The sequence below is a fragment of the Bacillus sp. FCW2 genome (genome assembly GCF_021228595.1).
GTDB lineage: Bacteria > Bacillota > Bacilli > Bacillales > Bacillaceae > Bacillus > Bacillus velezensis.
Genome location: NZ_CP089436.1, coordinates 3,271,934 through 3,329,604, shown reverse-complemented (window position 1 = coordinate 3,329,604; position 57,671 = coordinate 3,271,934). Strand labels below are relative to the sequence as shown.

Here is a 57,671-nt window from a genome sequence, read left to right as displayed (position 1 = left end):
ACCCATCGGCAAGTTCACTCATTTTCGCTTTCCGCTCATGCATGCCGCTGACTTCAATCAGCTCCGTCAGATTCTGATGAACAACCTCTCCGCTGAACAGCCCGCTCGGCATGACGCCGACAGCTTTTCCGCCGCCTGCCATTAACGCATCCGCGACGGTTCCCATCAGACCGACCCGTGAGCCGCCGTAAACAAGGCCGATTCCCTGCTCCGCCATATATTCACCCAGTTCGGCTGCTTTGCGTTTGTACTCTTCATTTACCCCCGGGTTTGACCCCGCAAATACACAAATGGTTTTCATTTTTTCATCTCCATATCTATATATGTACATCAATAAATCAAAATACACTATATATTGTCCCATCTCTATATGATAATATCAATAAGAATCATACAGGACATAAGGAGTGTTTCACATGCAGATGGCTGAAGCAGAACGATGGACGAAAGATTTTTACGAAAAACGAGGATGGACGGCGTACGGGCCATTTATCAGAATCGGCTTTTTAATGGAAGAGGCGGGTGAGCTCGCCCGGGCGGTAAGAGCATATGAAATCGGCAGAGACCGGCCGGATGAAAAGGACGCGACCCAGGCTGAACGCAGGCAGGAGCTGATTGAAGAAATGGGTGACGTCCTCGGAAATCTGGCCATCCTTGCCGATAAGTACGGAATCACGTTAGAAGATGCGATGAAAGCCCATCAGGAAAAACTGATCAAGCGCTTTGAAACCGAATAAAAACACGGCCTGTCCGCTTTTTCATGGACAGGCCGTATCTGAATTTATCCCGTTATCTCGTCCTGATGCTCAAAGAAATGCTGCTTTCCGATTTTATGAAACAGCCCTGTCTTCCGGATCAGCTCTCTCGGCTGTGATTGCAATCCGACGATCATCAATCTCCCGTTATGCCGTTTGATCCGGTTCATCACATTCCCCAGCACCGCTTCTGCGGAGGTATCCATGTAATGTACATTATTCATCAGCAGAATAAGCGTCTTCGGCTTTTCCTGAAGCCTCTCCAGCAGCGATGATTCCAGTGAATCAATTGAACCGAAAAACAGCGGCCCTTCAATGGAATATGTGCTGACGGACGAATCATTTTTAACCGATTTGACAGCGGCATGCGGTGTTTTGATGCTTGTTGATTCGCTCATTTTTCTGATAAAGAAAACAAAAGCGAGCACGAGACCGGCAGAAACGCCGATGATTAAATCAAACAGAACCGTCAGTAAAAAGGTTGCCGCCAGTACGAATGAATCAGTGTTTTTCAGCCGCATCATATTGGCGACTTCCCTCCGCTCACTCATGTTCCAAGCCACAACCATCAACACCGGCGCCATGCTTGCCAGCGGTACATGAACGGCAAGCGGGGCGAAGACGAGCAGGACGAGGAGGACGGTGACTCCGTGGACAACACCGGAAATCGGAGAAACTGCGCCGTTTTTAATATTTGTTGCGGTCCGCGCAATCGCTCCCGTTGCCGGTATGCCGCCGAAAAGCGGCGCTGCCATATTGGCGATGCCCTGCCCGACAAGCTCCCTATTGCTGTCATGCCGTGATCCTTTCATATTGTCCGCGACCATCGCCGATAATATGGACTCAAGTCCGCCGAGAAGCGCAATGATCAAAGCAGACGGGAACATCATCACCATGTTATCGATTGAGAAATCCGGAAGCTGAAAAGCCGGGAGCTGCCGCGGAATCTCCCCGTAAGCAGAACCGATTGTCGCCATTTTGTCAGGAAAAAACACGACCGCCGCGGCTGTAGAGACAAGCAGCGCCACAAGCGCGCCCGGAATCTTCGGCATCAGCCTGGCTGATAACACCAAAATGGCCAAAGCAATTCCCGCGATGAGGATGCTGTACAAATTAAAGGTTCCGATCTTCTTGCCTATTTCCGCAATGTTGAGGATAAAGCTTTCATGCTTTTGAATATCGCGCAGACCGAGAAAATGGGCAATCTGCTCCGAGAAAATCAGCACCGCGATCCCGGCCGTAAATCCGACGATCACCGGCTTCGGCACGAATTTCATAATCTTTCCGAGCTTAAATACGCCAAACAGGACGAGCATAACGCCTGCCATAAAACCGGCTACAAGTAAATTCTCAAAACCATACTGCATCACAATGGCAAATAAAATGGGAACAAACGCCCCCGTAGGCCCGCCGATCTGATATTTAGAGCCGCCCAACAGCGAAATCAGAATTCCGGCCACAATAACGGTGTAAAGCCCGTATTCCGGACCGACCCCCGAGGCGATAGCAAAGGCCATTCCCAGTGGAATCGCTACAATTCCGACCACAATTCCCGCGATTAGGTCTTTCTGAAATTTCTGCAAATTGTATCCCTGATATCTGCCGGTAAATTGCATCGTCAGCTGCATCCTCCTTTGACTGTTTCATAACCGTCAACGACTACATCCAGCGTCCCCGTCCCCGGATCGATCACCAGCCCGTGCACCGGCACCTCTTCAGGCAAGAGCGGATGATGCCTGACCATATTCACGCTGTGGGCCACGCTTTCTTCGACGCTGTGAAAACCGGTCAGCCATGTTTCCAAATCGACTCCCGCATGTTGCAGAAGGCTGAGACATTTGTCCTCCACGCCGCGCTCTTTCGCTTTATTTAATATGGAAGCCGCATTTAATCCCGACATTCCGCACTCGCGGTGACCTATGATGCAGACTTCCTCTGCCTGCAGTTCATAAACGGCAACCAAAATGCTCCGCATGACACTTCCAAATGGGTGAGAAACAATGGCTCCCGCGTTTTTTATGATTTTGGCATCGCCGTTTCTGAGTCCCATCGCCTGCGGCAGAAGCTCCGTCAGCCTTGTATCCATACAGGATACGATGACAAGCTTTTTTTTCGGGAATTTTGTCGTTTGGTAAGGTTCATATTTCCTTTCTTGGACAAACTGCTGGTTGTGCTCCAAAATGCTTGATAAAGAAACCATTTTTCTATTCATCTCCCATCCGATTGTATTGCAAGCCTTCTTACCCAGCTTACAGTAAGGAATTATAGCACAGAAAAAGGCCTCAAAAGCGCTTTCAAAAAAAGACACGATAATTTGACTGTAAATTCAGATTATGTTCATTTATATCTTTCAAAAATAATAAAATTTATCTTTACACCAACCTATAAAGCTTTTGAAAACAGCGGTTCCGCTCATTTTGCCTTCAGAAATATAGGCGGATTCTGTTATTGTTTGGAGAAATCCAGCATGTACGTTTCTTTTTCTTTCATTTTAAGTTCAAAAGAACCAGAAATTTATCGTAATACGTTTGAATATTTCTCACGTTACCGCTTCTCTTATATAATAAAATAGAGAAGAAAGACAAAGGAGGAGAAGCCCGTTGAAACCCTATGTATTCATCGCGAAACCGATACCGCCGGAAGTCGAACAAATGATAGGCGAGCATTGCCGCTATGACATCTGGAAAGAAGATACCATTCCAAAAGAGGAACTGTACGAAAAAATGAAAGATGCTGAAGGGCTGCTGACATCCGGAACGGCGATTGACAGTGATTTACTGGATCACGCGCCGAAGCTGAAGGTCGTCAGCAATAATTCTGTCGGCTATGATAATTTTAATATTGAAGAAATGAAAAGACGCGGGGTTGTCGGCACGCATACACCGTACACGTTAGATGACACTGTCGCTGATCTGGCTTTTTCATTAATTCTGTCTTCCGCCAGACGGGTTGCCGAATTGGATCGATTCGTCCGCGCCGGCAAATGGGGAACCGTTGAGGAAGAATCTCTTTTCGGTATGGATGTCCACCATCAGACATTAGGAATTATCGGCATGGGCAGAATCGGTGAACAAGCTGCCAAACGGGCAAAATTCGGCTTCGATATGGACGTGCTGTATTATAACCGCAGCAGAAAACCGGACGCTGAGAAGGAACTCGGGGTTACATATGCCGACTTAGATACACTGCTGAAAACATCAGACTTTGTGCTGTTAATTACGCCGCTTACTGACGAAACGTATCATATGATGGGAGAGCGGGAATTTAAATTGATGAAAGATACGGCATGTTTCGTCAATATTTCCCGGGGAAAGACGGTTGATGAGAAAGCGCTCATCCGCGCATTGCAGGAGGGCTGGATAAAAGGCGCCGGTTTAGATGTGTTTGAAAAAGAGCCGATCGCCGAAGACAATCCGCTCCTGCAGCTGGAAAACGTCACATTGCTTCCGCATATCGGGTCAGCAACGGCAAAAATCCGCTTGAATATGTTCAAGCAAGCCGCACAAAACATGATTGACGCCGTATACGGAAAAACGCCGAAAAACCTCACGAAGGAATTTCAATGAGATGAAAAATCCCGGCCGTTTCAGCCGGGGTTTATTTTTTTGCTAGATCAAAAGTACTATTTTTAAATTCTTTCTATTCCTTTCTCTCGATGCTGATACAATGAAAAGGAATCAGCTTCACATGATAAAAATGGGAGGTATTGCTTTGAAAAAACGATTATCGTGGATTTCCGTTTGTTTGCTGGTGCTGTTCTCCGCGGCGGGGATGCTGTTTTCCACGGCTGCCAAGACGGATACATCTTCTCACAAGGCGCACACTGAAGCACAGGTTATCAACACGTTTGACGGGGTTGCGGATTATCTTCAGACCTATCATAAGCTTCCTGATAATTACATTACAAAGTCAGAAGCCCAGGCCCTCGGCTGGGTTGCATCAAAGGGGAATCTGGCAGACGTCGCTCCGGGGAAAAGCATCGGCGGAGACATCTTCTCAAACAGGGAAGGCAAACTCCCTGCCAAAAGCGGACGGACGTGGCGTGAAGCGGATATTAACTATACATCAGGCTTCAGAAATTCAGACCGGATTCTTTACTCAAGCGACTGGCTGATTTATAAGACGACAGATCATTATAAAACCTTTACAAAAATGAGATAAACACATACAAAAAACGGCTTCCCTGCGGAGGCCGTTTTTTTTGCAGAGAACCTGCGAGCTTCATATAAAATGAGCAGTAAATTTTTCTTCAAACTCTGACCGGTCTATTCTGCTGTTTTCCGCCGTGCCATCGTGTTTTTTTATTGTTATATTGCGTTCAGACAGAACCATGTGCCCTTCCGGTGTCCGCTTTGAAGCAAGCAGGCGTTTGTTGAAAGGAGAGCGTTCATGTTCAAAGATTGTTTGTTTCATAGACTTGAGGTCCTTTTCATCGATTTCTTCAAGCGAAAATGCGTAACCTGTCTGCCAGCCGTCCCCTTTGTTCATTTCAAGCAGGTATGTCCCGAATTCCGTCTCTTCTATCCTCACGCGGAACGCTCCGGCCGCTGATACCGTCTCGTCTCCCGACATCGGCACAGGCTGCATGGCGAGATTGAGGCCGAAGCCTGCATCAGCGATGTACTCATTCCCTCCGGCGGAAAGAAGTACGGCCGCATGTGTGCCGGGCAGCGCCCAGCCGTTTTTCCAGACCGTTCCGCGGATCAATTTGACATCAAATCCGGCATCTTTCAGGATGAAATAAAGCAGTCCGTTCAAGTCATAACAAAGGCCGCCATGAGGTTCCTTCACCATGTGCCGCCACAGTCCTTCTTTCGTGACGTCATATTCTTTTTTGGACAAAACCGCGCGATTTTCAAACGGAAACCGATACGCGAGCGCCTTTAAAAACTCCGGCAGGTTGCTGAAATCGAGGGAATCCTTTTCCCAGCCTATCGTTTGATAACAATCTTTCAGAAACTCATTCATCTTTCCGTCCCCCTTACAAAGTGTTTACACTTCTTCCTGCACATAAGCGGACAACTTTTCCAGCGCTTCCTTTTCATCATCGCCTTCAGCGATCAGAGTGACTTCCGTCCCCGTGCTGACCGCCAGGCTCATTAATCCCATAATGCTTTTGGCATTCACTTTCTTGCCGTTTTTCTCAAGAAACACATCTGATGCAAAGCGATTTGCCTCCTGTACAAACAATGCAGCGGGACGCGCCTGCAAACCCGTCTTTAAACGCACTTCCACTTTCTCCTGAACCATAAGATCTCCCCTTTTCTGTACGGTTATTTCAAAGTGATGCTTTGTCCTGTACGCAGCTGTTCTGCGATTTCATCGAGCTTTCTCAGCCTGTGATTGATGCCGGATTTGCTGATTTTCCCGCTTGCAACCATTTCCCCCAGTTCTTTCAGCGTGACCTCCTGATAATCAATCCGCAGCTGCGCAATTTCGCGAAGCTTTTCCGGCAGCGCTTCAAGACCGATCCGTTCATCAATGTATTTAATATTTTCCACCTGTCTGAGCGAAGCACCGATGGTTTTGTTTAAGTTTGCTGTTTCACAATTGACGAGGCGGTTCACTGAGTTTCTCATATCTCTGACAATCCGCACATCTTCAAAACGCAGCAGTGAATTGTGAGCGCCGATGACATTCAGAAATTCAGTGATTTTTTCCGCCTCTTTTAAATACGTAATATAGCCTTTTTTCCGTTCAAGCGTTTTGCTGTTCAGATGAAATTCATTCAGCAGCGCGCATAATGAATCGTTATGTTCCTTATAAAGCGAGAAGATTTCCAAGTGGTACGACGAGGTTTCGGGATTATTCACAGATCCCCCCGCCAAAAACGCCCCTCTCATATAAGAACGTTTGCAGCAGCGTTTCGCCACCAGTTCCTCAGAAATATTCCGTTCAAATACAAAGTTCTCTCCGAGGATTTTCAATTCCTCTAAAATCAGCTTTGCATTTTCAGAAAAGCGCACAATATAAACATTATTTTTTTTCAGCCGCATTTTTTTTCTGACTAACAGTTCGACCGATACATCATATTGTTTCTTCAGCAATGTATAAATGCGGCGGGCAATCGCCGCATTTTCGGTTTGAACGTCAAGCACGAGATGGCGGTTTGAAAATGACAGGGAACCGTTCATCCGAATCAGCGCGGACAGCTCCGCCTTGGCGCAGCAGTCCTTCACTTCCAGATTCGTCAGTTCTTTTTTTGTTTCCGATGCAAATGACATATTAGCCACCTCATTTCAAAAGGCCTCTAGTCCCTTAATAAATCGACAAGAAGAGAAGCCACTTTATGTGTATCGTGACGGATTACGCCATTTTTATACGTGATAATCTGATCCCTGATGACCTCAAGCCCCATGGATTTCAGCTTTTCAACATTGAAGTCGACGGGCCGGGCCAGCTCTTTCGCATATTTGCTTTTGATTTCGTCAGGGATCTCCTCATTGTTGATTAAGATCGTGTCGATAAACGGCTGCTCCATATGATCGTTCAGCGCCTTGACATGGTCGGCCGCGCTGTATTGCAGCGTCTCGCCGGGCTGTGTCATGACGTTGCATATATATACTTTTTTGGCCGCAGCCTTGACGACTTCTTCTCCGATTTTCGGCACGAGCAGATTCGGAAGAATGCTTGTGTACAGGCTTCCCGGACCGATAATGATTAAATCGGCCTGACGGATGACGTCAATCGTTTCCGGGAGCGGATCAATTTTTTCAGGCGTAAGAAACACCCGTTTAATCCGCTGGCCGTAAGAAGGGATTGTCGATTCTCCGGAGACGACCTGCCCGTCCTCCATTTCAGCGTGAAGAACGACACTGGTGTTGGCAGCCGGCAGCACTCTGCCGCGGACATTCAGCACCTTGCTCATTTCGGTGACAGCGTGAAAGAAATCACCGGTTATATTTGTCATCGCTGCCAAAATCAAATTGCCGAGCGAATGTCCGGTTAAGTCGCTTCCTTTGTTGAAACGGTGCTGAAACAGATTTTCAACGAGCGGCTCAACATCTGACAAAGCGGCCAGTACGTTACGGATGTCACCCGGCGGCGGAATTTGAAGTTCATCCCGCAGACGGCCTGAACTTCCGCCGTCATCAGCAACTGTCACAATCGCCGTAATATCAACGGGCTTATGCTTTAACCCCCGAAGCAGCACGGACAGACCCGTTCCGCCGCCGAAGATTGCGATTTTCGGCTTCTTATTCATTTCCGGCTTCTCTTTTCAATGTCCCGGTGAGTGACATGAGTATAGAAATCTTTTTTAAAATAGTCAGCCAAATACTCAGCGAGCGTGACGGAGCGGTGCTGGCCGCCCGTACAGCCGATCGCGATGACAAGCTGGCTTTTACCTTCCCGCTTATAAGACGGAAGCATAAAGCCGAGCAGATCAACAAGCTTTTCAATAAACTTTTGTGTTTCGTTCCACTTCATCACATAGGATGACACTTCCTCATCTTTCCCCGTAAGCGGCCTCATGCTTTCAATGTAGAACGGATTCGGCAGAAACCTTACATCAAACACGAGGTCGGCATCTATCGGAAGCCCGTATTTGAACCCGAATGACATTACGTTCACTGTAAATGTTTCACCTTGGTTCGTGGCGAAATGCGCCACGATTTTTTCACGCAGATCACGCGGTTTCATATCCGATGTGTCATAGATCAGCTGAGAGCGCCCTTTCAATTCTTCAAGCAGCTGGCGTTCCAGCGCGATTCCTTCGAGAGGAAGCCCGGTAGCGGCCAGCGGGTGAGAACGCCTCGTTTCTTTGTATCTCGTCACAAGAATGGAATCCTTAGCGTCTAAAAAGAGAATGCGCGGTGTAATCCACGGATTTTCCGCCATTTCATCCAGCGCCTCAATCAGCCTGTCAAAAAATTCGCGTCCCCGCAGATCCATGACAAGCGCGACCTTGCTCATTTTTGAACTTGATTCTTTCATCAGCTCCAAAAATTTCGGCAGCAAGGAAGGCGGCAGATTGTCGACGCAAAAATAGCCGAGATCCTCAAAGCTTTGAATGGCGACGGTTTTCCCCGCTCCGGACATTCCCGTAATGATGACGAGCTGAATATCATGGTTTTCATTCATACTCATCTTTCTCCCCCCTGCGGTCTTTCTTTTATTTGATAAGCTGCGGATCTAAACGATAACTGAGCAGCTCGAAGTCCGGCGTATACGTAAAGGTGCCGTGCAAAAGCCCTTGGCCCTTGATCATAAAATCAAGGATATGCCCGTCTCCGGGGGCCATCGGAAGGCTGTGGATATCTTTTACGTCATGCCACTTCAGAACGCCTTCCTCTGATTCAGCGACATTCCGCCCCGTGTACGAGTCGGCGACGAAAGTAAACATCATCCACTCTGACACGATTTGTTCCTGTTCCTTAATAATAAAGGTAAACACGCCTTTTAACTGCGGATTTAGTATATAAATGCCCGTCTCTTCTCTGTACTCTCTGATGACGGAATCTCTGACGGATTCGCCGCTTTCCATCTTCCCGCCGGGCGCGACCCACCAGCCCCGTCTCGGCTTTTGGAGAAGGAGAACCTGATCATCTGTCTGCAGCACACAATTTGTCACTCTTTGCACAAGTACGTCACCTAACCTTCTCAACAAATCATCGTCTCTTCATTATACCGTTTCGGCATGTCTCTCACAATGCAGAGACACCGACATCCTTTTCTTTTATTTGACAGAAAACAGAAAATCGCAAAAAAAGGGCACGGATATTGGAATCCGTGCCAAAGTGTATTCATTAAAAAGGGGGTCAATTACTACATTCATCTTAAAACATCAGTATTTCACCCGTGTTACAGCGTAATTAAAACACAGTAACGATTCAAAAACTGAACATTACAGTGATTATTTAACGGTTTTGAGCGTTTCCTCAAGCTCTTCCACATAATGCTGAACGCTTTGAGCCGCAATACTTCCGTCGCCTGTCGCCGTTACGATCTGGCGGAGCGTTTTTTCACGGATGTCTCCCGCGGCGAAAATGCCCGGAACTTTTGTCTCCATTTGAGCATTTGTTTCAATGTAGCCTTCTTCATTTGTGATGCCCAAGTTTTCGAACGGTTTAGAAAGCGGAAGCATACCGATATAAATAAAGACACCGTCAGCTTTGAATTCTTCTTCTTCTCCCGTCACGGTATCCACAAGAGTAAGTCTGCCGACTTTTCCGTTTTCCTCATGGATTTCTTTTACGGTTTTGTTCCATTTGAAGTCAATTTTCTCATTGTCAAAAGCACGCGCCTGAAGAATGCTTTGCGCCCGCAATTTGTCACGTCTGTGAACGATGGTGACTTTTGAAGCGAAGCGTGTCAGATAGACGCCTTCTTCAACGGCGGAGTCTCCGCCGCCGACAACGACAAGCTCTTTATTCTTAAAGAACGCGCCGTCACAAACCGCGCAGTACGATACGCCGCGGCCGCCCAGTTCTTTTTCGCCGGGAACGCCGATCTTTTTGTATTCCGCTCCGGCAGAAATGACGATGGCGCGCGCTTTATATTCTTTTGAACCGGCTTTGACCGTTTTATATTCTTTGCCGTCAACGATTTCTTTAATATCGCCGTACGCATATTCCGCACCGAATTTTTTCGCATGTTCAAACATTTTATTAGAAAGTTCAGGGCCGAGAATGCTTTCAAAACCCGGATAGTTTTCAACATCCTCCGTGTTGGCCATCTGGCCGCCCGGAATTCCTCTTTCGATCATTAATGTGGATAAGTTCGCTCGTGATGTGTAAACAGCAGCGGTCATCCCCGCCGGACCCGCGCCGATAATGATCACATCATAAATTTTTTCTTCTGACACCATGATTCACTCCTTTTCGAAATGGGGCGCACCCTATATGACTAAGAATCCCCATCAATCGTATTCCTTACCCATATCCTATTAAATCTGAGGGCAATTCGCTATTTTTTTGCTCATTTTTCTGAAAAACCGTGATTAGACAGCTCCTGAGCGGGTATACAAATAAAGAAAGAGCCTTCCGGGATAGAAGGCCCTTGTCTTATTCATTATTGCACGACACGTCTTACATTGCCGTTGAATGCTTTCTTCCAGTAAGGATTGCTCATAGAATCAATGGATACACCGTGTGATGTATTATCGTTCAGGAACGTTCCGTTACCTAAGTAGATGCCGACGTGGCCGTTTGTTTTATACGTATTGAAGAATACTAAGTCTCCGCGTTTCATGTCAGACGCGCTTACTGCTTTACCTCTTCCGATTAATGTATCTGTGTTTGTGCCGCTTGCAGGTCCGAGGTTAACGCCTGCGTTAGCATAAGCCCAGCGTACGAATGAAGAGCAGTCAAAAATACGGTTGTTAATATCAGATTGAGTGCGTCCGCCGCCGAATTTGTACGGGGATTGACCCACAAGGCTTGAACCTACGCTGATCGCGCCTTCAATACCGCCTGAATTTGAAATAACAGATCCGCCGTCAGAATCATCTGAACCGCCGCTGTTATGAGATGATCCGCCTGAAGTGCTCTTCGGTTTGCTTGAGCTGTCAGATGAATCAGATGATGTTGAAACAGCCGCTTTTTTCACAGTTTTAACCGCCGGTGCCGGCTGGCTGTCATCTTTTTGGTTTTGGTCTTCAGAAGCTTTTTGCGCTTCTTCCTGTTTTTTGATCAGGGCAGCCGCTGCAGCCTGCTCAGCTTTAATGCGCTTCTGTTCTTTTTCAGTGTCAGCTTTTTCGTTTGCAAGCTTTGATGCTTCTTTTTTCAGATCAGAGATAGCGGAAGCCGCTTTTTTCTGTCCGTTTTTCGCTTCGTCAAAAAGCTTGTCTTTCTGATCAAGCTGTTTGTTCAGGTCTTTTTGCATAGACTCGAGTTTCGCAAGATCATCTTGAACTTTTTTCAGCTTCACGTTAAGTTCAGCTTCTGCGTCTTCGAGTTTCGCTTTATCCTGCTCCTGCTGTTTGATCAGCTCTTTATCCGCATCAACGATAGAAGATACCGCAGTCGCACGGGAAATGAAGTCTCCGAAGCTTGTCGCCCCTAAAAGAACATCTATGTATCCTTGAGAACCGCCGTTTTCCTGTAAAGAACGAACGCGTTTTTTCAGGATTTCATTGCGTTTTTCAATACGCGCTTCTGTTTCTTTGATTTCTTTTTTCAAATCAGCGATCTGCTTTTTCGTTTTTTCGTTTTCAGCTTTTTTATCTTCGATTTTATTGCTTGTATCCAACGCTTTAGCGTTAATGTCTTTCAGTTCTTTTTCAATCTTAGCCTGCTTGTCCTGAAGCTTAGACAATTCTCTTTCTTTTGCTTCAAGGCTTGAAGCCACCTCAGATTGCTTGCTTTCAATTTTCGCTTTTTTGCTGTCTAATGTTTCCGCCGATGCAGTTTTTGTAAACGGGATCAAAAAACTGCTTGTCCCGATGACGGAAGCCAAACCAAGTGTTAATAAACTCTTTTTCACTTTTTCTTTCCTCCCTTTTACTTTAAACCTGTTCTCATTTGGAATTCTATTATGAACATCAAAGTTACGCTCCCTCACATACCCGTGAGGCTGATGATTTTTATGTATGAATCTTTAAATCTTTTAAATTGGTATAGATTATACAGCACATGTAAAATAAACTAATCTCTTATGTACGAGACTCATTATACCATCATGTTTCGACAATTTTTATTACAGTTATATTTCAATGTGATTGCAAATCTCATATTTTGCAAAATAAACGGTGATTATAGCCCGATTTCGATTCAAAAAGCAAAAAAATACGTATGAATACCTCTTTTTTCCGCGGTAAAGTTCTGTTTTGCCCCTTTCTGATAAAAAAAGAACCGACTCTTTATATAGAAAGAATCGGTTTTATTCTAATATATCATCTATTTGTCTGATGTATTTCGAAAGTGTTGCCGGCGTTATACCGTAAACGGCGGCCGTTTCTTTTTTCGTCGTTTTTTCGCCGTTTGCTTCTTTCCATACATATGCGATGGCTGCGGCCCATGCCCGCTCATTCTGTACGGCAGCGGCGGCGCGGATGTGCTGAATGACGTGAAAAACCCAGCAGCTCATGACGTCAGTTTTTAAACTGTCGGCTTCCGCTTTCTCCAGAAGCTTGACCGTCCGATACGTGAACAGCGCATCACCGGAAACGCCTGAAGCGCCTTTTTCACCGGAAAGCAGCAGTCTGACGAAATCTTGTTCAAACGGTGAAACGGCGCGCTTTGCCGTCAGAACTTTTTCAAGCTGGTTCCGCTCTCCTTCAGCGCTGCTTATATAATAGGCGGCAAGCCGCTGTTCAAGTGAAGCAGGCAGCGGTTCCTGCCGCTCCGCCCAAGGCGCGGACCGGTCTGATTCGGGAAATTCGGCTTCGGCCTTTTTCCAAATGGTTTCCGCAAATTCTGTGCGGCCTGTCCCGTAGGCTGAGGCGGCAAGCCAGTAATAAAACGTTTCGTCGCCTTCGAACCCGCTTTTGTAAAGAGAACGGAGCCATTTATAACCGAGATCATGTCTGCCGACAAGCGCAAGCGTCGCCCCCAGCTTATAGCGCTGTTCGAATAAAATCGGATACACATTAGCGAGCCTTTCGCTCAATTCTCCGACTTTTTCATCTTCCCTCTCGTAATAGCAGAATACAAGGAGGTTGCACAGGGCATGGAGATTGCCTTCATTTTTCTCAAGCACTTCGAATACCGTTTGTTTCGCTTTTGTGACATTGCCTGAGTAAAAGTAAGCGAGCGCCAGGTTGTTGTATGCAGACCAAAGCTCGGGATAATCGGCCGTAATCTCTTCAAGCATGACAACCGCTTCATGAAGCTGGCCGCTCTCAAGAAGCGTTTTTGCCCGGTCCTGCCTGATCAGCAGCTCATCCTGGTCATAGAGCGATTCGTTTTCACCCGCTTCGCCGAAATCCAAAAGCTCCATCAGATTTTCAATCTCTTCGCTGAATTCCCCGTCCGGATCGGCATCTGAATAAGCCGCCGCTTCTTTGTATGCTTCCTGAAAGAGTCCCAAATGCGCGAAATTATTCGCTTTAAAGTAATGACACTCGGGCATTTCTTCTTTCAGGTTCACCAAAATAAAGTCGAACAGCTCATTTGACTGCTGGTAGTGGCCCATTTCAGAATAAATGACGGCCAGCCGGGACAGCATTTCGGAATCATTCGGCTCGAGGTGGACGGCCCGCTGAATCAGTTTGCTGGCCCGCTTTAAATTCCGCTCTTTATATGCTTTTAAGCCTTTATGAAAAAAATATTGTCCATCCTGAAGCAGCTGGACAATTTGCGCGTGCTTTTTCTGTTCAGAAGTGTGTTTTCCCACAAATATCCTCCGTTTTATACGTATTACCGTCAGTAGTATACCATAAAACGGTTTCACCTCAATAGTTCAAAAGACAGGATCGGCTTCGTTTTTTACTGGCTGGTTCGACCAGATTTTAGCTGTTTTTTTCACGAGGCTCGGCTGGAAGAATGACACGGAAAAGGGTTCCTTCGCCGCGCTTGCTCTCAACCTCTATCGAACCGCCGTGCAGCTCTGCGATTTTTTGGGCGATGGACAGGCCGAGCCCGCTTCCCCCTTCGTTTCTCGCCTTGTCCGCTTTATAAAACCGTTCAAATACACGCTCCGCCTGTTCAGGCTCCATTCCGATTCCGTCGTCGGCGATTTCGACAGCCGCCGCTCCCGGCAGATCTGCAATTTTAACGGAAATGCGGCCGCCTTCACCGGTAAATTTTACGGCATTGTGAATCAGATTCATCCATACTTGGCTGAGCAGCGCTTCATCTCCGTACACATACGACTCCTGTAAATCAATGAGAAACTCAATCTGTTTGGCGGACCATTCAGGCTCACAGGTCAATATGGTGCGCCGCAGCTGTTTGTCAATGCGGAACGGTTTTTTTTGTATCGGTTCGGTTTGGCGTTCAAGCGCAGTGAGCTTCAGCAGATTTTCACTGATTTTTGATAATCGTTCTGTTTCTGTTTCGATGATGTGTAAGTAGCGCCCCCGCTCCTCATATGATAAATCCGGTTTTTTCAGAAGATGCGCGTAGCCCTTTAATGAAGTGAGCGGGGTTTGGATTTCATGGGAAACGTTCGAAATAAATTCTTGTTTCAGCTTTTCCATTTCACTCAGTTCCGCGGCGAGTGTCGACAGTTCATCAGCCAATTTCGTCACGGGGTGGTTCCTCTCAATCTTCTCCATTTTCCGGGAAGCGGCCGCTGTGAAGTTGCCGCTCGACATTTGCTTGATCGTGGCGGTCAGCGAATCCCAGATCGCATGATGTCTTTCACGTGCTGACTTTGAAAAAATAAACATCGTTACAAACAGCAGGCCGAAAACAAGCCAAAGCGTCAGAATCTGCTCGGCGTACGGCACAAGCAAAATCGGCCATATGAGACCGAATCCCTGAACGATCAGGTGAGCCGCCAGCCATAAGATTGCGGTGACGGTGAGAAGGATGATGATTTTCCCAGCCGTTCTGAAGATCCGTTTCATCCTGTCACCACAAACCGATACCCGAGCCCCCGAACCGTATGGATGGCAAACGGATAGTCTTTTTCCGGAAACCGTTCTCTCAGCCTTTTAATATGCACATCAACGGTCCGCTCGTCACCTTCATAATCAAAGCCCCAAATATCTTCTATTAATTGTTCTCTTGAAAACGTCTTATTCGGATAACCGGCGAGCTTAAATAAAAGCTCAAATTCACGCCGGGGCAGTGTCAATCCCGCTCCGCCGCCGCGCGTTACGGTGCGGGATTGCTTATCTAATGTGACCGTTCCGATGGTCAGCAGTTTTTCAGCGGTGATCCGGTACCGTTTCAGCAATGCTTTGACCCTTGCTTCCAGCTCAAGCGGCTCAAACGGTTTGACGAGATAATCATCCGCTCCGGAAGTAAAACCTTGCACTTTGTCCAGCGTTTCGCCTTTTGCCGTCAGCATCAAAATCGGAATGTCCGTAAAGCTGCGGACGGCTTCACTGACTTCAAACCCGTCCATTTTCGGCATCATCACATCCAGTATGATGAGATCTATAGGTGCGGATTCGATCAGCCGCACCGCCGCTTCCCCGTCTTCCGCTTCTGCGACGTCAAAACCGCTCTGCTCCATCATAAGGCGGACAAGCTCACGGATATGGCGGTCGTCATCCGCAACCAATATGACAGCCATGAAAATCCCTCCTTCTGCTTTTTTGCCTGTCTTCTTTTAATGAATCGACATGATGTCTATTAACCGTCTTATTTTTTCATTGTCTCCTGTATCAACAGACACTTTTTTTGTATGGCGGATCATCTCTTCCGTCACTTCTTTCATTACGCCTTGATCAGTATCTTCACGAGACTCCCAGCGCAAAGGAACATTGTATACCTGAATGGTGCCGTCGCCGTTGCTGCTGTAAGTGACTGACCCATCGATTAACCGGGAGCCTGCTAACTGCGTAACATCTTCCGGATAGCGGGCGCTCGTGTGATCGTCAGGGTTGACGAGTGCTCCGGCCGGAATGCGGCGAACGTTCAATTCATCTATCTGCTGATTTTCCCCAAGCTGCAGCCAGATGCGGGCATATTCAATTTGCAGAGGAGAATAATCTGCCGACATGTTATCCGGTTCGCTTTTGTCCGCAGAGACGTGATGTGAATCTTTGTTTACGGGTTCGTTTTTTTCTGCCGCTGATGCTGTTTCAGCCTTGTTGATGCTGCTTCCCCCGGCCGGACTTGAAGAATGGCCTGGCTCATCATCGTTACCGCCCGTACACCCGGCAGTCATGAATACGAGCAGTACGGCCGCATGACAATAAAAAATCTTTGTGCGTTTTTTCATGATTTAACCTCCGCTTTCTATGAACAGAACTCCGTCTGCAAAATAAAAAGCAGCTTTTTCAGCTGCTTTTTATTCATAAAGTCTTGATTTACACAGCTTTGTTTTCTAAGTCGGCATTCAGCTTCAGCTGCTGCTCCGCAAAATCGCGGTACAGCGAATGGGATGCCATTAATTCATGGTGTGTGCCCCGTCCGGTGATTTCACCCTGTTCGACAAAGAGAAGCTGATCTGCATCCACAACCGTGGATAAACGGTGGGCGATCACGATGGTGGTGCGGCCTTCCATTAGAACTTCCAGCGCCTGCTGCACCCATTTTTCAGATTGGCTGTCCAGACTTGATGTCGCTTCATCAAGCATCAGAATGCTCGGGTTGCGAAGGAGCGCTCTGGCAATAGCGATGCGCTGGCGCTGTCCGCCTGACAGCATAATTCCCCGCTCACCGACCTCGGTTTCAAATTTCTTCGGTAAGTCTTCAATAAATTGCAGGGCGTAGGCCATGTCAGCCGCTTGCCTCAGTTCCTCATCAGTCACCTCGCGTTTTAATCCGTAGCAGATATTGTCGCGGATGGTGCCTGACATTAACGGGCTTTCTTGCGACACGTAGCCGATATGCTCCCGCCATGACTCAAGGGAATACGCATCAATCGGTTCATTTCCGAGCAGGATGCTGCCCGCAGTCGGATTGTAGAATCGTTCAAGCAGCTTAAATAACGTTGTTTTTCCGCCGCCGCTCGGTCCGACGATCGCGGTGACTTTGCCGGCCTCAATCGTAGCCGTAATGTCTTTTAAGATGGTTTGATCTGTTTTGTAGCCGAATGAGACTTGTTCAAGCTTAATCGGCTGATCCGCGTTTTCAATGGCTTTTCCGGTTTGGATATCTTCTTCTTTTTCTGCAAGAATATGAATCATCCGCTCCGTTGCGCCGACGGATTTTTGAAGCTGTGTGAAAAATGAAGTGATCTGGCCCATCGGCATAATGATCTGAAACAAATACAGGATAAAGGCAACGAGTGCGCCGGCTGTCAATTCACCGGATGACACCTGCATCCCGCCGTACCCGATGACAGCGACCAGCGCCGCCATTAATACAAGTGTAATAAGCGGGCCTACGAGCGACTGCACCTTCGCTTCACGCAGCCCGAGTTTAAAGAGCGCCATGATGCCTGCTTTTCCGCGTCCGTATTCCGCTTCTTCAGCGTTTGACGCTTTTACAAGCCTGATTTCCGGGAGGATGTGGTTTAATAATCCGGTGAATCTCGCCGTTTCATCCTGTGTTTCCCGAGAAATTTTAAACATTTTCCGGCCGATCGGCACTAAAATCACCGCAGCCAGCGGCACGACGATCAGCACGAGCAATGTGAGCTTCCAGTTCATGAAAAATAAGATCGTCAGTGATCCGATAACGGAAATGATTCCGGTAATAAATCCGCTGATATTGTTTGTGATCAGCTCTTTTACCACCATTGTGTCATTGGTGACACGGCTGATCGTTTCTCCCGTGGCGTTTTTGTCAAAATAAGAGACGGGCAGTTTAATTAATTTCTGCCACAACAAATCACGCAGTCCCGAGATGATTTTCTGGCCGCTGTAGTTCAGGGCGTAGGTGGCGTAGGCGCTTAATGCGGCCTGTACGATAAACACGGCTGCGATGATTCCGATTTGCACGCCTGACAGCGACGACATGGAAAAGCCGTCAACGAGCTGCTTTGTCAATAGCGGAATCAGCAGGCTGACGAGCGTTGTCACAATACTGAGAGACAGCGCGAAGGCCAGCATACCGTATGATGGTTTTGTTTTTTTGACTAATGAAAAAAATGAGCTGAATTTCCCTTTAGGTTTTGGTTGTTTATTCGGCATATGTTTTCCTCCTATATCACTGTTTATACTATAACGGATGTGCATGAACGGAATATGAACAAAACGTACATTTTTGACAAAAACCAAAATAAACTCTATTAGTCAATATTATCAAATTCATCTGCCTCCGGTTGCGGAAATAAGGAATATTTAATTGAATGTTTAAGTTTGATAGATTAAAAACCTCACGGATCTCTCCGTGAGGTTTGTTTTACTCAGATGCTGAATGGCGTTTCGCAAGGACGTCAAGCACGTCGTCCAAAGGAAGCGACTGCTCACGCAGAAGAACGAGCAAATGATACAGCAAATCCGCCGCTTCCCATTTTAATTCTTCATGGTCGCGGTTTTTGGCGGCGATAATAACCTCTGCGGCTTCCTCGCCGACTTTTTTGAGGATTTTATCGACGCCTTCCCGAAACAGGTACGTTGTGTAGGCTCCGTCAGGCATCTCCGCCTGCCGTTTGGCGATTACGCTTTCCAGTTCGTTTAAGATGCCGAAACGATCCTGCGCGTCCGCTTTTTCCGGAGAAAAGCAGCTGTAACTTCCTTTATGGCAGGCGGGTCCTGAGGGCTCCGCAAGCACGACGAGGGCATCTTGATCGCAGTCATAACGGATGGCTTTCACCTTTTGGGTATTCCCTGATGTCGCTCCTTTATGCCACAGCTCCTGCCGTGAACGGCTGTAAAACCAGGTTTCTTTCGTTTCTATCGTTTTTTCGTAGGATTCACGATTCATATAAGCCAGTGTCAGCACTTCTTTGCTTGCCGCATCCTGTACGATGGCGGGAATCAGTCCGGCCTCGTCAAACCGCAGTTCATCTGCCCGTTTCATCTCACATTCACCCCGTGTTTCTTCATATAATCTTTCACTTCTTTTATAGATGTCTCTTTGTAATGGAAAATGGAAGCTGCAAGCGCGGCGTCCGCTTCACCGATCGTGAAGGCTTCAAGCATATGGCGCGCGCTGCCGGCTCCCCCTGACGCAATGACGGGCACCGGGACGGCACGTGTGACAAGCTGTGTGAGCGTATGATTAAAGCCTGTTTTCTCACCGTCTGCGTCCATGCTTGTCAGCAGGATTTCACCCGCTCCCCGGCTGACGGCTTCTTTTGCCCAGGCCGTGACTTCCCAGTCGGTTTTCTGTCTGCCGCCGTGCGTGTACACTTTATAGCAATCCGAATCTTCGTCATACTTTGCATCAATCGCCGCTACGATGCATTGCGAGCCGAAAAACTCAGCTCCTTCCGTAATCAGCTCGGGACGGAGAACGGCCGCTGTATTAACGGATACCTTGTCAGCGCCGGCGCGAAGCATTCGTTTCATATCGCTTAATTGATTGATTCCGCCGCCGACCGTAAACGGAATCGCCAGTTTTGCCGCAACTTGTTCTACGACGTCTGTCATCGTCTTGCGGCCTTCGTGAGAGGCGGAAATGTCGAGAAAAACAAGTTCGTCAGCGCCCTCCCTGTCGTAGGCTTCGGCCAGCTCGACAGGATCGCCCGCATCTTTCAGCCCGAGAAATTGAATGCCCTTGACGACGCGTCCTTCTTTCACATCGAGACACGGAATGATTCGTTTCGTGATCATGCGTCCTTCACCCCGCTGAGCGCTTCAGCCAATGTAAATTGTTTTGTATACAGCGCTTTTCCGATAATCGCTCCCGATACGCCCGCGTCTTTGAAGCGGGCCAGTGCTTTGAGGTCGGCGACTGAGCTGACTCCGCCTGAAGCGATGACGGTTTTTCCCGTTGCTTTTGCGAGCTGAACGGTGCTTTCGATGTTCGGTCCTGACAGCATGCCGTCAGTTGCAATATCCGTGAAAATGAAGGTTTCCGCTCCTTCCTTCGCCAATTCATGGCCCAGATCGGCCGCTCTTACCGAGGATGTTTCCAGCCAGCCTTCCGTCGAGACATATCCGTTCCTTGCATCAAGGCCGATCGCGATTTTGCCGCCGTATTGTTTCAGCATGCTCTTCACAAATGCCGGATCGGATACGGCCGAGCTGCCGAGAATGACGCGATCAACGCCTTGTGATAAATAACCGTACACATCCGCTTCAGAACGGATCCCGCCGCCGATCTCGACTTTGACATCAAGCTGCCGCGCAATGTCAAGAACATGCCTGTCGTTTACTTTCCTGCCTGCTTTCGCGCCGTCAAGATCCACGAGATGAATCCATTCGGCACCTTCTTGTGCAAATTGCGCCGCCATATCTAAAGGAGAGTCACCGTATATCGTTTCCTTGCCGTAATCGCCTTGGATGAGGCGGACGCATTTGCCGTTTCTCATATCGATTGCCGGATATAATGTAAAAGCGTTCATTTCTTCACCTTCTGTTCCGCTGCCATTTTTGTAAATTGCGTTAAGATCGCCATTCCGGCCGTACCGCTTTTTTCCGGGTGAAACTGGGCACCGAAGACATTGCGTTTCCCGACGACCGCCGGAACACGAACGCCGTACTCAGCGCTTGCCAGAAGATCGCCGTCTTCCATCCCGTCTATATAATAGGAATGGACAAAGTAAACGAAGCCTTCTTCCGCTTCCGAAAGCAAAGGAGACGTTTGGTGAAACGTCAGCCGGTTCCAGCCCATATGCGGCACCTTCAGCTTGTTTCCTTCGGCATCTCTGTCTTTGAGTCTCACAGCTTTTCCGGCTAATAAACCAAGTCCTTTTGCAGAGCCGTTTTCGGTGCTTTCTTCGAAAATGAGCTGCATGCCGAGGCAGATGCCGAGGAGCAGCTTACCCTCGTCAACCATACGGTGTATGAATTGATCAAGCTTCGTGCTGCGTAAATTGTCCATGGCGTCACTAAATGATCCGACACCGGGAAGAATAAAAGCATCCGCTTTTTCAAGCTCTTCCGGCCGGTCTGATACGACATACGGGACGCCGACGCGTTCCAGCGCCTTCGACACGCTGAATAAATTGCCCATACCGTAATCAATTACACCGATCATTTACAGCATTCCTTTCGTAGACGGCACACCCTTGACGCGCGGATCAATGGATGACGCTTCATCAAGCGCTCTGCCAAGCGCCTTAAACACAGCTTCTATCATATGATGGGTATTCGTGCCGTAATGAACGATGACGTGCAGATTCATTCTCGCTTCCAGCGCCAGTTTCCATAGGAATTCATGTACCAGCTCGGTATCAAACGTTCCGACTTTCGCTTGCGGAAATGCAGCGCGCATCTCAAGGTGCGGCCGGTTGCTCAGGTCTACGGCGACTTGGGCGAGCGCTTCGTCCATCGGCACAAGCGCTGATCCGTACCGTTTGATCCGTTTTTTATCACCGAGCGCCTCCAAAAAAGCCTGCCCTAAACAGATGCCGATATCTTCAGTCGTATGGTGATCATCTATCTCCGTATCGCCTTTTGCGTCAACAGTTAAATCGAATTGCCCGTGCTTTGTGAACAAATCAAGCATATGAGTCATAAACGGCACATCCGTGCTGATGTCGGCTTTTCCTTCTCCGTCTATTTCGAAAGCCAGCTTAATATCGGTCTCATTTGTTGTTCTGGCGCGTTCCGCTTTTCTCATCGGTCATTCCTCCGTTTCTCGCTTCAATCGATCTTGCGTGCGCTTCAAGCCCTTCCAGTCTCGCGAAGGCGGAAATGCTGTCTGCGTGCGTTTCAAATGCCTTCCGGCTGTAAGAGATGATGCTCGATTTCTTTTGAAAATCTGTTACATTCAACGGGCTTGAAAACCGCGCCGTTCCGTTTGTCGGCAAAACGTGATTCGGTCCGGCAAAATAATCGCCGACCGGTTCAGCGCTGTATCGTCCTAAGAAAATCGCTCCCGCGTGTCTGATGCTTCCAAGCAAAGCCTCCGGCGAATGCGTCATAATTTCTAAATGCTCGGGCGCCAGCGCATTCACCGTGTCCACCGCATCTTCCATCGATTCCGTAATATAAATGCGGCCGTGATCCTTGATCGACGCTTCGGCGATTTCTTTACGCGGCAGTGTCTGAAGCTGTTTATTCACCTCATCTGATACGGCTTCGGCAAGCTTCCGTGAGTCGGTGACAAGCACGCTTGAGCTGAGCGTATCGTGTTCGGCCTGTGAAAGCAGGTCAGCAGCGACTTCTTTGGGCACCGCCGTATCGTCTGCCAGGACCACGATTTCACTGGGCCCGGCAATCATGTCAATATCCACAACGCCGAAGACTTCGCGCTTCGCGAGCGCTACAAATATATTGCCGGGACCCGTGATTTTATCAACAGGCTGTATCGTTTCGGTTCCGTAAGCGAGCGCGGCAATCGCCTGAGCGCCTCCCGCTTTGTAAATTTCCTTTATGCCGAGCTCAGACGCCGCCGCCAGAACGCCCGGCGAAAGGCGGCCGTCTTTTCCCGGAGGACTGACGAGAACGATCCGTTCCACTCCCGCAGCGAGAGCGGGGATGACATTCATTAAAACGGAAGACGGATAAGCGGCCGTCCCGCCCGGCACGTATACGCCCGCGGAATCGAGCGCCGTTATTTTCTGCCCGAGCATCGTGCCGTCATTGCGATGGTAAAACCAAGAAGATTGCAGCTGGCGTTCGTGATATTCTTTCATATTGGCAATCGCCTGTCTGATCACTTCCAGCAGCTGATCATCAAGCAGACGGTATGCCTCGGTGACTTCCTCTGCACTCACGGCCATTTGGTTCAGGCTGATGCCGTCAAATGTTTTTGTATAGGCCAAAACGGCTTTGTCACCGTTTTGTCTGATGTCTTCAATAATCCCCCTGACGGTTTTCCGCTGCTCTTCGGTTCCGCTGTCGATGGAACGCTTCAGTGAGAACCGCTCGCTTCTTTTTACTGCGGTTATTTTCATTTTGCCGTTTCTCCTTCCACAACCCTGGCCAGCCTGGCCGCCATTTCGTCGATTACATCATCCTTCATGCGGTAGCTGACCGGATTGACGATAAAACGCGATGTGATGTCACAAATATGTTCTGATTCAACGAGACCGTTTTCCTTTAATGTCCGCCCGGTTGATACGATATCTACGATTCTGTCAGCAAGCCCGATTAAAGGCGCCAATTCAATCGAACCGTTCAGCTTAATGATTTCCACCTGCTCGCCCTGCTCTCTGAAATAACTTGACGCAACATTCGGATATTTCGTCGCAATCCTCGGGGCGACTCCGTTCCAATCCGCTCCGGGAAGCCCCGCAACGGCGAGATGGCATTTGCTGATTTTCAGATCGAGCACCTCATACACGTCACGCTCTTCCTCAAGCATGACATCCTTTCCGGCAATACCGGCATCAGCGACGCCATGCTCGACATAAGTCGTAACATCCATCGGCTTTGCCAGAATAAAGCGGAGATTTTCTTCAGGAACGTCAATGATCAGCTTTCTCGATTCTTCAAACTCCTCGGGCAGCCTGTATCCGGCCTGCCTCAGCAACCCGGCCGCTTCTTCGAATATCCGTCCTTTTGGCATTGCCATTGTGAGTACCTTACCCATTCCGCTCTTCCTTTCTGGCACCGATAAAGTATGTGACGTTTGCGAATGATTTTGTCATATGATCGATATTTTCAATGCCCGCCAGATCCTGCAGGACGACTTTTCTGCCTCTCTCCCTTTCTTCCTCCGCGAATAAAATGGCCTGGGCCCGCTGCTCCTTGCTGAAAATCACGGCGTCCGCTTCACTTGTTTCTTCCTGAATGCCGAGCGCTTCAATCAGCCTGTCGATACGGAGCCCGAAGCCCGTGGCGGGAGCGGGACTGCCGAAATGGCCGAGGAGATTGTTATAGCGTCCGCCGCTTCCGATGACGAAACCGACATTTGCCGCGTACACTTCGAATAAAATTCCCGTGTAATAACTCATATGGCTTACCATATTCAGATCAAGGCGAATATGCTCGGCACACCCGTAATCCTCAAGAATGTCCCACAGGTCTTCCAGCTCCTGAATTAAGCTTTGTCCGGAGATGCCGATGATCTCCTCCGCCTTCGCGCAGATCTCTTTCCCGCCCCGCAATTCCAGAAGTGCGAGCAGCCGGCTTTTGTCTATTGAAGAAAGCGGAAGCGATTTGACATGTTCCCTGTATCCCACGTAATTCTTTTCAAAGAGAAAGCGCCGCAGAACATCCGCCCGCTCGGCATTGCCCAAAACCTCGACAAACAGCTCATCAGCGAGTCCAGCATGGCCGATCGCGATTTTAAACCGGTGCAATCCCGCGTTTTTCAAAGCGCCGGCCGCCAGCGCAATCACCTCGGCGTCCGCGCTTGTTGATCCGTCGCCGATCAGCTCCGCGCCGACCTGTTCAAATTCGGCCGGGCGTCCGCCTTCCCGCTCCTGAGCGCGATAGACGCTTGCCGCGTACCCCGCCCTGAGCGGATGATTGTGTTTATGCAGCTTAGACGCCGCCACCCTGGCAATCGGTCCGGTCATGTCAGGCCGAAGCACAAGCGTTTTTCCGTCCTGGTCGAGAAGCTTAAACAGCTGCTGTTCTTCAATAGCTGACTGGACGCCTACTGTTTCATAAAATTCAAGGGTCGGCGTCTCCATAAACTGATAACCCCATTTATCAATTAAATCCGTCAGTGTGGAACGGACTTTTTTCTTGGCTTCGTATAAACCGGGCAGCGTATCTCTCATGCCATGCGGTTTCTCAAACATAAACATTTGCCTTTTACACCTCCGCTTTATCTGAAGAAAAATTCCGAATCCTTTAGTTCGCTAATATGATAATATGTTAGCAGATAAAAGAATGAATTGCAACGCCCAATGTCCGCCTATTCTTTTCCATAAACATGGCTAAAGAATGAACAAACATGTAAACATACCGGAACGATCGAATCATATTGAGCAGAAGTGCTATAATACATAGAATAGCTTCATCAGAACAAGGGAGAGTAATAATGAAGACGCTTGGAACATTATGTGTGCTGATTCTGACAGCCATCCTTGTCTATCTCGGGTATAACATCTATACAAACGATATTCATTTGAATTTTTTTAATCAGCAGTCCGACGAGCCTGATGAGAAAACACCGTTAAAAGGGAGCGCGTCACCGCTGAATGTCGTTCTGTACAGACAGATGGATTCTCCCAGACTGTACAATGGCTGTGAGGTGACAAGCCTTGCCATGATTTTGAACAATGCCGGATATCATGTGTCAAAAAATACATTGGCGGATAAAATCAATAAAGTTCCGCTCACATACAGCAGCGGGCTGAAGGGAGATCCGAGTGAAGGATTTGCAGGAGACATGGAAAACGGCCCGGGTTTAGGCGTTTATCATGAGCCGATTGATAAACTTGCCAAAGAATATGCGGGAAACAAAGTATATGACCTGACGGGAAAAGACATTTCTTCAGTGTACCGCCAGCTTGAAAAGGGACGGCCGGTCTGGGTGATTACCACCACATCCTTTAAGCCGGTTGATAATATGCAGACTTGGAATACGCCGAACGGAAAGATCGACATTACGTTCAGCATGCATAGCGTAGCCGTCACCGGTTATGATCACGATTATGTATACGTTAATGATCCTTACGGCTATAAAAACAGAAAAACAGACCGGTCTGACTTTGAAAAAGCCTGGAAGCAGATGGGCAGCCAGGCCATTGTGATCAAGTCATAAAAAAACCCCGCTGACGTTAATCAGCGGGGTTTTCCATTCGTTTTTTCATTTCTTCGTCCGTATAGATCACCTGCATCGGATTTCCTCCGACAAACGCCCCGGCCGGGACATCTTTGTGCACCAGGGTGCCGGCTGATACAACGGCTCCGCTCCCGATGGTGACGCCGGGCAGAATGGTTGTGTTTGCCCCGATCATCACCTCGTCACCGATTGTGACAAAACCGGTCCGGTACTCATGTATTAAGTATTCATGAGCCAAAATCGTCGTATTGTAGCCGATGATGCTGTTTTTTCCGACAGTGATTTTTTCGGGAAACATGATATCCGGCATCACCATCAGCGCGAATGACGTCTGTTTTCCGACATTCATTTTCAAAAAGGTTCGGTACAGCCAGTTTTTCACGCTTAAAAACGGCGTATACCTTGCGATCTGAATGATGATGAAATTTTTCATCACCTTCAGAAAGGGAACCGTCTGATAAACATGCCACAATGAATTTGCACCTGCAACCGGATGGCGGTCTGTTTTTCTCACGGATTACTTCACTCCGGTGATGTGCAATAAATCACTCATTTTCTCGAGCATATAATCGGGTTCATAGGCGGAAAGCGTCTGTGCGCCTTTAATCGTCCACGCGACGCCAGCTGTTTTCGTGCCGGCGTTTTTTCCCGCCATGACATCGTGATAATTGTCACCGACCATTAGGGCTTCCGACGGATCGCACCCCAGCCGGCTGAGAGCAAGCCGCACAGGCTCGGGGTCAGGCTTCGGATGCTTAACATCATCAAGCGTGACGACAGTATCGAAAAACGCCCCGATGCCTGTCAGCTTCAATCCCATATTCACTGTATCCCTCAGCTTTGTGGTGACAATCCCGAGCTGATAGCCCGCTTTTTTCAATTCATCAAGCGTTTCATAAACCGTTTCGTACTCCGTGACGAGCTCATCGTGCTTTTCATGGTTGAATGCTCTGTACATGCTGATCATCTCATCGCACTTTTCAGCATTAATGCCTGAAAACGTTTCATACAGAGGCGGGCCGATAAACGGAAGCACATCTTCCCTTTTGAACTGCCCCGGGCAATAATGATCAAGCGTATGAAGGTAAGAAGCGATAATCAGTTCATTCGTGTCAATCAGCGTGCCGTCGAGATCGAATAAAATGGCGGTTACACGTTTATCAGTCATCTTATGTCCTTTCCGATTTCAGGCGTCAGTCCGTGTCGGCATACCGCTTATCGGCATACCCCTTCATGCGTCTGAAAATCATTAAAATAATCGCAAGTACAATCAGCACAATGGAAATGACCTGCGCGATCCGAAGCTGGCTCGTAAGCATCAGGCTGTCCGTCCGCATTCCCTCAATAAAGTATCTGCCGATTGAATACCAGATCACATACGTCAAAAACAGATTGCCCCTGCGCAGGTTCACGCGGCGGAGCAGAAGCAGAATCACGACGCCCGCAAAACTCCACAGCGATTCATACAAAAACGTCGGGTGATAATATTGTCCGTCTATGTACATCTGATTAATGATGAAATCCGGAAGATGCAGACTTTCCAAAAATGACCGGCTGACCGCTTCACCGTGAGCCTCCTGGTTGATAAAGTTCCCCCAGCGCCCGATGGCCTGGCCAAGCAGAATACTCGGCGCGGCAATATCCGCCAGCTTCCAGAATGAGATGCCTCTTACTTTTGAAAAGACAATTCCCGTTGCGATCGCGCCGATTAATCCGCCGTGAATCGCAATGCCGCCTCTCCAAGTTTTAATGATTACCCCGGGGTGTTCCGAGTAATAGCTCCACTCGAAAAGCACATAATATGCCCTTGCGCAAATGATTGCGATCGGGATGGCGAAAAGAACAAGATCAATAAAAATGTCCTTATTCAGCCCCCGCTTTTCACTCTCCCTCATGGCCATCCAAAGCCCTAATAACGCGCCCGCGCCGATAATGATTCCGTACCAGTGCACGGATAAAGGCCCGAGCTGAAAGGCAATCGGATTGATTGGTGTTCCTGCTTCATTCATATCATTGCCAACTCCTATTCGTCTTGTTCGCCGTCCTCAATGACATCCGCCAGCTTATTCGTGAATTGCTCGGCAGCATTCAAGCCCATCCGCTTCAATCTGAAGTTCATCGCCGCAACTTCGATAATAACGGCGAGATTCCGCCCCGGGCGAACGGGAATGGTCAGTTTTGTAATTTCCGTATCAATGATTTTCATTTTTTCTTCTTCAAGTCCGAGACGGTCGTATTGTTTCCCTTGCTCCCAAAGCTCAAGGTCCATGACGATTGTAATTCTTTTATTGCTTCTGACGGCGCCCGCTCCGAACAGCGTCATGACATTTATAATGCCGAGCCCCCTGATTTCGAGCAGATGCTCAATCAGATCAGGCGCGTTCCCGACAAGGGTATCCTGATCCTCCTGCCGGATTTCAACGCAGTCATCCGCGACAAGACGATGGCCTCGTTTGACAAGCTCCAGCGCCGTTTCACTTTTACCGACTCCGCTTTTTCCCGTAATGAGCACGCCGACGCCGTATATATCCACAAGCACGCCGTGAATGGCCGTTGTCGGCGCGAGACGGCTCTCAAGAAAATTCGTCAGCCTGCTTGACAGCCTGGTTGTTTTCAGAGGGGATCTGAGCACAGGCACACCGTTTTGCTCGGAAGCTTCTACAAGCTCCGGCGGGATCGGCATATCTCTGGAAAGTATGATAGCCGGCGTCACATCGGTGCACAGCGATTTCATCCGCTGTTTCTTATCTTCCTCGGGAAGCTGATCGAAAAATGACAGCTCCGTTTTTCCTAAAAGCTGCACCCGTTCTCTCGGGTAATATGTAAAATAACCGGCGATTTCAATACCGGGCCGTGATAAATCACTCATCGTAATCGGGCGGTTAATCCCTTCTTCTCCGCTGATCAATTCTAAATGGAACTGCTCCATTACGTCTTTGGTCCGAACCTTTGCCAAGATATGTTCCTCCTGTTCTGGGATGTTCCGAGCTTTGAACAGTTATATTTTATCACTTTACCGTCTGAACCAAAACAGATTTATACAATTCCGGCATAACTGGTCTAGATAACTAGTCTGAAAAGGAGTAAAATAAAACTAACAACTAACCAGAAAGGCGTGTTTTAAAGTGGCTGAAAGCTTGTTAATCAGCGGTGCGGACATCGTAACAGAAGAAGAAATCATCCGAAACGGATTTCTCGGTATAAAGAACGGCATCATTTCTTACGCGGGGAAAACAAGACCGCAAGAAACGTATGAGAAGGAATGGAAGGCGCCCGAGGGTTCATATGCGCTTCCCGGAATGATTGATATCCATATTCACGGCGGATACGGCGCGGATACGATGGATGCTGATGTTGCAGCTCTTGATACAATGTCCGCCCGGCTGCCCGAAGAAGGAACAACCTCTTTTCTAGCGACAACGATCACACAGCAGCACGAAAACATTGAAAAAGCGCTCGTCAACGCCAAAAAATGGGCGTCTTCCTCACCGCAGGCCCAAAAAGGCGCTGAGTTGATCGGCATTCATTTAGAAGGACCGTTTGTCTCTCCGAAAAAGGCGGGAGCACAGCCGAAACAATGGATTACTCCTGCTGATGCCGGGCTCTTTCAGAAATGGGAGCGGCTCTCGGGAGGGCTGATCAAAATCGTGACGCTTGCGCCGGAAGAAGATCCTGATTTCAGCCTGATCCGTTATTTAAAAAACCAAAACATCATCCCGTCAATGGGACACACAGACGCGGGAGCCGAGCTTTTACAAAAAGCGGCGGATGCCGGGGCGGTGCATATGACGCACCTCTTCAACGCCATGAGCTCCTTTCATCACCGTGAGCCGGGGGGCATCGGCACGGCTCTCGCCTGCGGCCGCATCACGGCGGAGCTGATCACCGACGGCATTCATTCCCATCCTTTGGCCGTTAAGCTTGCCTATTTGGCGAAAGGAAGCCAAAACCTGATCATGATTACAGACTCCATGCGGGCAAAAGGGCTTAAGGACGGAGAATACGAGTTCGGCGGACAAAAAGTCACCGTTCGCGGGGACACGGCGCTTCTCTCTGACGGGACGCTGGCCGGTTCCATTTTAAAAATGAATGAAGGCGCAGCGCTCATGCGCAGGTTTACAAACTGCTCATGGCCGGATATAGCAAATATGACATCGGCAAATGCGGCCCGCCGCCTCGGCATATTCGACCGTAAAGGAAGCATCGCGGAAGGAAAAGACGCCGACGTTGTTCTGACGGACGGACAGTGCGGCGTGCTGGCCACGATTTGCCGCGGAAACACCGCATATATCTCAAGGGAGGCTGATTGGACATGAACGTTATCACATGCAGACATTATGAAGAATTAAGTGAAAAAGCCGCAGCGATTATCGCTGAAACAGTGAAACAAAAGCCGGATGCCGTTCTCGGCCTTGCGACGGGAGGCACTCCTGAAGGCGTATACAAAGAACTTGTGCGGATGCACCGCTCAGAAGGCTTGTCATTCCGAAATGTCACGACGATCAACCTTGATGAATACGCCGGGCTTTCTCCCGAGGACAAAAACAGCTATCATTATTATATGAATACACATTTTTTTGCACATATCGACAGCCGAAAGGACCGCCACTTTCTCCCTGACGGACGGGCAGACGATCTTGATGCCGAATGCGGACGCTATGACCGATTGATTCAAACACTCGGCGGAGCGGATATACAGCTTTTAGGCATCGGACACAACGGCCATATCGGCTTTAATGAACCCGGGACGCCATTTGAATCCCGAACCCATGTTGTTGAGCTGAATGAAGAGACAAGACAGGCGAATGCGCGGTACTTTCCGTCAATTGATCAAGTCCCTGTAAAAGCCCTGACAATGGGGATCGGGACGATTTTGTCCGGCAAACGGATTTTGATCATGGCATCCGGAAAAAGCAAGGCCCACGCGGTGAAGCAGCTTCTGGACGGGCGCATCAGCGAAGCATTCCCCGCCTCCGCCCTGCACGCGCATCCGGATGTGACGGTCTTGATTGATGAACAGGCTGCGGGCGGCGATTGAAAGGATTTGACCTATGCAGATTGATAAACAATCTCCGATTCCGATTTACTTTCAGATTATGGAACAATTAAAAACACAAATCAAAAACGGCGAGCTGAAAGCGGATGCGCTGCTTCCGTCGGAGCGGGAATACGCCGAACAATTCGGCATCAGCCGAATGACGGTGCGCCAAGCGCTTTCCAATCTGGTGAATGAAGGATTTTTATACAGGCAGAAAGGCCGGGGAACGTTCGTCAGCAAACTGAAGATGGAACAGCCGCTTCAAGGGCTGACAAGCTTTACGGAAGATATGAGAAGCCGGGGCATGAAGCCGGGGAGCAGACTTGCCGAATACCAGCTGATTCAGGCGACGGAAGAATTATCTTCTATCCTGGGATGCGGCTGTCCGGCAACGCTTCATAAAATCATCCGCGTCCGGCTGGCAAATGATATCCCGATGGCGATTGAAGCCTCGTACATTCCGTTTGACAAGGCGGGAAAACTGGACGCCTCCCATTTTCAATCATCCATGTATGAGCATATTGAAGCGTACAATCAGATGCCGATCTCACGGGCAAAACAAGAGCTTGAACCGGGAGCCGCTTCCGAGGAAGAAGCTGAGCTGCTCGGTATCCAGCCCGGCGCCCCCGTCCTCTATATCAAGCGGACCACTTATCTGCAGGACGGCACTGCCTTTGAGCACGTCAAATCCGCCTACAGAGGCGACCGCTACACATTCGTGCATTATATGGACAGGGTGAAATGAAACATCTCCAACCGTTACGGGTTGGAGATGTTTTTTTGATCTGCCATTTTCAAATCAAGCCGGTGAATGTTCTCTATGACTCTGTCAAAACAAAGAGGCTGGGGTTCTGGTAGCTATTTTTATAAAGAAAAGAGTCATAAAATGCTACCCTCTGTTTTGGACAATATACGGAACCTGTTTTGAAATCAGCAGCAGCGGTTCTTTGTTTTTATGAGCCAGTGAAAACATGATTGCGCCTTCAATCATCGAGTTGATTGTCACCCCGAGCTTCTCCGCTTCCTCTTGTTCAAACCCATGCTCAAGAAATTTTGCCGCAAACACATCCGTCCACTTCTTGAACACCTCAACACATGTGCATCTTAACGTTTCATTGATCAGAGCGGTCTCACCCGCCAGCAATCCAACCGGCACGCCCTCAATATTCTGCGGATCATTAAACTGTTCAGCCGTTACATGAATAAAGTGCTGAATCGCTTCTATAGGGTCCGCGAATTGAGACATACTATTCTGTATTTGCTTTTCAACGCATCTTCCCGTATATTTGATCGCCGCAATGGCGAGTTCTGCTTTTCCGTTTGGAAAGTGATGATACACAGACCCTCTGGGTGCTCCGCTCTCTTTTATAATTTGGTTCAAACCAGTCGCATGGTATCCCTGAATCTGAAAAAGATATGCAGAGGTTTGAATAATTCTTTCTTTTGTCCCGGTTTTACTGTTCATTATGTTTCCTCCTGCATATTACGAAAACCAATCGATTTTAGTATAGAAAAGGGACATAAAAAAGTCAAAAGCACTTATTACAGCAGGGCGCCGCCATTTACGTACAGAAAAAATCCTGCTGACCGTCAGATTTTCTTCTGAGCGATCAGCAGGCTGTATTTTTTTCGTTATGGGTTTGAGGCATGCCTGAAATCAAACTGATCCGGAGCCGGGCGATACGGCGTATTTCCCGTTTTGAACATCCACAGCGGTGATATTGTTTTGCCGTTGTACGGGTCCTTAACGACGGTGTACCAGTAATAAACGGAATCAGGCTGCAGGCCGTCCCAGACCCAATTTGCGGTTTTTCCGCTTTTTACGTGTTTTTTATGACCGAGCAGTTCGTTCGTATAGACGTTGCATTCAAAATAATCGGTCGCCACCCTTTTCCTCTTCGGCTGTAAATCCATTTCTGCTGAGAATTCGTCTTTATCAGCGAACAGATCGGTGTCATAGTAATTGATGTCATCCGTGTACGGCGAGTAGGAGAACATGTGAACCTGATTGGCGGCCTGATCGAATTGCATCATGCGCATAAAGCCCTGTCCCCCTTCCGGACCGTCCTGGTAGTCGGTCAGAATTTGGTGGACGAGGCGGTCCGGTTTTCCGTCCCCGTCATCGTCAAGCGCATCGGTTTTTTTCATGGCGTTATGGTAATGGCCGCTTAATACCATCGCCACATTGCGATTCGGCTTGACGACTTTTCGATAGATCGTTTCCCCGATCGGACTTCGATTTCCGCTCACAAGCAAGTACTCATGAAAGCATAAGATGGCGGTTCGGTCCGGATACCTCTTCAGCACTTGATTGATCCAGTCAATCTCTTGTTCCGTAATGCCCCAGCCCATATAAATCATAATAAAATCGTTCCCGCTTGCCGACAGCAGATCATAATGCCCGCGGTTATTTTTGTATGATCCGCCGTAATGCATGTTCTGTTCAAACCGGCGGCTCCCGAAGAAATCCCCGAAGGTTCGGTATGTGCCGTCTTTATGGCCGACGTCGTGATTGCCGGCAAGCACTCCGTACGGAATCCCCGCCTTATCAAGCGTCCGCATGGAGTGATCGGCGTTTTTCCACTGTTTCATCACCATTGAATCATCGACGATATCACCAGTATGAAAGACATATTTAATATTGTGCTTTTCCTTATTTTCTTTGATCCACTCCGTCATTTTGTCAAAAATGTGCGGGTGCCCTTGTGCGTAATACTGTGTATCCGACATCCAGACAAACGTATAATTGCCTTTCGCAGGTATTTGATCCTGCACGATGACATTCATTTTTGAGTTCTTCACCACATCCGCTGCGGAAACGGCGGCTTTTAATGTAAACGGCTTTTTATCTTTGGCAAGGACGCTGTCCGCCTCCTGCCAGCGGCTTGTCCGGTAATTCCAAATATACATGGTTACCTTTCGGCCGGGCAGAGAGCTTCCTTTCCAGACCGCCTCGGCCAGATCCGTTTCGTCGATAGACGGGTCAACGGAGACTTCGAACCGGTGATAAGGAAAACGCTCCATACTTTCCGCCGAAACGGTTTTTCCGTCATTTGCCGAGATGCGGTTCATTTCCGGCAGGGTAAACGGCATTTCATTTTCTTTTATGCCCCTCGGCGGTTCCGTTAATGAGGCGTGTTTATACACTTTCACGCTGCCCGGATTCCGCGCGGTATAACGGAAGCCCCGGTAAAATGATACATTCATGTCATCCTTCGTCGGGTCTTTTACCCGGACGGACAGCTTTGCTTTGTGGGCGCCGATTTTTTGATCAGCAAGCTCCGGCTGGTTCGGCTCCTCCCGTTTGATATGGAAGGTGCGGACGGAGGTTGTTTCATTTCCGGCAAGGTCTGCCGCAATGATAGTAAGGGTATGTTTTCCGGGCTTAAGATCGGCTGATGACGTGTGATGCGGGAGCGTAATGCTTTCTCCGTCCAAAAACGCTTTGACCTCTTCCACTTTGCTCCATTTGTCACGGATGTCCGCATTCAGCTCAACATTACCTTTCAGCGCCGCGCCTTCTTTAATATTCGGGACAATCTTCGGCCCCGTATTGTCCACCCGCACAGACTGGCTCAGCTGCTCCTCACCGTCGCTAACAAAAATGTGGTGATAGCCTTCAGAAAGCTTCGCCGTATTCCACGGCAGCAGCCGTGACGTAAACAAGTGATCCGGCAGGCTGAATGAGAAGGTCTTCTGCTGATTCGCCCGCCTGCCGTCACCGATAAACAGCTGCTCAGCCGGATCCGTCTTCCCGTCTTTGATCACCGTTCCGTCCGAAAGCACCAGACGGGCATGTTTCACGACAAAATCATCCCGATTCTCTCCCGTGTCATACGGAGAAACCTTTGAGCCCGAACGGATGGATACTTTCTGTGTTTTGCCCCCTTTTTGCAGCAGACGTTCCGGAAGGAGAACCGAGTGCGTTCTGTAGCGGTGAGACGGATCGTCAAAAATGTGCAGCACCTCGTTTTCCATCATGACGGTGTTTTGAAAATAAAGATTCGTTTTCCGGGCATCGAAGGCGAAATAGACTTCTTTTTCCAAGGCCGGCCGGGTCTCCTGCCGTTTGCCGTCAATCCACAGCTTGATCTTATCGGGGCTGACGTCGGAAGTCGCTTTGAGCAGATAGGTGCCGGATATCGTATCTTCGGGTTCAACATTCATTCTGAGTCCGTGTGATTTGCTCGTCTGTTCAATGTCAATCATCTTGACGGGCGTTTTTGCTTCATTTTCTCCATCACTGGCTGCGATATAATACTCAAGCTGATCCTGGCCGAGCAGTTCCGGGGAATAAAGAATGTGATGGTATAAGCTGTCGTTGCGGTCTTTTTCGGCCAGAATTCGTTTGAATGGTTTTTTCTCATTGGTCCGGTAATAAAACGCGGCTGTTTTGACAAGGTTTTTGTCTTTTATGTCAGCCTTTAATTCAATGCTTTCAGCGGGCCGGACGGGCTTTCTGTCTGTAAGGTCTTCGATGACCGGTTTTTCCTTGTCAGGTTTTATCACCCTTTTCTGCTGCGGGATCTGCGCCTGAAAAACAGAGCCCGGTGACGGCTTATGCTCGCTCGTGGAGATCCTCAGCAATTCTCCCGTTCCGTTCAGCGGATATTTGTACAGCAAAGAAGTCAGCCGGCGGAAAGCGTGTTTCCGGTAATGCGCTGAGGCGATACCCTTTCCGGTATTTGCCGACAGCACCACCGTACGCGGGCGGCCGTTGGACATTCCGTCCGTCCCTTCGATGACGGCGAGATGTTTTCCCTCCTTCAGGCGTGTCCCGTAATAGCGGTTGAAATCATCTATCGTCAGTTCTGATGCGGCGCGTCTCAGCCAAAACACGTAAGTCCCGCCTGACGGAATGACGGTATCTTCTTTCGGCCTCCATATCATATCTGATTCCGGCCCTTCCTTCGGATAGCGGTAGCGGATGTGATAGTCTTTAAAATGAATGGGCCTGTCCGTCGTGTTATACACCTCGATAAATTCATAGGCATCAGCGCCGTCTTCATTTTTCGTATCAACCGCAAGCTCCGTAATCATCAGCTCGGGAATATGATTCAAATCGGCTTGATAGCCGTCCAGCTTCAGCCGCTTTTTCTCCGATTCCGCCCGCTGTCTGCCGTTGGTGAAAACGAGGTAATATTCCAATTCTCCATTCCAGATATCCCGTTTTGAAACCTGGGCCGTAAACAGCCGGATTGCGCCTGGCGCGGGCTCCATCGGCACCATTTTAAACCCCAGCTCATTGCTTTGTTTATAAAAAAGAAACGCCGAAAACGCTTGATAGTCAGCATTCCGTACATGAGCCTGTATGAACAGGTTTCTTTTCATTTCCGCCTTTACTTCGATTTGGGGAGGATTCTCCAGAAGCGGTATGTAATGAGGCGGCTGTCCGAATTCCTGCTGATTCACGGGGATTGCCGATTCTTTGCGCGCCGCATCCGCAGAAGGACTTACACAAAGCAAACCAATCAGAAAAAAGAGCGTCATCACAAGTTTCATCTCATTACCTCCCTATGCATTATGTTGCGTCAGGAGGCCGCCGCTTATGTAAACCGCACATAAAAAAGCTGCCCTCTCGGGACAGCTCGTTTTTTACCCTTTTCTAAGCGGCTCCAATATGCCTTTTTGAATCAGCAAGTGGAAAACGGACAGCACGACGGATGCCCAAATGGCGGTGCCGAACCCGTCAATCTGAAAGCTGTCTCCCATCAAGGCTGCGGTCATCATTAACGTAATGGCGTTGATGACAAACAGAAAGAGGCCGAGGGTCACAACCGTGACGGGCAATGTCAATATGACGATGATCGGTTTGATCAGCACATTTAACACAGAAAGAATCACACTGGCGATGACAGCCGCTCCGATACTGCTGATATGGACGGAATCAAAATATCCCGCGATAACGATTAATAATAACGCATTTACTAAAATGCTGACTGCCCATTTGATCATTTATTTCAAATCTCCTTCTAAAGGTACGACAAAACACCAGATAATATATACAATCGGCACGATTCCGCTCGTGACAAGCGCTAATACAACGGTGATAATGCGCAAAAGCGACGCATCCATATTGATGTACTCCGCCAAACCGCCGACGACACCGGCGATTTTACGGTTTTTTTCTGAACGGTAAAGTCTTTTCATCCAATCACCTCTGAGTATGCTTGAGCTTAATGGCTCCTGTTAACGATTCTGAGAAAATCGAGAGATGCTGATCATGGCCTTGATTTGATGCCAGCATCAGTTCTTTTTGAATGGTATCATTCTTTTCCTTTAAAATTTCCGCATCAATCAGCTCATGGCTGAGAGAGCCGAGATTGCTTTTCAGCTCCGCTTTCACCGCCGAATCATCAGGCAGAGCGATCTCCACGTTTCCGGTCGTCGTTTTCGTGTAGATGGAGCGGCAGTGCGGCGCTGTCACGGTAAGCATGATATTGCCGTTAAAGCTTTGAACGTCAATGGATTCACTCGATCCGCGCAAATCAATCAAGCCGTTGATCGTTTCCGCTTCAATCGCGCCGCATTGATGTCCGGCCAGCTTGATTTGTCCGTTAGCCGTTTCCGCCGACGCTTTATCAGCCGTCAAATGAGAGAATGACAGTACGCCGTTTGTCGTTTTCGCCGAGAATTCTTTTACATGTAAATGTTCCCCTCTGATCGGTCCGTTAAACAGCTTCACTCTTATCTTATCGTACTCTTTCTGGGGAACATAAAGCGTGACATTCGTTTTCATCGTTTTCTTTTCCGTGCGGACAAAAAACTTATTGCCCTTCACTTCACACTCAATGTGCTGAAGAAATGCGGTGCGCGCCGCCTCCTGACTGTCCGCCCGGTACACTTTCGCCTGGCACTCCGCTCTGATATCTTCATCCGCCCACGGCACGATATTGACGCTGCCGTTTGCGATCTGCATATCAATGGCCGAGAATTCACTGTCTTTAAATTGAAAAATATGCTGCACTTCGTGTGCGTGGCCGAAATTCAGGTCAAGATCCGCTTCCTTCACTTTTTTGACGGCAGAATCAATCCAGTCGAACAGCTTCGCCCCGAGCGACGGCTTTTGGCTTCCTTTTGCCCCGCTTTCGAAACCTTCCGCAGGTTCCTGGACCTCCGCAGATAATGCGGTGATCTGCTCTTCTTTTTCTTTATATTCATGATCCAGTTTTTCAATGAGCGTCAGTGCTTCCTGCGCCGTCAGCATGCCGTCTTCCACAAGCTTTAAAATCCGTTCTTTCTCCTGTTTCATACAAAACTCCTCCCCCGACTTTTCTTACACCTGGCGTAACACCTTAATTCCCTGCACGATATTCCAAATGACCATTCCGATGAGGATCAGAAAATAAACAGCTGCTCCTGTTATCATAACAAAAACGGGCACCATACTCTCCCCTTGAGCCGTAATCAATCCGCCGACAACACCCGCGGTCACAATCAGCAATCCCGCAAACGGAATGATATGGGAAATCAGAGCGCGCATGGCATGCCGCTTCGTCTCTTTTTCATCGACGACAAAGTAAGCCACAATCGGAAGAATGAGCGGCGCGAGAAACACGCTGAAATAACAGATTGATGCGATAATCGCTTGATTTCGGTTCAATAAAAACACTCCCTGTGCCGTAATGTAAAAACCCTTCCTTATACATACGTATGACGAATGGGCGGGTTTCATTTTCATGCTAAGGACATGCTTCGTTATACGTAATTTTTGATTTCAGAGATTTCACTATAGAATCTTTTCCCCGAACCGATTACAATATGTAACAAAGCCTGACCGTATGCAAGGAGGACATACAAATGGAGAAAGATCCCGAAAACGCCCAAGTAACGGAAGAGAGTCTTCGAAATTTAATTCGCGAACAGAAAAGAATGAACAGCGAAATGCTGGCTGAATTGGAACAGATCAAAGCAGCCCCTCTTCCCATTTCCCATGATATCCAATATATAAAAGTGCTGCTGGACAGCAGCAGCACCCATATTCTGCAGGACTTAATGCATTTAAGCAGACAGCTTCCCCAACAGAAAAAAAGCCTGTAACAACAACAGCCCAAAACCGATGAGTTTTGGGCTGTTTTTATTGATCTATTACGTGGCTGCCGTTTCTTTTTCGGCCAGCAATGTTTTCATCCGTTTTCTATCTCGTTCCATTACCGGTTTCAGATAGCGGCCTGTATATGATTCTTTCACTTCGACAACTTCTTCAGGCGTCCCGGAGGCTACAATCGTGCCGCCGCCCGCTCCGCCTTCAGGTCCCAGATCGACGATGTAGTCCGCCGTTTTAATGATATCGAGATTATGTTCAATGACCAAAACGGTATCTCCGTTATCGACGAGTCTTTGAAGCACAACCAAAAGCCTTGCGATATCATCAACGTGGAGGCCTGTCGTCGGTTCGTCCAAAATATACAGCGTCCGGCCGGTGGAACGCTTATGCAGTTCGGAAGCAAGCTTGACGCGCTGCGCTTCTCCGCCTGACAGCGTCGTCGCCGGCTGGCCGAGCGTCACATACCCGAGTCCGACATCGGCAAGCGTTTGAAGCTTGCGTTTGATTTTCGGGATATTTTCAAAGAAAGACAGAGCATCTTCCACCGTCATATCCAGAACGTCAGAAATGCTTTTTCCTTTGTATGTGACCTCCAGCGTCTCCCGGTTGTAACGTTTGCCGTGGCACACTTCACACGGAACGTACACGTCAGGAAGGAAGTGCATCTCAATTTTAATGATGCCGTCGCCGCGGCAGGCCTCACAGCGCCCGCCTTTTACATTAAAACTGAACCGGCCTTTTTTATAGCCGCGCACCTTTGCTTCATTTGTCTGCGCGAATACATCGCGGATATCATCAAACACGCCCGTGTAAGTTGCCGGGTTTGATCTCGGTGTCCGGCCGATCGGCGCCTGGTCGATGTCGATCACCTTATCAAGGTGGTCAAGGCCTTTGATTTCTTTATGGCTTCCCGGTTTCGCTTTGGCTTTATGAAGCTTTTGCGCAAGCGCCTTATGCAGAATTTCATTCACAAGCGTGCTTTTTCCGGAACCGGACACACCTGTCACCGCCGTAAAAGTGCCGAGCGGGAATTTGGCGTTCGCTTTTTTCAGGTTGTTTTCTGAAGCGCCTTTGATTTCAATGAACCGGCCGTCAGGCTTTCTTCTCTCCGGAGGCATCGGGATGAATTGAGCCCCTGACAAATAACGTCCGGTCAGAGAGTCCGCATCATTCATCACTTCTTCAGGCGTCCCCGCCGATATGACGCGGCCGCCGTGAATGCCGGCACCCGGACCGATATCTATCAAATAATCGGCAGCCATCATCGTATCTTCATCATGCTCCACGACAATCAGTGTGTTGCCGAGATCCCTCATGTTTTTCAGCGCGCTGATCAGACGGTCATTGTCACGCTGGTGAAGGCCGATGGACGGCTCATCAAGAATGTACAGGACGCCTGACAAACGGGAGCCGATCTGCGTCGCAAGCCTGATACGCTGGGCTTCTCCGCCTGACAGCGTTCCCGCCGCCCGGCTCAGCGTCAGGTAATCAAGACCGACTTTATCTAAGAAGCTGAGCCGCTCCACAATCTCTCTTAAAATTAAATCGGCAATCTGCATATCTTTCTCAGACAGCGTCAGGTTTTTGAAAAATTCCAGCGCATCGCCGACGGAAAGCTCGGTAATGGTGCCGATATGGCGCCCGTTGACCAAAACGGCAAGCGCTTCTTTCTTCAGCCGGTAGCCTTTGCACGTCGGGCACGGCTTCTGTGACATGTACTGCTCCATCTGTTCACGGATATAATCGGAGCTTGTCTCTTTATACCGTCTCTCGATATTGCGCAGCACACCTTCAAATTCAATTTCATTTTCGCGCACTTGTCCGAAATCATTCTCGTATTTAAAGTAGATCCGTTCATCGCCGCTGCCGTACAGCACTTTATCAAGCTGATGCTTCGGCAGGTCTTTGACCGGAGTCTCCATATCAATGCCGTAATGGCAGCAGACCGCCTGAAGCAGCTGCGGATAATATTGTGAACTGATCGGCGTCCACGGCGCGATGGCGTGTTCTTTTAATGACAGCTCAGGATTGGGAATGACGAGCTCAGGGTCCACTTCCAGCTTCAAGCCGAGACCGTCACAAGTCGGGCAGGCGCCGAACGGGCTGTTAAACGAAAACAGCCGGGGTTCAAGCTCTCCGATAGAAAAACCGCACAGCGGACAGGCGTGATGCTCGCTGAACATCAGCTCCTCCTGACCGATGATATCTATCATGACACGGCCTTCCCCTAAGCGGAGCGCGGTTTCCAGTGAGTCGGAAAGCCGGGCGGCAACCCCTTCCTTGACGACAATCCGGTCAATGACTACTTCAATGGAATGCTTTTTGTTTTTTTCAAGTTCAATATCGTCGGAAAGCTCGGCCATTTCTCCGTCAATCCGCACCCTTACGTAACCTTGCTTTCTGATTTGGTCAAGCGCTTTGACATGGGCGCCTTTTCTGCCTGAGATGATCGGCGCAAGCACTTGAAGCTTCGTCCGCTCCGGATATTCAAGAATCCGGTCAACCATCTGTTCAATCGTTTGCGACGTAATTTCAATGCCGTGCTCCGGGCAGTGCGGCTTCCCGACTCTCGCGTACAGCAGCCGGAGATAATCATAAATCTCCGTTACCGTTCCGACGGTTGACCGCGGATTGCGGCTCGTCGTTTTCTGGTCAATGCTGATCGCCGGAGAAAGCCCTTCGATCGCATCAACGTCCGGCTTATCCATCTGCCCTAAAAATTGGCGCGCATAGGCAGAAAGCGATTCAACATACCGCCTCTGTCCTTCCGCGTAAATGGTGTCAAAGGCAAGGGATGATTTTCCCGATCCGGACAGCCCCGTCACGACGACGAGCTGATCCCGCGGAATCGTTACATCAATGTTTTTTAAATTGTGCGCCCTTGCGCCTTTCACCTCGATCCGGTCAATTGCCATGTGTTCATCATCCTTCCGCTTTAAGCTCTAACAGTAAATCACGAAGCTCTGCCGCCCGCTCGAAATCAAGCGCTCTGGCCGCTTCTTTCATTTCGTGCTCCATTTGCTCAACGACTTTCTGGCGTTCTTTCTTCGTCATCTTCGCCAGTTTAGGCGCGGCTTTTGTTTTATATTCTTCTTTATCCTCAGCGGCCTGCGTCGCGCGGATCACATCGCGGATTTCCTTATTGATCGTTTGCGGCGTAATGCCGTGAATTTCGTTAAAGCGCTCCTGCTGTTCCCGGCGGCGCTTCGTTTCATTAATCGCGATTTCCATCGAATTCGTGATTTTATCGGCATACATGATGACGCGGCCTTCCGCGTTTCGTGCCGCCCGTCCGATCGTCTGAATCAGCGAACGCTCAGAACGGAGAAAGCCTTCTTTATCCGCATCGAGAATGGCGACAAGTGACACTTCCGGAATATCAAGCCCTTCCCTCAGCAGGTTGATGCCGATTAACACATCATGTTTTCCGAGGCGGAGGTCACGGATGATTTCAATCCGTTCAAGCGTCTTAATCTCGGAATGCAGATAATTGACCTTGATGCCGATTTCCTTGAGATAATCGGTCAGATCCTCTGACATTTTTTTCGTTAAAGTCGTCACGAGAACGCGTTCATTCCGTTCAATCCTCGCCTGTATCTCGCCGATCAGATCATCAATCTGTCCTTCGATCGGCCGGACGTCAATGAGGGGATCGAGGAGTCCCGTCGGTCTGATGATCTGCTCGATCATTTCCGGCGTATGCTCAATTTCATACGGTCCCGGAGTCGCCGACACGTACACGATATTGTGCATGTGTTTCTCAAATTCCTCGAATCGGAGCGGACGGTTGTCAAGCGCTGACGGCAGGCGGAACCCGTGATCGACAAGCACCTGTTTTCTCGCCTGGTCACCGTTGAACATGCCGCGCACCTGCGGAATCGTCACATGTGATTCATCAACGACAATCATAAAATCATCCGGAAAATAATCAAGCAGCGTATACGGCGTAGAGCCCGGCGGTCGGAGCGTCAAATGTCTTGAATAGTTCTCGATCCCTGAGCAAAAACCCATTTCCCGCATCATTTCAAGATCATATCTCGTCCGCTGCTCAAGCCGCTGCGCTTCAAGGAGCTTGCCGTTTTCGTGCATCACTTTCAAGCGCTCCTCAAGCTCCTGTTCAATATTCAGAATCGCTTTTTCCATCTTTTCCGCCCGGGTGACGAAGTGGGAAGCCGGGAAAATCGCGACATGGTCACGGTCGCCGAGAATTTCTCCGGTCAAAGCGTCGACCTCTCTGATCCGCTCAATTTCATCTCCGAAAAATTCCACTCTGATACAATGTTCGTCACGGGAAGCCGGGAAGATTTCCACAACGTCTCCGCGCACGCGGAACGTCCCGCGCTGAAAGTCGATATCATTGCGGGCATACTGGATATCCACAAGCTTTCTCAGCAGCTCGTTCCGCTCAATCTCCATTTCCGGTCTGAGCGACACAACCATTTCCCGGTATTCTTCAGGCGAACCGAGACCGTATATGCATGACACACTCGCAATAATAATGACATCTCTCCGTTCAAACAGAGAGGATGTCGCGGAGTGTCTCAGTTTATCAATTTCATCATTAATGCTTGCGTCTTTCTCTATAAAAGTATCCGTTTGAGGCACGTACGCCTCCGGCTGATAGTAATCGTAATAGCTGACAAAATATTCGACAGCATTGTTCGGGAAAAACTCCTTAAACTCGCTGTACAGCTGTCCGGCAAGGGTTTTGTTATGGGCAATGACCAGTGTCGGTTTATTCACTTCTTTAATCAGATTGGACACGGTAAAGGTTTTGCCCGTCCCTGTCGCACCCAGGAGAGTCTGGTGTTTTCTGCCTTCCTGTATGCCTTTGACAAGCTTCTCAATCGCTTGCGGCTGATCTCCCTGGGGCTGATATTTCGAGACTAACTCAAAACGATCTTTCACAAAAAAGCCTCCGTTTCTTTACGAAATCTTCCTATTGATATAGTAACACAATGACGGGCAAAATCACTAAAAATACGAACTAAAGTTCGATGGTTTGTTTTTACCAAGTCAATTTTTGTATAAAAAACCTGCTTTTATGGCGTAAAAGCAGGCATTCTATTTCATATTCACCATGTCAGGCATTGTCTTTCTTTTTGTCTGCTTCTTTTTTGGCCATGTACAGCCCTCCGGCCACCAGCGATACGACATCCAATCCAACGATAAAATACGTTTCGGTGTAACCCTTTAAATAGGATGCGAAAAGCAGTGCGGCTGTGAGAGCGATCGCCACATAGTGGTTAAACGTGACGCGCGTAAAAAGGACGACCAGCATAAAAGGGAAACATAATGCAAAAACGGCTTTTGTAATCACAAAAACCCTCCTCGGGAATTCTTCATCTCATCTGATTATAGTAAAAAATGAAGAATCGGACAATCGTTCCCCTGCTATCACAATACCCTTTTTCAGCAGTCTTCAATCATCTGTCAAAAAAATTGTGAATATAAATCCATTGAACCATTAACCAGATGAATCGAATTACCTTTCTTCAGCCGAAAGGATGAGAAGGTTTAGGTCTTTGTATCTTTGACAGTTTCTTCCTCCCTCTTTACAATGTAATGATAGTGTTTACTATCATTTTCTTGGATGAGGAAAAAAAGGGGGTCATACCGCATGTATTCAGTGCGATTTCAAAAAGCGGAAGAATCGAGCCGCTCTGCAGGAGCAAAAGGAATGAACCTGATTAAACTGACGAAAAACGGGCTGCCCGTTCCCGACGGTTTCATCATTCAGACGAATGCCCTGACACGTTTTATGGAAGACAACGGGCTTCAAGCAGATCAGGAACAGATGGAGCGCGCCATTATGAACGGCACGTTTTCAAAAGAGCTTCGGGAGGAACTGACCGCTTCGTTTTATGAATTGAGAGAAACATACGCCTCTGTCGCCGTACGTTCCTCCTCCGCGTCTGAAGATCTTGAAGGCGCTTCTTTCGCTGGCCAGTACGAAACCTATTTAAATATCAAAACAGAAGAAGAGTTTCTCGGAAAAGTGAAAGAATGCTGGGCTTCCTTCTTCTCGGCGCGGGTCAGCGGTTATAAAGAGAAAATGAACAATGACACCGCAGAACCGTTAATGGGCGTTGTCGTGCAAGGGCTTATCAATTCCGAGGTTTCAGGGGTCATTTTCAGCCGCAACCCCGTCACACACGATGACGGAGAACTGATGATCAGCGCGAGCTACGGTCTCGGAGAAGCAATCGTCTCCGGCAGCGTGACGCCCGACACATTTATCGTCAATAAAGACACATTTCAGATTGAAAAAGAAATCGGCTTAAAAGAAATGTATATCGTTTCTAAAGACGAAGGCGTGACGGAAAAAGAGACGACCGCTGACATGAGAAACCGCTTCTGCCTTGATGACGAGAGCGTCAAAGAGCTTGCCATGCTGACGATAAAGACGGAAGAACTGTACGGTTATCCCGTGGATCTCGAATTCGGATTTGCCGAAAATAAGCTGTATCTGCTTCAGGCCAGGCCGATTACAACGATCGTGCAGGATCAGAAGGCGGCAGACGAAGAACGGGAATTTATCATGACGCCCCGGGATCAGAAAGATTTTTGGCTCAATATGGAGGCCAATATTGAAGGCCCCGTCAGCCCGTTATTCGCCTCACTCATTGTGCCGGCTTTGGAATACGGCCTCAAAGAGAGCACGAAGGCATTCCCTGTAATGGGCATCGAAATCGAGCGTGTCAAACTTCATCAGGGCCGTGTTTTTTCCAGACAGCATAAGACGGACGACAAGCTGCCCGCAAAACAGTTAGAAGCGCTTTTCCCCGTCTTGGCTGACCGCATGTACGATATTATTCAGGAAACCTTTCTGCCTTTTTATCAAAAGCTGGACGAACTGGCGCATACAGACCATACGCCGGAGACTGCCCTTGATGCGTTCCGAAACCTGCAAGACTTCTATTTAAAAGGATACGCAGAACATTTCAATATTGTCTTTCCGCAGGTTGCGTTAAACATGATACTGGAATCCATGTACGGACAGGTTGAGAAAGAAAACACCTCCCATCTGTACGAAATGCTGGCTGGCGTCATGAATAAGTCATTGGAGACCGACAGACAGCTCTGGCTGCTTTCCGGACAAGTAAAAGACAACCCTGAGCTGCGGCGAGTCTTTACGGTTTCTCATGCCGATGAGCTGCATCAGACGCTTCTGCAATCAAATGAGGGAAAACGCTTTCTCGAACAAGTCGGTGAATTTTTACAGGAATACGGCTGGAGATCCGTGAAAAGTCATGATCTCATTGAAGAAACTTGGGCGGAAAACCCTTATTTCGCTTTGGCCAACATTCAGAACTATGTCCGGAACGGATACGATTTTGACAGTGAATTTCATAAAACGATAGAAAAACGAAAACAGCTCTACGCCGACTTTATGGATAGAATTGAAGATGACGGCTTCCGGGAGACGTTTGACCGCTATTATCAGTGGACATTGTCTTCATCCGTCATCAAAGATGATCACCATTTTTATATTGATGCGATGCTGGACGCCAAAGCGCGCCTTTGCCTTCTGAAAATCGGCGAGCTGCTTCAAAAACAAGGCGTAATCGATGATCGGGAGGATATGTGGTACTTATACAGCGATGAAGTCGAGAAAGCGCTGGTGTCGCCGGTTCCGATGCAGGAAAAAGCCGCTGAACGAAAACAGCTCTTCCAGCAATATCAATTGCTTGAAGCCCCCGCTTATCTCGGGACTCCGACTTCGGAACAGCTGAAAACGGCTGAACAGATTACCGGCTCCATCACAGAAGATGAAAAAAACACTGAACATCAAATTTACGGACTTGCGGCGTCAAGCGGAATCGCAAGCGGCCCGGTGAAAGTCATTCGTGACGCAAGTGAATTTTCCCGTTTTTCAACAGGAGACGTGCTTGTCTGCAAAATGACGACACCGCTGTGGACCAGTCTGTTCCAGGATGCAAAGGCCGTCATTACGGACACGGGCGGCATCCTGTCACATGCAGCGATCATCGCGAGAGAATACGGGCTCCCGGCCGTTCTCGGCACACGTGCCGCGACTGACAGGCTCAACGACGGAGATATCGTCACGGTGGACGGGACAAACGGCAAGATTACGATTGTCAAACGCGCTTCATGCTAGGTTTCCCTCTTTATTGACGGGCAGGGCGGGTGTATACTTGTCCTGCCAGTATTTACGCGAGGTGAAACATGTTGAGAACGACGAACAAGAGAATTATTGACGCCGCGATGAATCTGATCATCCAAAAAGGATACCGCGCAGCGACAACAAAAGAAATCGCAGAAAAAGCAAAAGTAAGCGAAGCAACGATTTTCCGTAATTTTAAAAACAAACAAGGATTAATGAAAGCCATGATTGAACAGCAGACGCCGGCTCCGGAAAGCATGATCACCAAGGCGGAAGGCGATCTGTATGAGGATCTTCTTCATTTCGCCGCGACCCTTCTGCAGCAATTGGAACAAAAAAAAGAAGTGTTCCGCATCTGCCTGCGCGAACCGGAACTATTCGAAGACGTCCTGCAGGATATTGTCGTATATCCGCAATCCGTGAAAAAGCATTTAATCGTTTACTTTAAAGAGCTGACAAAGAAAAATATGATAAGCCCCGGCAGCGAAGAAGCTAATGCAGACGTCTTTATGACGATGATTTTCGGTTATTTTATACACCGGCTGCAGCTGGGGAAAAGAGTCATTACTCTCTCTGAGGAAACGATGCTGAAACACAGCACTGAGATTTTCATGAAAGGCATTACCGGCCGGTCATTTTCCGGCCCCAAGGAGGATGAAGGATGGGTTCAAAGAAAGAATGGGCGCTGATCGTTTCGCTTTTGCTGGGAGCCATACTCGTTCCCATCAATTCTACGATGATCGCAGTCGCCCTTTCATCCATTTCCCGCTCATTCAGCGAATCAATTGCCAGCATCACATGGGTAGTGACCGTGTATTTAATCGTAATGGCCGTGACACAGCCCATTGCCGGCAAACTCGGTGATATGTACGGAAACAAAAAAATGTATTTATGGGGCGTCGGCCTTTTTCTCATCGCATCATTGGGGTGCGCCCTCTCGCCAAGTCTTTTCTTATTGATTTTCTTCCGGGCGCTTCAGGCTGCCGGCGGCGCTTTGCTTACGCCAAACAGCATCGCCATCATCCGCCATGTCGTGTCTGAAAAACGGCTTCCGAAAGTATTCGGCTTTTTCGGCCTCGGTGCCGGTCTGGGCGCGGCTCTCGGTCCGTTTATCGGCTCTCTTTTAATTGAGAGCTTCAGCTGGCATTCGATCTTTTGGGTCAACATTCCGTTTCTTGCGATCGCACTCGTGACGGCATTAGTGATGTTTCCTAAATATAAAGAAGAAACGTCTGACGCTCCGCTTGATATCATCGGGTCCGTTTTGCTTGCCGGAAGCATTGTATCTATTATTCTTCTGACGAAAAATGAAAGCTCTTTGGGCTATTGGGTGTACGCGCTGCTCATTCTCATATTTGTTCCGCTATTTTTCAGGCGGGAGCTGCGCACGAAACATCCGATTATTGATTTTGACCTGTTTAAAAACACGACCTTTACGAGCGCCAATCTGTCGGTCCTGTTAAGCAATTTAATGATGTACGCCGTGTTATTGATTATGCCGCTCTTTATGACCGGCCACTTCAGCATGAATACGTCGCACAGCGGCATGGCGCTGTCAGTCTTTTCTGTTTTCATGTCCGCCAGCAACTGGGGCGGAGCTCAGCTGCATCAGAAATGGGGCGCGCGAAGAATGATTTTTCTGTCCTTCGGGCTGATGGCCGTAGCCAATCTCTTATTTCTGCTTTTGGTTTATTCCCATTCCGTTCCGTTTCTTATGGCATCGCTTATTGTAGGAGGCATCGCGTCAGGTGCGGGGCTGACGAGCATGCAGGTATCTTCTCTTGCGACGGTAGAACCGGGCATGTCCGGCATCGCATCCGGGATTTTTTCCACCTTCCGTTATTTCGGAAGCATTATTTCTTCAGCACTGATCGGTTTAATCTCCGGATTTCACATTCTGTTTATGATATTGATCGGCGTATCTGTGATCGGCTTGTTCGTATCACTTGGTATCAAGTCCAGGGAAACCGTTCAGACGAAAAAAAGCCATTCGGCATAACGAAAAAGGTTCCGTAAGCATCTGCTTTCCGGAACCTTTTCTAGTTTTAGAATCTTTTTATTTACAAGAGAAAAGGGGAATGTAAATGGCTGAGAGTTCCGATCAAGTTCGGCGCTGACATCGTAATCCGGCCGTGAAAAAAGCCCGGCCGCCGTGTTGTTAGCGGCACCGGGCTTAAAACTGAAAGCTTATTATTTCCAATGTTTTTTCTTAATTTTTTTCATAATTCTCCTTACTAAAACCTACCTAAAACAATTATTGAATATTACTTTTATAATTAAGCAAAATTAAGTAACAATCATTGAAGGATTCTCAGACTGATAAAATTTATTTTAAATATAATATTTCAAAACACATTCAAACTGTACAAAGAAAAGAAAGTCTAAACCAAAATCTTTTTAGATTTATAATAACACGTCTGTCGATTATCTAAATTCTACCAAAAAATGAATGCGAAAGAGAGATTCCTCTTGTACAATGTAAGTTACCACACCAACATTGACGAAACGAGGAATCTCTCATGAACAAGAATAAGTCTCTGTATCTTTAACAATAGTATTTACAATATCATTAGGATACCGATTCAAAAAAAAATGTTCTCCTTTAAACTTATGAAATTTCACATTCCCTTCAACAACTTCACTCCATTTATGCATTTCATTGATATGAGTCGAAAAATCGCTATCCGCATAAAAAACGCTTACTCCACAACTTATTTTTTCTGCTTTGGGCTGAAACTTATAATTGTCCAAAATTATAAAATCTGCTCGCAAAATCGGAAGAAACATATCCATAATCTCTTTTGTATAAAACTCCTCTGGTATTCCCCCATATTGTTCCACCTTTGTCAAGAAAGTTTCATTAGTCATATTTTCAATGTCTTCTCTCTTTTCAAAAATATGTGGAGCATCTCGCCCAGAAAAAAACAGATGCCTTGGTTCCTTAGTTCCCATTTGCTTAAGTTTATAATATATCTCATAAGTCAATAAGGCTCCCATGCTGTGTCCAAATATAACATATTCATCGTCATATTCTAATTGTTCACTTATTCTTTTGGCGATATCTTCACTTGCTTCACCAACAGACTGGTAACAAGGCTCTGTGAATCGAGTTCCTCTTCCAGCCAATTCACATATACACAATTCATATCTATCCGGCAGTAGTTTTTTCCATTCATAATATGCATTTACCGACGCTCCAGCATATGGAATAGGAAATACTTTTATTTTATTTATTTCACTCACTCCTATGTTCAACTTGAGCCCACTATCATTACTATATAAACCTATAAGTATTCAAGATACATTTAATTGTACTTCTCTATCTCTCGCTGCTCTGCCAGCAATAAATTCACCATATCACTATAGCTATTCAAACCGTCTGTCTGATTATTTGCCTTCAGATATACGTCATTTACATTTCTTGAAATACTTGAAATAACACCCTCATACTTATCCCGGTACTGCTCATTTTGTTCTATATCATGCCGCACCGCTTTGGACAGACTGGACATTATATCAGACGCCTTATCTGGATCCACTTTCTTTAGCTCAGATATAGAATAATCAAATGCCAGAAATAAACCACTGTATAGTATCATTGGATCATCCTGCTGCTTACATGCCAGATAAGCTATAAAATTAGCCTCATCCTCATGCATGAAACCACTCTGATGTGCCAATTCATGCGCCATAGTAGCAGGCACCAAAAAAACTGGCACATTAACATTGATATTGGATTCATAAGTAAAAGGGACAAAAATACCATGTATCCCTGCATGCGACATTAGTTTTGACATCACCACTGGTTTTGGTGTTGAATATGAATGCTCCAAAACAGGATATTTCTTTGATAACATTTGCATCGAGAACACTGCGTGTTGTGCATAATAATCAAAAACCTCTGGTACATGAGCCAAAAGATCAGTATCCGCTAACTTTTCCCTTGCCAATTCCATTTCAACGGCAAGCGACTTACTCAATTTGACCAGTTCCTCCTTGCTGTAGTTCTCTTCTTTATATTCGGTATAAGACAAAAAAGAATATCTGTAATAGTTTATTCCACCCAAAATAGTATAACAAAAATATATCACGCTACAGATCGTAACGATTCCTAGAGCACCACGATAAACTACCATCCTACGTGCACCTTTACTCATGATAACCTTGCGCACATAATAAACGATATAAAATAGAAAAAGTAACACAACCAACACGACGAGCCATTCACTAACAGAAAATGTGACCCAAGAAGGTACAAATCCTACTATTTTTGACAATAACGGATATACAGACCTACTGTATTTTTCCGCCCAATCCTGATGGTTCTGCGCGTATTTTGTCAGTATGTAAGCTATAACTCCAAGTGAAATCAACGGTAATCTCTTAAGTAAAAGCTTTTTTATAATGTACTCCCCCCTATCCAATAAATATCAGATGTACGCCATGTAACCTAGTCATATCATTTCTTTATTTCAACATACTTTTCCTCATAAAAATCATGCTTATTAGAAAAAACATATTGATTCATAAAATCTATAGGAAGCACTTCATAAGCCCAGTAGGTACCATTAGGTCTATTACTCGAAACAGCTTGTCGGGCGATTTCGGCAGCCACTGTACCCGTTAACTCTGAACTCGTTTCCATTTGTAAATTCAATCTGCACCTAACATTCTTTCCATCTTTCACTCCTGTAGCATCAATGACTAAAGCTATCCATTCCTCTTTAGGTTGCTCCTCTAAGCTAATGTCTAGTTTTTTCATTGCTTCTTCAACCGAAGACTCAAGTTGCATTTGATAAAATTGCATTGCCAAACGGAAAATATAATCATTTGCCGCTATATTGTACCAGTGAAGTTCTTGTACCGAACTAACTTCCAGAATATCAATGATCTCTTGACTTAAATACGGTTTCTTATAGACAGGAACATCCACTTCAGGTACAAATTCTTTCTGCATCATATTTATATTTTCCGTTTTAACACAATGATCACTCCAATAAGAGTCTGTTTTTCCAATTACACTATGGCCACTCATTAATATATCTGAGATAGAAGTTTTCGTATAATGTTCCGCACCACCAATATAACAATTCACATGCTTAGTTTCGTCTAATAAATGATTTATCACTCGTTTTAATAGCAGACCTGTAATTCCAGGACAAAAACCAGCTCCTATGTAATTTACACCGTTAGCTTTAAGCTCTAGCTTTTGCTCCTGATTCAATAATAAAGCATTGGAAGCATCAACATATTTTGCTCCTACTTTCATGGCTGCCTGAGCAACTCTATCTTTAATTACAAATTCAGGCCCTGCACAATTAATGACAACCGTACAATCAGTACAGAACGCAATCAAGTTCTCCCAGTCAGAAACATCCAGGAATTGGTAGTTAAAATTATTAAGGTTCATTAATGCTGTAGGTTCACGCCGCTGTCCGCCCTTAACAATAAAGTCTTTACATAAGTTCTTACAGATGACTTCACCGATCATTCCGCCACACCCAACAACTGCGATTTGCTCCATCCGTACGACACCCCTTTCATCTTATACAAGCATCAAAACTGTCCAAAAACTTATTTCATACAACCATTGAGATTTAAAATACAAGACTAGTTATACCTTTCTCTATTAAAAGATCATTATTATGTCTACTCAACATACTCAATGCATAAAATCTTTGTTTGGCTTCCATTAATTTATGATACGTGCCGTGTTCTTCAATTTTCCCATTATTCAATAAGACAATTTCATCATATTCACTAAGAATTGATTCATCCAGCCTATGAGTAATGGAAATTCTCGTAATGCCCTGCATTTCACTTAACATACACTCAAGGTCACTAGCTGTTTGATTGTCCAACGCTGAAGTCGCCTCGTCCATAAGTAATATAGGTGATTTTCTCAGGAGTGCTCTTGCTATAGAAATTCTCTGTTTTTCCCCACCTGAAAAATGGATTCCATTTTCTCCACATAATACATCAAAGCCGCCTCTGTCATGAATCAATTTCTGTAACATACTCTTCTTTATGACTTGCTCAAACTCATCTGTGTCACATTCACGAAACAATTTAATATTTTGTTCAATCGTATCATCAAAGATAAAACAGTCCTGATGAATAAAACTAACATTTTGGAACATGGACTGATCACTTATTTTCTCAAGATCAACCCCGTCATACCTGATATTTCCTTCATACCCATCATAAAACCCAGTCAACATCTTTAATAAGGTTGTCTTTCCACTCCCACTTGTTCCTACAATGGCATAAGACTTTCCATATTCAAATTCAAAATTAATATCATCTAAGATTTTTTTTCCATCTACGCTTAACGAAAGCCCATTTAGAGAAATTTTATTACTGAATTTAGGGATATCAATTCTTTGAGTTTGATCCGTTTTTGCCTCTCCAATTTTATTGAAATTCATTAATAAAGCCCGACTGGCCTGCCTTTTGGTAAAACCGGTTATGAGTCTATTAATGGGAACTGTTACGCAATTTAACAATTGAATAAAAGCCATAATCTCTCCTACTGTAATTTCTCCTTTCATTAGCTGCTGAGTACCCACAATAAATATGACTACAGCAACAAGAAAAGTTGAAATATCAGTAAGTGACATAATGAGTGACAACAGATTTTCGTATACCATTTTTGCTTTTTCCTGCTTGTTCGCCTTTGCCTTTGCCCTTTCAAAAATCTCCTTTTCGATGTTAAAGCTCTTAACAACCTGATTTCCAGACAATATATCTTTAATGAAAGATACATAATTTTTATTTTGCTCAGCCACTTCACCTTGTGCTTTTTGCATACGATTATTAAATATACTCGAAACTGCAAGTGGAATGATACAAGTGAGTAATATACTCAATGCAAGGAATGAATTAATGATAAACATCGCAAGCACTCCGCCTACAAGCATAGCTAGCTGAACAAATATTTCCACGGTCCCTTTTATATAATCGTTTTGAATTATCGTTATATCATTTGACAATCGTGATATGTAGGTTCCATTACTCTCCTTGTTGAAACTTCTCATATCTAACCGCAAAATATTTTCAACAAGGGTATTTTTCAGGTTTAACGTTGCCCTTTTTGTATATAAATTTTTAACAGCATACCCCACATACATTCCCACTGCACCTAAAGGCAATAAAATAACGGAAACAGTAGTCACCTTAAAGATATTGTCAATATCTTTATTAATAGAATAATCAATAAACTTTTGTAGTATAATTGCCAATGCAATAAACAGAATAGATGTCATGATACCAAGTAAGCAGGACAAAATAAATAAGCCTATATTCTTTTTGTATATGCTTTTTGAAATTTTTTCATTCATACTATAAGCCCCCCTTCTTGTTTCTAATTTCATTTAGAGCATGTCTAATTTACACTCCAATTGTTTATTGCTAGATCATGTGCATATTTCAGATATGTTGGGTGGGACCGCGAGCATATGCACATGATCCGGCATCATATGTCTTTTTATGACCCCTCCACCCGCATAGCGGGTGGTTTTACGGGTAAGATCCAACATTAAATATTCTTCATGACATCATTAAGGAGCTCTTCTTCAATTGTAATGCCTGTAATGCGAGCAATTAGAGTACTATTTTGAATGTAAAAGTGCATGCTAACTCCAAAATCTTCAGACTCTATAATCTGTGTTTGTAAAAACATCTTCTCAAGTGATATGTCATCTCTACTTGCAAACTTATCAAGGACTCCCTGATAATTAATGATTGGAATGCGATGGGACATTTCATTAAAACCGTACTTTTGTGCTATAAGAAACAACTTTTCTGTAATTGCAGATTGATTAATACTCGATTTTTCTGATGTTGATAAAAGCTGTTTTTGCGTTTTACTTTTCCTATCATAAATTGAATAATCTAAATTTAAAGTTAGCCCCAACATTTCCTTATTGAATTCATCTCTGTTATGTGTCAAAACAGAAACAGGGATGTTATTTAATTCTTCAGGTAAGTCACTATACATAAGCCTTGATATAAATTCTACTGCTGTATTAATGGGTTGTTCGCTAAATTTCTGATATTGTAACTCATTTAGTTTTACATGAATTTCTGTAGACCTCTTAGTGTCTCGTCGAGAGACCAAATCAGCTGATTGTTTAGCAGCTTCAATATACTCTTCCATGTTAGACTCTTGAGCATCAGGAATTTCCAGTTCGTCAACTTTCTTTTTAATCATTTTGCAATATTCTATGAAAGAATAGTTATAGGGAGTGGTAAGTCTGTTGTTCAAAGTTTCATGAAGCATAACCTTAAACAAATCTTGTGAGACTCCATCCCATATTAAATGATGAATTGCACTAAGTACTAAGCAATGGTCTGCATCTATTTCTACGATTAAAAATCTAGATAACAGCTTATCATCAGTTAGAAAACTCATTTCATTCACAATTTCTTTAAATTGTTCTGCAGATAATTCTAAGGTTCCTTTCACTACTGGAATTTCCCACTCATCTGAATAATCGTATTCTTCTAAATAGGTCATTTTTTGATTTAATTTCGTTCTTAATGCCCCATGCCTGGAAATTATTCCTCTGAGTGATAAAGAAGCGTTCTCTGCCGTTCCTTCTATTGTTATGATTTCAGTAATAATTTCTGTATCCGGTCGCAAGAAGTCCTCATGTCCTGTCAATACAGGACATTCTAAAGTAGAACGTGTTTTAATATAGTTATCTCCATAATAATTCAACTGTTTTTGTATCATGCACTTTAGATCGCCATCACGGTTATCACCAATTAATGTTTCATCTAATGGCATTTTTACTGTTCCTTTTCTGGTTAAACACGTTTTGACAACATCCTTAATTGCTCTTTCATATGCCAATACCAATGTTTGAGCATCCTCGTCAGTATACAATCCAGTATCATATATGATGTCAAATTCAAGTTGCCCATTTAAAACAGCCCCATTTAGAGACAATCCCATTCCTGATGAATTTTTTTCTGACATACTTCTTCCTAATGGCATTCCCGACATGGATATTCCTTCAATTCTGTCTATCTCGTTATCCAATTCTCCAAGATAATTGAATGTTATTGCTGCGCTCATCTCAAGTCCGCTATGCTCACCAAGATATCTCAAAACTCCATATCCAATTCCATGATTAGGGACCTGTTTCAATGTTTGTTTTGTCTCCAAAATGCTTTCTTCAACAGTATCTTTTGTCTCCAAAATAATAGGATATACACTTGTAAACCAACCAACTGTACGATCGATGGCGATCTCTCTATCTATTGTCTCTCTCCCGTGACCTTCCATTTCTATGGTTAGGTACTTAGAGTTTCTCCATTCTTTTACTGCAATGGTCAGCGATGCCAGTAACAAGTCGTTTATTTCTGTTTTATATGTCTTTCCAGCTTCGAGCAACAGCTTTTTCGTCGTTTCAGAGTCCACTTTCACTACTTTATTTTTATATTGACCACTTGCTGTTTGTGTACTCTTGAATGTCTCAGTACTATTTGATTTATCCGATATATTTTTCCAGTATGCTATTTCATCTGAAAGCACTTCACTCTTAGCATATTGTGTTAAAGCATTCGCCCATTCCTTGTACGAAGCCGTTTTCATTGGCAGCGTGATTTTACCTGTCTCTTGTATTTGTCGATATCCACTAAATAAATCCTCCAGCAGAATTCTCCATGATACACCGTCTATGACCAGATGATGTACACAAATTAGTAAATGATCTCCACTGTCTGAATGGAACAGCCCTACTTTTACTAAAGGCCCGGTGGCTAGGTCTATGCTTGCCTGTAATTTATCGCTGGCATACTCTATCTCTTTCGATACATCTTGCACTTTTGTATAATCTTTTTCATACCAATCATATAGCTTGCTTTCCTCTGTAGACAGCGTGATTTGACGTTGTCCGTCATATACATTTCTTAAAGCGTCATGATGTTTAATGATTTCAGTAATTGCTGTCTTTAAACTAGGTATGTCAAATGGCTCATCACTTCTTAACATTAAGGCCTGATTATAATGATTAGGTACGACGTGATTCTTATTGAAAAATTCTAGTTGTATAGGGGTTAATGGACTTTCCCCATTGATTTCTCCCTGTTCGTATACTTGATTTACTTCTCCCATTTGAATATTTTCCCCAATCTTTCTTGGGGTCTGCTGATACATTAATGCGGCGAAAGAAAGCTTATAACCTTTTTCCCGTAACTTCGAAACGGCCTTAATCGCTTTAATAGAATCTCCGCCAAGTTCAAAGAAACTGTCTTCTATTCCGACTGGAGATATTCCTAAGATTTCTTCAAATATGTCCGTAATGACTTTCTCTGTTTTAGTTCTTGGTGGCATATATTCCTGTCCTGCTAATGCATTTAGTTCTGGCAGTGCTTTTGCATCCAGCTTCCCATTTGGAGTCAGTGGCAAGGCATCAATCTGCATCATAAAGCCAGGTAACATATACTCAGGCAG

Annotated in this window: 53 protein-coding genes (1 of these 53 cut by a window edge); 11 read left to right on the top strand and 42 right to left on the bottom strand. The window is 46.6% G+C overall.

Translation table 11 applies throughout. The features are described from left to right. Positions 1-301, bottom strand: the 5' portion of a protein-coding gene (locus K3G25_RS16570) for an LOG family protein (RefSeq protein WP_014418959.1). 275 nt of this gene lie to the left of the window's left edge; the window shows 301 of its 576 coding nt (coding positions 1-301); its start codon is at positions 299-301; its stop codon lies beyond the left edge, outside the window. 115 nt (positions 302-416) lie between these two features. Between K3G25_RS16570 and K3G25_RS16565 the strand changes: the two genes are divergently transcribed. Continuing rightward, positions 417-737, top strand: a complete 321-nt coding sequence (locus K3G25_RS16565) for a MazG nucleotide pyrophosphohydrolase domain-containing protein (RefSeq protein ID WP_014418960.1) — start codon at positions 417-419, stop codon at positions 735-737. Between the two features lie 44 nt (positions 738-781). Here the strand turns inward: K3G25_RS16565 and K3G25_RS16560 are convergent, their stop codons facing one another. Both K3G25_RS16560 and K3G25_RS16555 read right to left on the bottom strand, forming a co-directional pair. Beyond that, positions 782-2,371: a SulP family inorganic anion transporter gene (locus tag K3G25_RS16560; protein WP_025649327.1), complete on the bottom strand. Its 1,590-nt coding sequence runs from the start codon at positions 2,369-2,371 to the stop codon at positions 782-784. 2 nt (positions 2,372-2,373) lie between these two features. After that, positions 2,374-2,955: a beta-class carbonic anhydrase gene (locus K3G25_RS16555; RefSeq protein ID WP_003151503.1), complete on the bottom strand. Its 582-nt coding sequence runs from the start codon at positions 2,953-2,955 to the stop codon at positions 2,374-2,376. 400 nt (positions 2,956-3,355) lie between these two features. Here K3G25_RS16555 and K3G25_RS16550 point away from each other — a divergent pair, with 400 nt between their 5' ends. Together K3G25_RS16550 and K3G25_RS16545 are read left to right on the top strand one after the other, a co-directional pair. Continuing rightward, entirely contained in the window at positions 3,356-4,321 is a 966-nt protein-coding gene (locus K3G25_RS16550) for a 2-hydroxyacid dehydrogenase (protein WP_012118532.1), read from the top strand. A 205-nt stretch (positions 4,322-4,526) separates the two neighbouring features. Beyond that, complete coding sequence (locus K3G25_RS16545; protein WP_223204413.1) at positions 4,527-4,916, top strand: ribonuclease; 390 nt, start codon at positions 4,527-4,529, stop codon at positions 4,914-4,916. Between the two features lie 60 nt (positions 4,917-4,976). Here the strand turns inward: K3G25_RS16545 and K3G25_RS16540 are convergent, their stop codons facing one another. The 21 genes from K3G25_RS16540 to K3G25_RS16440 all read right to left on the bottom strand — a co-directional run bounded on the left by K3G25_RS16540 (position 4,977) and on the right by K3G25_RS16440 (position 25,013). After that, positions 4,977-5,723 carry an arylamine N-acetyltransferase family protein gene (locus K3G25_RS16540; RefSeq protein ID WP_007407420.1) on the bottom strand — a complete coding sequence of 249 codons (747 nt, stop codon included), beginning with the start codon at positions 5,721-5,723 and terminating at the stop codon, positions 4,977-4,979. Positions 5,724-5,747: 24 nt separating this feature from the next. Further along, the gene (locus K3G25_RS16535; protein WP_012118534.1) at positions 5,748-6,005 is read right to left on the bottom strand and encodes an HPr family phosphocarrier protein; all 258 of its coding nucleotides are present in this window, start codon (positions 6,003-6,005) and stop codon (positions 5,748-5,750) included. A 23-nt stretch (positions 6,006-6,028) separates the two neighbouring features. Continuing rightward, positions 6,029-6,979 carry a DNA-binding protein WhiA gene (gene whiA, locus K3G25_RS16530; RefSeq protein WP_007407421.1) on the bottom strand — a complete coding sequence of 317 codons (951 nt, stop codon included), beginning with the start codon at positions 6,977-6,979 and terminating at the stop codon, positions 6,029-6,031. Between the two features lie 26 nt (positions 6,980-7,005). Further along, entirely contained in the window at positions 7,006-7,959 is a 954-nt protein-coding gene (yvcK, locus tag K3G25_RS16525; protein ID WP_007407422.1) for a gluconeogenesis factor YvcK family protein, read from the bottom strand. Then, complete coding sequence (rapZ, locus tag K3G25_RS16520; protein ID WP_012118535.1) at positions 7,956-8,843, bottom strand: RNase adapter RapZ; 888 nt, start codon at positions 8,841-8,843, stop codon at positions 7,956-7,958. Before rapZ ends, yvcK begins: the two co-directional genes overlap by 4 nt. A 25-nt stretch (positions 8,844-8,868) precedes the next feature. After that, positions 8,869-9,336: an 8-oxo-dGTP diphosphatase gene (locus K3G25_RS16515; RefSeq protein ID WP_003151491.1), complete on the bottom strand. Its 468-nt coding sequence runs from the start codon at positions 9,334-9,336 to the stop codon at positions 8,869-8,871. Positions 9,337-9,609: 273 nt separating this feature from the next. After that, the gene (gene trxB / locus K3G25_RS16510) at positions 9,610-10,560 is read right to left on the bottom strand and encodes a thioredoxin-disulfide reductase (protein WP_007407423.1); all 951 of its coding nucleotides are present in this window, start codon (positions 10,558-10,560) and stop codon (positions 9,610-9,612) included. Between the two features lie 206 nt (positions 10,561-10,766). Continuing rightward, on the bottom strand, positions 10,767-12,179 hold the full coding sequence (locus K3G25_RS16505; RefSeq protein WP_007407424.1) for a peptidoglycan DL-endopeptidase CwlO: 1,413 nt from the start codon (positions 12,177-12,179) through the stop codon (positions 10,767-10,769). 396 nt (positions 12,180-12,575) lie between these two features. Next, a complete protein-coding gene (locus tag K3G25_RS16500) occupies positions 12,576-14,030 on the bottom strand; it encodes a tetratricopeptide repeat protein (protein ID WP_232489413.1) in 1,455 nt (484 codons plus the stop codon). A gap of 115 nt (positions 14,031-14,145) precedes the next feature. Beyond that, the gene (locus K3G25_RS16495; RefSeq protein ID WP_110124375.1) at positions 14,146-15,207 is read right to left on the bottom strand and encodes a sensor histidine kinase; all 1,062 of its coding nucleotides are present in this window, start codon (positions 15,205-15,207) and stop codon (positions 14,146-14,148) included. After that, entirely contained in the window at positions 15,204-15,881 is a 678-nt protein-coding gene (locus K3G25_RS16490) for a response regulator transcription factor (RefSeq protein ID WP_012118540.1), read from the bottom strand. Before K3G25_RS16490 ends, K3G25_RS16495 begins: the two co-directional genes overlap by 4 nt. A 36-nt stretch (positions 15,882-15,917) precedes the next feature. Further along, positions 15,918-16,532, bottom strand: coding sequence for a hypothetical protein (locus K3G25_RS16485; protein WP_014418968.1), 615 nt, complete (start codon positions 16,530-16,532; stop codon positions 15,918-15,920). A gap of 88 nt (positions 16,533-16,620) precedes the next feature. After that, a complete protein-coding gene (locus K3G25_RS16480; RefSeq protein ID WP_007407428.1) occupies positions 16,621-18,390 on the bottom strand; it encodes an ABC transporter ATP-binding protein in 1,770 nt (589 codons plus the stop codon). A 211-nt stretch (positions 18,391-18,601) separates the two neighbouring features. Then, on the bottom strand, positions 18,602-19,222 hold the full coding sequence (gene hisIE / locus K3G25_RS16475; protein WP_021495256.1) for a bifunctional phosphoribosyl-AMP cyclohydrolase/phosphoribosyl-ATP diphosphatase HisIE: 621 nt from the start codon (positions 19,220-19,222) through the stop codon (positions 18,602-18,604). Continuing rightward, positions 19,219-19,977, bottom strand: a complete 759-nt coding sequence (gene hisF, locus K3G25_RS16470) for an imidazole glycerol phosphate synthase subunit HisF (protein ID WP_029973528.1) — start codon at positions 19,975-19,977, stop codon at positions 19,219-19,221. Before hisF ends, hisIE begins: the two co-directional genes overlap by 4 nt. Then, positions 19,974-20,711, bottom strand: coding sequence for a 1-(5-phosphoribosyl)-5-[(5-phosphoribosylamino)methylideneamino]imidazole-4-carboxamide isomerase (gene hisA, locus K3G25_RS16465; protein ID WP_014418972.1), 738 nt, complete (start codon positions 20,709-20,711; stop codon positions 19,974-19,976). Before hisA ends, hisF begins: the two co-directional genes overlap by 4 nt. Further along, a complete protein-coding gene (gene hisH, locus K3G25_RS16460) occupies positions 20,708-21,346 on the bottom strand; it encodes an imidazole glycerol phosphate synthase subunit HisH (protein ID WP_029973526.1) in 639 nt (212 codons plus the stop codon). Before hisH ends, hisA begins: the two co-directional genes overlap by 4 nt. Then, a complete protein-coding gene (gene hisB, locus K3G25_RS16455; RefSeq protein ID WP_022553848.1) occupies positions 21,347-21,931 on the bottom strand; it encodes an imidazoleglycerol-phosphate dehydratase HisB in 585 nt (194 codons plus the stop codon). Next, positions 21,897-23,210, bottom strand: coding sequence for a histidinol dehydrogenase (hisD, locus tag K3G25_RS16450; protein ID WP_232489412.1), 1,314 nt, complete (start codon positions 23,208-23,210; stop codon positions 21,897-21,899). The genes hisB and hisD overlap by 35 nt, the downstream gene beginning before the upstream one ends. After that, positions 23,207-23,848 carry an ATP phosphoribosyltransferase gene (gene hisG / locus K3G25_RS16445; protein WP_015387648.1) on the bottom strand — a complete coding sequence of 214 codons (642 nt, stop codon included), beginning with the start codon at positions 23,846-23,848 and terminating at the stop codon, positions 23,207-23,209. The genes hisD and hisG overlap by 4 nt, the downstream gene beginning before the upstream one ends. Beyond that, on the bottom strand, positions 23,841-25,013 hold the full coding sequence (locus K3G25_RS16440) for an ATP phosphoribosyltransferase regulatory subunit (protein WP_182072032.1): 1,173 nt from the start codon (positions 25,011-25,013) through the stop codon (positions 23,841-23,843). Before K3G25_RS16440 ends, hisG begins: the two co-directional genes overlap by 8 nt. Before the next feature lie 236 nt (positions 25,014-25,249). Between K3G25_RS16440 and K3G25_RS16435 the strand changes: the two genes are divergently transcribed. After that, on the top strand, positions 25,250-25,975 hold the full coding sequence (locus K3G25_RS16435; protein ID WP_021495261.1) for a C39 family peptidase: 726 nt from the start codon (positions 25,250-25,252) through the stop codon (positions 25,973-25,975). 16 nt (positions 25,976-25,991) lie between these two features. Here the strand turns inward: K3G25_RS16435 and K3G25_RS16430 are convergent, their stop codons facing one another. Genes K3G25_RS16430 through hprK form a run of 4 tightly spaced genes read right to left on the bottom strand, consistent with a single transcriptional unit; the run spans position 25,992 to position 28,952 of the window. After that, positions 25,992-26,510 (bottom strand): acyltransferase, encoded by a 519-nt coding sequence (locus K3G25_RS16430; RefSeq protein WP_072177048.1) that lies wholly within the window; start codon positions 26,508-26,510, stop codon positions 25,992-25,994. A 3-nt stretch (positions 26,511-26,513) separates the two neighbouring features. Then, a complete protein-coding gene (gene ppaX, locus K3G25_RS16425) occupies positions 26,514-27,164 on the bottom strand; it encodes a pyrophosphatase PpaX (RefSeq protein WP_014418978.1) in 651 nt (216 codons plus the stop codon). 25 nt (positions 27,165-27,189) lie between these two features. After that, on the bottom strand, positions 27,190-28,005 hold the full coding sequence (gene lgt / locus K3G25_RS16420) for a prolipoprotein diacylglyceryl transferase (protein ID WP_128496900.1): 816 nt from the start codon (positions 28,003-28,005) through the stop codon (positions 27,190-27,192). 14 nt (positions 28,006-28,019) lie between these two features. Then, positions 28,020-28,952 (bottom strand): HPr(Ser) kinase/phosphatase, encoded by a 933-nt coding sequence (hprK, locus tag K3G25_RS16415; protein WP_003151456.1) that lies wholly within the window; start codon positions 28,950-28,952, stop codon positions 28,020-28,022. 169 nt (positions 28,953-29,121) lie between these two features. Between hprK and nagA the strand changes: the two genes are divergently transcribed. Genes nagA through K3G25_RS16400 form a run of 3 tightly spaced genes read left to right on the top strand, consistent with a single transcriptional unit; the run spans position 29,122 to position 31,779 of the window. Continuing rightward, positions 29,122-30,312, top strand: a complete 1,191-nt coding sequence (gene nagA / locus K3G25_RS16410) for an N-acetylglucosamine-6-phosphate deacetylase (protein ID WP_017418834.1) — start codon at positions 29,122-29,124, stop codon at positions 30,310-30,312. Beyond that, positions 30,309-31,034 carry a glucosamine-6-phosphate deaminase gene (nagB, locus tag K3G25_RS16405; protein ID WP_232489411.1) on the top strand — a complete coding sequence of 242 codons (726 nt, stop codon included), beginning with the start codon at positions 30,309-30,311 and terminating at the stop codon, positions 31,032-31,034. Before nagA ends, nagB begins: the two co-directional genes overlap by 4 nt. Before the next feature lie 13 nt (positions 31,035-31,047). Continuing rightward, positions 31,048-31,779 carry a GntR family transcriptional regulator gene (locus K3G25_RS16400; RefSeq protein ID WP_016937804.1) on the top strand — a complete coding sequence of 244 codons (732 nt, stop codon included), beginning with the start codon at positions 31,048-31,050 and terminating at the stop codon, positions 31,777-31,779. 144 nt (positions 31,780-31,923) lie between these two features. Here the strand turns inward: K3G25_RS16400 and K3G25_RS16395 are convergent, their stop codons facing one another. The 6 genes from K3G25_RS16395 to K3G25_RS16370 all read right to left on the bottom strand — a co-directional run bounded on the left by K3G25_RS16395 (position 31,924) and on the right by K3G25_RS16370 (position 38,637). Beyond that, positions 31,924-32,499: a TetR/AcrR family transcriptional regulator gene (locus K3G25_RS16395; protein WP_007614041.1), complete on the bottom strand. Its 576-nt coding sequence runs from the start codon at positions 32,497-32,499 to the stop codon at positions 31,924-31,926. Positions 32,500-32,666: 167 nt separating this feature from the next. Beyond that, on the bottom strand, positions 32,667-36,536 hold the full coding sequence (locus K3G25_RS16390) for a metallophosphoesterase (protein ID WP_232489410.1): 3,870 nt from the start codon (positions 36,534-36,536) through the stop codon (positions 32,667-32,669). Between the two features lie 93 nt (positions 36,537-36,629). Beyond that, positions 36,630-36,989, bottom strand: coding sequence for a phage holin family protein (locus tag K3G25_RS16385; RefSeq protein ID WP_014418984.1), 360 nt, complete (start codon positions 36,987-36,989; stop codon positions 36,630-36,632). After that, the gene (locus K3G25_RS16380; protein ID WP_003151448.1) at positions 36,990-37,184 is read right to left on the bottom strand and encodes a PspC domain-containing protein; all 195 of its coding nucleotides are present in this window, start codon (positions 37,182-37,184) and stop codon (positions 36,990-36,992) included. 4 nt (positions 37,185-37,188) lie between these two features. Next, positions 37,189-38,286, bottom strand: coding sequence for a DUF4097 family beta strand repeat-containing protein (locus K3G25_RS16375; RefSeq protein ID WP_029973515.1), 1,098 nt, complete (start codon positions 38,284-38,286; stop codon positions 37,189-37,191). Positions 38,287-38,310: 24 nt separating this feature from the next. After that, on the bottom strand, positions 38,311-38,637 hold the full coding sequence (locus K3G25_RS16370) for a hypothetical protein (protein ID WP_003151444.1): 327 nt from the start codon (positions 38,635-38,637) through the stop codon (positions 38,311-38,313). Between the two features lie 197 nt (positions 38,638-38,834). Here K3G25_RS16370 and K3G25_RS16365 point away from each other — a divergent pair, with 197 nt between their 5' ends. Beyond that, positions 38,835-39,074 carry a hypothetical protein gene (locus K3G25_RS16365; protein ID WP_003151443.1) on the top strand — a complete coding sequence of 80 codons (240 nt, stop codon included), beginning with the start codon at positions 38,835-38,837 and terminating at the stop codon, positions 39,072-39,074. 48 nt (positions 39,075-39,122) lie between these two features. Here K3G25_RS16365 and uvrA read toward each other — a convergent pair whose 3' ends face one another. From uvrA to K3G25_RS16350, 3 genes are all read right to left on the bottom strand, one after another. Further along, on the bottom strand, positions 39,123-41,996 hold the full coding sequence (gene uvrA, locus K3G25_RS16360; protein ID WP_029973514.1) for an excinuclease ABC subunit UvrA: 2,874 nt from the start codon (positions 41,994-41,996) through the stop codon (positions 39,123-39,125). A 7-nt stretch (positions 41,997-42,003) separates the two neighbouring features. Continuing rightward, positions 42,004-43,989, bottom strand: coding sequence for an excinuclease ABC subunit UvrB (gene uvrB, locus K3G25_RS16355; protein WP_003151439.1), 1,986 nt, complete (start codon positions 43,987-43,989; stop codon positions 42,004-42,006). A 175-nt stretch (positions 43,990-44,164) separates the two neighbouring features. Continuing rightward, on the bottom strand, positions 44,165-44,401 hold the full coding sequence (locus K3G25_RS16350) for a CsbA family protein (protein ID WP_003151438.1): 237 nt from the start codon (positions 44,399-44,401) through the stop codon (positions 44,165-44,167). A 300-nt stretch (positions 44,402-44,701) separates the two neighbouring features. Between K3G25_RS16350 and K3G25_RS16345 the strand changes: the two genes are divergently transcribed. The 3 genes from K3G25_RS16345 (at position 44,702) to K3G25_RS16335 (ending at position 49,208) form a co-directional block, all read left to right on the top strand. Then, positions 44,702-47,203 (top strand): PEP/pyruvate-binding domain-containing protein, encoded by a 2,502-nt coding sequence (locus tag K3G25_RS16345; RefSeq protein ID WP_232489409.1) that lies wholly within the window; start codon positions 44,702-44,704, stop codon positions 47,201-47,203. Positions 47,204-47,274: 71 nt separating this feature from the next. After that, positions 47,275-47,898 (top strand): TetR/AcrR family transcriptional regulator, encoded by a 624-nt coding sequence (locus K3G25_RS16340; protein WP_017418829.1) that lies wholly within the window; start codon positions 47,275-47,277, stop codon positions 47,896-47,898. Further along, the gene (locus K3G25_RS16335; protein WP_014418990.1) at positions 47,871-49,208 is read left to right on the top strand and encodes an MFS transporter; all 1,338 of its coding nucleotides are present in this window, start codon (positions 47,871-47,873) and stop codon (positions 49,206-49,208) included. Before K3G25_RS16340 ends, K3G25_RS16335 begins: the two co-directional genes overlap by 28 nt. A gap of 518 nt (positions 49,209-49,726) precedes the next feature. Here the strand turns inward: K3G25_RS16335 and K3G25_RS16330 are convergent. From K3G25_RS16330 to K3G25_RS16310, 5 genes are all read right to left on the bottom strand, one after another. Then, a complete protein-coding gene (locus K3G25_RS16330; RefSeq protein ID WP_014418991.1) occupies positions 49,727-50,464 on the bottom strand; it encodes a thioesterase II family protein in 738 nt (245 codons plus the stop codon). A gap of 50 nt (positions 50,465-50,514) precedes the next feature. Next, positions 50,515-51,582, bottom strand: a complete 1,068-nt coding sequence (locus K3G25_RS16325) for a DUF3810 domain-containing protein (protein WP_021495271.1) — start codon at positions 51,580-51,582, stop codon at positions 50,515-50,517. 86 nt (positions 51,583-51,668) lie between these two features. Beyond that, the gene (locus K3G25_RS16320) at positions 51,669-52,733 is read right to left on the bottom strand and encodes a saccharopine dehydrogenase NADP-binding domain-containing protein (RefSeq protein ID WP_014418993.1); all 1,065 of its coding nucleotides are present in this window, start codon (positions 52,731-52,733) and stop codon (positions 51,669-51,671) included. Between the two features lie 73 nt (positions 52,734-52,806). Further along, positions 52,807-54,549 carry an ABC transporter ATP-binding protein gene (locus K3G25_RS16315; RefSeq protein ID WP_094296331.1) on the bottom strand — a complete coding sequence of 581 codons (1,743 nt, stop codon included), beginning with the start codon at positions 54,547-54,549 and terminating at the stop codon, positions 52,807-52,809. 197 nt (positions 54,550-54,746) lie between these two features. Continuing rightward, on the bottom strand, positions 54,747-57,671 hold a 2,925-nt coding region (locus K3G25_RS16310), incomplete at its 5' end, for a condensation domain-containing protein (RefSeq protein WP_232489408.1).

Bases quoted from the DNA above. Each gene is read 5' to 3' on its own strand.
- hisB (WP_022553848.1), bottom strand. From the start codon at position 21,931: ATGAGAAAAGCGGAACGCGCCAGAACAACAAATGAGACCGATATTAAG.
- hisH (WP_029973526.1), bottom strand. From the start codon at position 21,346: ATGATCGGTGTAATTGATTACGGTATGGGCAATTTATTCAGCGTGTCG.
- K3G25_RS16535 (WP_012118534.1), bottom strand. From the start codon at position 6,005: ATGGTTCAGGAGAAAGTGGAAGTGCGTTTAAAGACGGGTTTGCAGGCG.
- K3G25_RS16320 (WP_014418993.1), bottom strand. From the start codon at position 52,733: ATGGAGCAAATCGCAGTTGTTGGGTGTGGCGGAATGATCGGTGAAGTC.
- K3G25_RS16365 (WP_003151443.1), top strand. From the start codon at position 38,835: ATGGAGAAAGATCCCGAAAACGCCCAAGTAACGGAAGAGAGTCTTCGA.
- K3G25_RS16345 (WP_232489409.1), top strand. From the start codon at position 44,702: ATGTATTCAGTGCGATTTCAAAAAGCGGAAGAATCGAGCCGCTCTGCA.
- K3G25_RS16440 (WP_182072032.1), bottom strand. From the start codon at position 25,013: ATGTTTATGTTTGAGAAACCGCATGGCATGAGAGATACGCTGCCCGGT.
- rapZ (WP_012118535.1), bottom strand. From the start codon at position 8,843: ATGAGTATGAATGAAAACCATGATATTCAGCTCGTCATCATTACGGGA.
- K3G25_RS16400 (WP_016937804.1), top strand. From the start codon at position 31,048: ATGCAGATTGATAAACAATCTCCGATTCCGATTTACTTTCAGATTATG.
- K3G25_RS16385 (WP_014418984.1), bottom strand. From the start codon at position 36,989: ATGATCAAATGGGCAGTCAGCATTTTAGTAAATGCGTTATTATTAATC.
- yvcK (WP_007407422.1), bottom strand. From the start codon at position 7,959: ATGAATAAGAAGCCGAAAATCGCAATCTTCGGCGGCGGAACGGGTCTG.
- hisIE (WP_021495256.1), bottom strand. From the start codon at position 19,222: ATGAAACGGGCAGATGAACTGCGGTTTGACGAGGCCGGACTGATTCCC.
- uvrA (WP_029973514.1), bottom strand. From the start codon at position 41,996: ATGGCAATTGACCGGATCGAGGTGAAAGGCGCAAGGGCGCACAATTTA.
- K3G25_RS16490 (WP_012118540.1), bottom strand. From the start codon at position 15,881: ATGGCTGTCATATTGGTTGCGGATGACGACCGCCATATCCGTGAGCTT.
- nagB (WP_232489411.1), top strand. From the start codon at position 30,309: ATGAACGTTATCACATGCAGACATTATGAAGAATTAAGTGAAAAAGCC.
- K3G25_RS16315 (WP_094296331.1), bottom strand. From the start codon at position 54,549: ATGAATGAAAAAATTTCAAAAAGCATATACAAAAAGAATATAGGCTTA.
- K3G25_RS16375 (WP_029973515.1), bottom strand. From the start codon at position 38,286: ATGAAACAGGAGAAAGAACGGATTTTAAAGCTTGTGGAAGACGGCATG.
- K3G25_RS16395 (WP_007614041.1), bottom strand. From the start codon at position 32,499: ATGAACAGTAAAACCGGGACAAAAGAAAGAATTATTCAAACCTCTGCA.
- hisF (WP_029973528.1), bottom strand. From the start codon at position 19,977: ATGATCACGAAACGAATCATTCCGTGTCTCGATGTGAAAGAAGGACGC.
- K3G25_RS16540 (WP_007407420.1), bottom strand. From the start codon at position 5,723: ATGAATGAGTTTCTGAAAGATTGTTATCAAACGATAGGCTGGGAAAAG.
- hisD (WP_232489412.1), bottom strand. From the start codon at position 23,210: ATGAAAATAACCGCAGTAAAAAGAAGCGAGCGGTTCTCACTGAAGCGT.
- hisA (WP_014418972.1), bottom strand. From the start codon at position 20,711: ATGAACGCTTTTACATTATATCCGGCAATCGATATGAGAAACGGCAAA.
- K3G25_RS16390 (WP_232489410.1), bottom strand. From the start codon at position 36,536: ATGAAACTTGTGATGACGCTCTTTTTTCTGATTGGTTTGCTTTGTGTA.
- K3G25_RS16560 (WP_025649327.1), bottom strand. From the start codon at position 2,371: ATGCAATTTACCGGCAGATATCAGGGATACAATTTGCAGAAATTTCAG.
- K3G25_RS16495 (WP_110124375.1), bottom strand. From the start codon at position 15,207: ATGAAACGGATCTTCAGAACGGCTGGGAAAATCATCATCCTTCTCACC.
- K3G25_RS16335 (WP_014418990.1), top strand. From the start codon at position 47,871: ATGGGTTCAAAGAAAGAATGGGCGCTGATCGTTTCGCTTTTGCTGGGA.
- K3G25_RS16480 (WP_007407428.1), bottom strand. From the start codon at position 18,390: ATGCCGAATAAACAACCAAAACCTAAAGGGAAATTCAGCTCATTTTTT.
- lgt (WP_128496900.1), bottom strand. From the start codon at position 28,005: ATGAATGAAGCAGGAACACCAATCAATCCGATTGCCTTTCAGCTCGGG.
- K3G25_RS16565 (WP_014418960.1), top strand. From the start codon at position 417: ATGCAGATGGCTGAAGCAGAACGATGGACGAAAGATTTTTACGAAAAA.
- K3G25_RS16555 (WP_003151503.1), bottom strand. From the start codon at position 2,955: ATGGTTTCTTTATCAAGCATTTTGGAGCACAACCAGCAGTTTGTCCAA.
- whiA (WP_007407421.1), bottom strand. From the start codon at position 6,979: ATGTCATTTGCATCGGAAACAAAAAAAGAACTGACGAATCTGGAAGTG.
- hisG (WP_015387648.1), bottom strand. From the start codon at position 23,848: ATGGGTAAGGTACTCACAATGGCAATGCCAAAAGGACGGATATTCGAA.
- K3G25_RS16435 (WP_021495261.1), top strand. From the start codon at position 25,250: ATGAAGACGCTTGGAACATTATGTGTGCTGATTCTGACAGCCATCCTT.
- ppaX (WP_014418978.1), bottom strand. From the start codon at position 27,164: ATGACTGATAAACGTGTAACCGCCATTTTATTCGATCTCGACGGCACG.
- K3G25_RS16485 (WP_014418968.1), bottom strand. From the start codon at position 16,532: ATGAAAAAACGCACAAAGATTTTTTATTGTCATGCGGCCGTACTGCTC.
- K3G25_RS16380 (WP_003151448.1), bottom strand. From the start codon at position 37,184: ATGAAAAGACTTTACCGTTCAGAAAAAAACCGTAAAATCGCCGGTGTC.
- K3G25_RS16545 (WP_223204413.1), top strand. From the start codon at position 4,527: ATGCTGTTTTCCACGGCTGCCAAGACGGATACATCTTCTCACAAGGCG.